This window comes from Streptomyces sp. NPDC046900, assembly GCF_040644975.1.
Classification (GTDB): Bacteria; Actinomycetota; Actinomycetes; order Streptomycetales; family Streptomycetaceae; genus Streptomyces.
Genome location: NZ_JBEYXD010000005.1, coordinates 229,764 through 287,434 on the forward strand (window position 1 = coordinate 229,764; position 57,671 = coordinate 287,434).

The following is a 57,671-nucleotide window of genomic DNA, read 5'->3' on the forward strand; positions in this document are numbered from 1 at the left end:
GCGGAAGGGCCTCGCTGTCGGACGGCCGGGTGCGCCTGGGCACTGGGACGCCGGGCCACCGGGCGGAGAGGACCAACGGGACGCCGGGCCGGTGAGCCCTGGGCCCGGGACGCGGGGGCCAGAAAGCCGTGCCTCGGGCGCCGGGCGACCTCGGCTTCGGCCGCCGGGCGCCCGGGATGCGTCTGGTACTGGGCCGGGAAGGTTCGGGCCGCTGGGGCATCGGGGGGAAGGGACCTCGCTGTCAGACAGCCGGAGTGCGTCTGGGCACCGGGCCCCTGGGCCACCGGGCGGAGAGGACCGGGCCCGGGGCGCCGGGCCGGTGAGCCCTGGGCCCGGGACACGGGGCGCAGAAAGCGGTGCGCCTCCGGCGGCGGGCCGCCACGCCTTCGGCCGCCGGAGGCCGGGCGGTCGGGGTGCGCGTGACCACCGGGCCTGAGGGGTTGGGGCCGCCGCCCCGGGGCGCAGAGGCCTCGCCTTCGACCGCCGGGGCCGGGCGGCCGGAGTGCGCCTGGCGCCGGGCCGCTAGGGCTTGGGCCAGGGACTCCGCGCCGGTGAGCCATGGGCCTCGGACGCCAGGCCCAAAGAGCCGTGCGTCTCGGACGCCGGGCGGACGGCGGACGCACCGGTCCGACGTACCGCGACCGTGCGTGTACCGGCTGTCAGGGTGTCGCCGGGGCCGAGTTCTTTGTGTCGGTGGGGCCCGCGGTGTCGTCTCCCGAGGTGGCCAGCCATGCGCCGACTCCGATGGCCGCGAGCAGCGTCGCCGTCGCCGCGCCCAGTGCGATCCGGCGGCGGCGGGCCTGCGCCCGGTGGCGGGCCGAACCCGGGCGGGGTACGCCCGCGGCACGGGGCGCGCGTGCCGTGCCGCGGGCGCCACCCGCCAGCTCGTCCGGCCCCGGCACTCGCATCGACGTGTGGGTGTCCCGGTTGGAGTCCGTCTTGGCCCCCGGGACCAGCGGCACCGCCCCCCGCCGGGCCGGCGCCACCGCGGGGTCACCCGGCGCCGCCGCCTCGTGCGGCTCCTCCACCGGCTCCGTGTCCGGCTCGTCCACCTCCAGCGGCGGCATCCCGGCCAGCAGCGGCAGTTGCTCCCGCAGCCGTGCGGCGAGCTCCGAGGCCCGCAGCCGGGACGCGGGCGCCTTCGCCAGGCACTGCAGCATCAGCTGCCACAGCTCGTCCGGGATGCCAGGGAGGGGGACGACGGTCTCGGTCACATGCCGGCGCAGCACCGCGCCCGGGTGGCCCCCGCCGAACGGCGTGAAGCCCGCCAGGAGCTCGTACAGGACCGTCGCCAGCGCGTAGATGTCCACGGCCGCCCTCGGCGGCAGTCCCTCGACTATCTCCGGGGCCAGGTAGTCGGGCGTGCCGATGATCTTCGTGGCCCGGGTGCGGCGCGGCGAGTCGATCAGCTTGGCGACGCCGAAGTCGGTCAGCAGTGCCGGGTGCGCCCCGCCGGGACCCAACGGGCCCTGCATGTCGAGCAGCACGTTCTCCGGCTTGACGTCCCGGTGCACGATCCCCGCCGCGTGCGCCGCGGCGAGCCCGTCGGCCACATCGGCCACGATCGCCACCGCCGCCTCGGGCGCAAGGCGGCGCTCCCGGTCCAGGCGGGTGCGCAGATCGGTGCCCCGGACCAGGTCCATGACCAGCGCCAGGTCGTTGCCGTCGACCACCAGGTCCCGTACGGACACCACGTGGGGATGGTCGAGCCCCAGCAGCGCCGTGCGCTCCTGGACGAAGCGGCCCACGAGCTCCTGGTCGGACGCGAGGTCCTCCCGCAGCATCTTGATGGCGACGGGCCCTTCCGGCCCCTCGCCCAGCCACACCGTGCCGGCGCTTCCCCGCCCCAGGATCTGGTTAGCGGTGTACCGGCTGCCGATCTTCCGTGCCAAGACTGCTCCTACTGGGGACGCGTGTTGCCGACGCTGCGCCGTTCCGGGGCCGTTCTGCCGCGGCGGACGCCGCGATTCCCGGACCCGGTCGACAAAACTACGCGTCCGAAGGGGCAACCTTCACCGCCGAAGCGGAAATCACCCTTCAGGTGTCGACAAATCCCCAAAGTCGAAGCGTTCTCAGGTCACTTCGAACGTCCGGCGCTCAGGGCGTGTTGCCACTGGTGCCGCTGTCACCGAGCTTCCCGATCCATCCGGTCACGGAGGAGAACCAGTCGCTCAGCTGCGCCCAGTACGACTTCGACGTCCCGATCCAGTGCTGCAGGGGGCTGAACTCCCACACCAGCCACCCGGCGACGAACAGGATGACGATCGTGAACAAACACCCCTTCAGGCAGCCGAGTCCCGGGATCTTCATCGGGTTGGCGCCGCGCTGACGCGGCGGCCGCGGCTCGCGCGCCGGACGCGGGGCCGGCTGCTGCGGCGCGGGCGCGTAGCGCTGCTGCTGGTGCTGCGGCGCGGGGGCGTACTGCTGCCGCTGGGACGCGTACTGCTGGGGCTGCTGCCGCTGCGGATGCCCGTATCCGGGGGCGGGCTGCTGCTGCGGCCGGTTGACCTGCCGCTGCGGACGGCGGCGCAGCGGGTCCTCGGCGGGGTCGAGGTACTGGACCTGGGTCTGCTCGTTGCGGTCGCGGGCAGCGCGCAACTGGTTCTGCCAGGGGTGCGGATCCTCCTGCCCGGACTGTCCGCCCTGCTGGTTCTGCGACATCGGCGGCATGACGGCCGTCGGGTCGGCCGCGCCCCTGTTCGGCAGGACGGCGGTGGGGTCGGCGGCGCCGAAGGGGCCCGAGGTGTGCGGCAGGACGCTCGTCGCCGCGTTCGGGTCGTATCCGGCGGCGCCCTGCGGCAGGACCTGCGTGGGGTCGGCGGAGCCGGGGACGGTGGCCGGCGAGGGGTCCGGCGCGAGCAGCGCGGCCACACCCTCCGCCGCGGCGATCTGCGCGGAGTTCGCGTGCACGCCGACACCCTCGGCGACCACCCGCAGCGCCCGGGCGAGGTTCTCGGCGCTGGGCCGCTCCTCCGGCTTCTTGCGCAGGCAGCGCTCTATGACCGTCCACAGCGGGTCGGGGACCGTCGACGGGCGGCGCGGCTCGGCGCTCAGGTGCTGGTGGAGCACCTCCAGGGCCGATCCGCCGCCGAACGGAGGACGCCCGGTGACCAGCTCGTACAGCAGGATGCCGGCGCCGTAGACGTCGACGGCCGAGGTCTGCGGACTGCCCTCGGCCGACTCGGGGGCGACGTAGGCGGGCGTACCCACGAACTCGTGCGTGCGCGTGAGGCCGGGTGAGTCGGCGAGCCGGGCGATGCCGAAGTCGGTCAGCATCGGGTGCATCTCGCCGCCGTCCTGCTTGAGCAGGACGTTGGCGGGCTTCAGGTCGCGGTGCACGACGCCGTCCGCGTGGCTCGCGGCCAGCGCGTCGGCGATCTGCGCGGTGAGCAGGGCCGCGCCGACAGGTGTGAACGGGCCGTTCTCGCGGAGGTGGCGGTGCAGGTCGGGGCCGTCGACGAGGTCCATGACCAGCGCCAGCAGATCACCCTCGACGACCAGGTCCCGCACTCGCACGATGTTCGGATGGGTCAGGCGGAGCAGGACGGACCGTTCCCGCAGGAACCGCATCACGACGTCCGGGTCGCTTGCCAGCTCCTCCTTGAGAACCTTGATCGCCACAGTCTCGCCGGGCTGGCCCGCGACGGCCGCCTCGGCGCCCGCGGCCTCGCGCTGGCGGGCTCGCCAGACGGTGCCCGTGGCGCCGCGTCCGAGCGGCTCCTCGAGCAGGTATTTGCTGCCTACCGGCCGCACGTCATGCGCTCCCTGCTGCTTGCTTGTCCGGTCCGTCCACCGCGCTACCGGTGTTCCGTCCCACTGTAGTGCCGCAGATCCTGGCACGCGGGTGTCGGCGGTCCTTGCTCGTACCACCGCTTTCACAGCCAAGGACGTCGGTGAGCACGTCAGCGTTCCCCTTCCTTCCCTGTGGTTCCCGGTCGCCCCTTCCCTGTCGTTCACAGGTCTCCGAACGGCCTGCCCGCGGACACCTACGCGTGGGGGTTTCCCGGGAGAGGGCCCACTGGGCGAGCGCCGAGAGGCGACCTCGCGGGGCCGGGGCACGGCGGCCGTCTTCCGCCACTGTCTGCCGTCACGGCTGCAGCCGTGAGCCGTGAGCGCCGCGAGCCGCTGTCACGGTGTGCCACCGGCGACGGATCACCGAGGAGCTCCAAGGAGCACTGCCGCCCAGGCGCGGCAGCCGTTTCGCCGCGCTTCGCACATGTGGTGTACGGACGGGCATCCCGTACACGTTCGATGAGGAGACGCTCGCTTCGGTGCACTTGGTTGCCGGGATCGGACGTGACCGATCTCAAGCGGACACCTGCTGGGCACTGGTCAGGCACTTTTGCGGGCAGAGCCGACCAATCAAGATCACTTGACGGCGGGCGACGGGCGCGCTGTCGGTGGCAGGTGCGAGGATGCTTCCCGTACCGGCCATGTGCTCGTGCGCGGTGGGGGGAAGTCGCGGTGGGGGACCGCGACGCAGCCCCCCTCCCCGTCCGCGGGCGCCCGTGCAGAAGGGACCACTGACGGCGATGCAGATCCGGCTGACCGTCGTAGACCCGCTGGGCACGCCCCCGGAGCCCCGGGCGCGCGCCGCGAGCTGCGATGTGCTGGTCACCGCGCCCGCCGGGACGGCGCTGGCCGCGGTCGCTTCGGGACTGGCCTCGGCGGTCGGCTCGGCCGGGGCCGCCGTACTGCCCGAGCGCGGTCGAGAGCCCGCGGGAGCCGCCGTCGCGCTGTACGCGGGCGCGGAGCGGCTGGACGCACAGCGCTGCACGCTGGGGGAGCCGCCGCTGCTGGACGGCGCGGTGCTGACCCTCGGCGCCCCCGCCGACCCGGGCCCCGAGCCCGACGAGGACGCGGCACAGCTGCACGTGGTCGCGGGCCCGGACGCGGGCGGCGTGCATCTGCTGCACGGCGGCGTGATCCGCATCGGCCGCTCCGCCGACGCCGACGTCCCGCTGGACGACCCAGACGTCTCCCGGTTGCACTGCGCCGTCACGGTCGCCGCCGACGGCACCGTCTCGGTCGCCGACCTGCACTCGACCAACGGCACGGTGCTGGACGGCAGGCCGGTGACCGACCACCCGGTGCGCTTCACCCCCGGGGCGCTGCTGCGCCTCGGGGAATCGGCCCTGCGGCTGGCCCCACCCGGCGGTGTACGGGCCGTGGGCACGGCGCCGGACGGGGAAGGACATGTGCGGGTCCTCGGCGAGGAGGACCCGGAAGACCCGGCCGCGCCCGCACCAGCGGCGACCGTCCCGCACGCGCGCGTGGTGACCGGAATGGGGTCGGCCCCGGGCATCACCGCGGCCTCCGGCGCCGACCGCGCCCCGGGGGCCGGACGCCCCTCCCCCGGCACCGGGTCCGCCCCGGCCGACAGAGCAACAGGAGACACCCATCACGGCTTCGGCGTCACCACCTGGGGGGCCTCCGGCGGGGCTGCCCCAGGGGCCCAGGAGCACGCGCCCGTGGAGCCGCCCATCCCGACACCGGTGGTACCGGTCCAGGCCGGGGCCCCGCTGATCGAGAGCCGGGACCCGGTGGCCGGGGACAGTACGCGCAAAGGCACCCCGCCGCGCGGGACGGACGTGCCGCCGGGGGTACGCAGGCGCGGTGGCCTCACCGCGTGGGCGCGCCGACTGGCCGGAGGTCGCGACGATCAGGGCGGCAGCGGGCTGGAGGCGTACGGCAAAGGCGTGGCTGCGCAGGCGCTCGCACCCCTTGCTGCCCCGGGCCGGGAGAAGTGGCCCGACCCCGCGACCCTGCTGCTGAACGCGCTCGGCCCCGGACCCCGGCTGTGGGAGCGCGGCCCTGAGCATCCGGAGTCGCTGACCGTGCGGCTGGGTACGGCCGACCGAGCAGCGCCCGACGGTTCGGGGCTGCTGTCCGCGGTGCCCGTCACCGCCGATCTGCGCGAGGTCGGTGCGCTGGGGCTCGCCGGCCCCCGGGAGCGGCTGGCCGGGCTGACGCGCGCCATGGTGGCCCAGCTCGCCGCGCTGCACTCGCCCGACACGCTGGAGCTGGTCCTGATCAGTGCCGATCGCTCCCGCCCGCTGGAGGAGCGCACCGCCGACTGGTCGTGGCTCGGCTGGCTGCCGCACCTGCGCCCGGCGCACGGCCAGGACTGCCGGCTCCTGCTGGCGTACGACCGCGAACAGGCCACGGCCCGCACGGATGAGCTGCTGCGCCGCCTGGAGGACCACTTCACGGACCCGGACGGCCTCGCCGGCACCCCCCATCGGACCGCCCTCGGCGACCACCGCACAGCCCGTCCGGCCGCTCCCGGCGGTCCGGCGGCCGGGCGGGGCGCCCGTCGCCCCTCCTGGGCGCGGGACGACGCCCAGAGGGACGGCGCCTTCTCCGGGCCCTGCACCGTGGTGCTCGTGGACGGCGACCCTGGCGGTGCCGATGTCCGCGAGGCCGTGGTGCGGCTGGCCGAGCAGGGAGCGCGGGCCGGAATCCATGTGGTCTGCCTGGCCGAGGCTCCCCCGGCCTCGCCCGCCTCGCCGGTCACGGAGACGTACGAGGCGGCCTGCGCGGTCTCCCCGGCGTTCCGCGCATGCGGGGCCGTCGCCCTGCTGAGCGGGGACGTGGCCACCGCGCTGCGGCTGCTGCGGGTCGCACCCGGGGACGGTGCGGACGCCGTGCGCGCGCTGCGCGCCCCGGTGGGGCACGGCACCGTCGCCGCGGTGGACGCGGTGTCCCCGGCGTGGGCGGAGCGGTTCGCGCGGGCGCTGGCCCCACTGCGGACGGACGGCGGCGGGGACCGGCAGGTGCGGGTCTCTGCGCCGCTGCCCCAGGCGGCGCGGCTGCTGGACGAGTTGGGCCTGGCACGGGCCACCCCCGCGTCCCTGATGGCGCGTTGGGCCGACGCCGTGGACGACACCTCGGCGCCGGGCGGGCGCGGTTGGGCGGTGCTCGGTGCCGGCCCGCGCGGCCCGGTGTGCCTCGATCTGGCCGCCGAGGGGCCGCATCTGCTGGTCGAGGGTCCACCCGGCAGCGGTCGTACGGAGCTGCTGCGTTCGATCGCCGCGTCGCTCGCCGCGGCCGAGCGCCCGGACCGGCTGGGCATCGTGCTCGTGGACGGCCGCGATTGCGGCGGGAACGGCGGCTCGGGCGGGGAGGGCCTCAAGGTCTGTACGGATCTGCCGCACGTCACCACGCATCTGGCGGCCAACGACCCGGTGCGGATGCGGGAGTTCGCTCAGGCGCTGAGCGCCGAGCTGAAGCGGCGGGCCGAACTGCTGGGGGGTCTCGACTTCGCCGAATGGCACACGCGGCAGGAGGTGTCGGCGCGGATCGTGCCGCAGCGGTCGGAAAGCGCGGCCCCGGGCGACCTGGACTCACCACCGAGCACGACGCTCCGGCTGCGTCCCGCGGCGACGCGGCAGCAGACCGAGGCGCGGCCGACGCCTGCCCGCCTTGTCGTGCTGGTCGACGACCTGGACGCGCTGCTGTCCCCGGCCCTCGGATCGCCGGGCCGCCCGGCGGCAGGATCGGTCGTACGGGCCCTGGAGGCCGTGGCGCGGGACGGAGAGCGGCTCGGGGTGCATCTCGTGGCCGCCGCCGGCCCGGGCGGACGGACGGCCGAGTGGGAACCGGCCCGCGCGGCCTCACTGCGGGTGACGCTGGACGAGGTGTCATCGGGCCCGGAGGAACCCGCGCCGGGCCGGGGGCGGTTGACGCGGGCGGACGGCAAGGTGACGCCCTTCCAGGGCGGGCGGATCACGGGGCGTATCCCCCGCACGGCGACGCTGCGCCCGACGGTGGTACCGCTCGAGTGGCACCGCATGGGCGACCCGCCCGCCCGGCGTCCCGTCCGCGAACTGGGCAACGGACCCACGGACCTGGCCCTGCTGGCGAGCGCGCTGGAGAGGGCGGCGCGCTCGGTGTCGGCGGCAGAGGTGCCTTCGCTGTTGTAACGCCGGATGCCATGTGTCCGGCTTGCGCCGAGTGACGCCTGCGTGGCGCGCCCGAGGAGCGGAGGCGCGTCCATCTGGCTGGTGATCCCGTCGGCCGTCTTCTTCGCGTTCCAGCGGCAGTTCGTGAAGGGCTTCATGGCGGACGCTGCCAAATAGCGCGTTCGGTACGGCGGTTCAGGGGTGGGCCGGCACCCGATCCACCCCTCGCCGTTCACCTGGGGTTTCCTTCGCCGTTCCCCCCGAATGCCACATCCGGCGTAACCAAAGCGGCCCATCGACCGTTTCCGGGCAGTATGCCCGCGTCGATCCCATGGATGCCCCTTGCCCAGGTTCAGTGTCATCGTCCCCGCGTACAAGGTTCAGGCGTACCTGCAGGAATGCCTTATGTCCGTGCTGGAACAGTCGTACGCGGACTTCGAGTTGATCGCTGTCGACGACGACTCTCCCGACGCCTGCGGGGCGCTCATCGACGAGTTCGCCGCCCGTGACGCCCGAGTCCGCCCGCTGCACCTGCCGCGGAACGTGGGGCTCGGCCAGGCCCGCAACGCCGGGCTGCGGCAGGCGACCGGCGACTATGTGCTCTTCCTCGACGGTGACGACGCCCTGACCCCGGGCGCACTCGGGGATGTGGCCGACCGGTTGGCACAGACCTCGGACCCGGACGTCCTTGTCTTCGACTACGCCCGTACCTACTGGACCGGGAAGACCGTCCGCAACCAGCTGGCCGGCCTGCTCACCGAGAAGGGCCCCGCGCCCTTCCCCCTCGACGACCGCCCTGGCCTGCTCTCCCTGCTGATGGTGGCCTGGAACAAGGCGTACCGCCGCGACTTCGTCGAGCGCGAGGGCTTCACCTTCCCGCGCGGCTACTACGAGGACACCCCGTGGACGTTCCCGGTGCTGCTCACGGCGGACACCATCGCCACCCTCGACCGGGTCTGCGTCCACTACCGCCAGCGCCGCCGTGGCAGCATCCTCGGCTCGACCAGCCGAGCGCACTTCGACGTCTTCGACCAGTACGACCGGGTCTTCGCGCACCTGGACGCGCACCCCGCGCTCGCCCACTGGCGGCCAATCCTGTTCCGCCGCATGGTCGACCACCTGGCCACCGTCTACGCCCGGCGCGGCAGGCTTCCCCGGGACAGCCGCGCCGAGTTCCTGCGTCTGGCCCGAGACCACTACCGCCGCCACCGGGTCCCGGGCGCCCCGCTCCGGGCGCGCCATCTGCTGATCCGCCTGGGCAGCCATCACACCTACCGCCTGGTGTCGTCGGCGTCCCGGTTGGGGCGCGGCGCACGGCGCCTGGCCGCCGGGGCGGGCAGGCAGTTGGCCGCCGCCGCGCTCCAGACGCACTACCGCATCCAGCTCCGCCTTCCGCTGCGCACCGACCGGGCCGTGTTCACACGGGACGCGGGAGGCAGGTACGGCTGCAACCCGGGCGCCCTTGAGTCCGCGTTCCGCAACCTGCTCCCGCACATCCGCACCGCGTGGATCGCACAGCCCGAGCACCACCACACGATCCCGGTGGCCACCCAGCGGATCCGGCCCGGATCGGCCGCGTACTGGACGGCGCTGGCCCGCTCCAAGTACCTCGTTCACAACGCCGACTTCGAACCCCGCGTGGTCAAGCGCCGGGGACAGGTCCTGATCCAGACCCGGCAGGGCACCCCGGTCAAGCGCATGGGCCTCGACCTCCAGGACCGTCCGGTCGCCGCCCGCGGCTGCGACTTCGGACGGATGCTGCGCTCGGCCGACACCTGGGACTTCGTCGTGTCCGGCAACCGCCACTCCACCCTCGTCTGGGAGCGCGCCTTCCCGTCCGGGTTCACCACACTCGAGTACGGCCTCCCCCGCAACGACGTCTTCGCCCGCGCGACCTCGGCGGACGTGGCCCGGCTGCGCCATACGTTCGGCATCCCCGAGGGCTCGGTGGCCGTCCTGTACGCGCCCACCCACCGCGACTACCGCACCGACGGACGCCCCGCCCTCGACCTGGAACGCTTCCTGCGCGAACTCGGCCCGGGGTTCGTACTGCTGACCCGTACGCATCCCGCGTACGGCGAGGCCCCGGCGCGGCCCGCCGGCGGCCGGGTGATCGACGTCACCGGCCACCCGAGCGTGGAGTCGGTGTGCCTGGCCTCGGACGCGCTGGTCACCGACTTCTCCTCGCTGATGTTCGACTACGCCAACCTCGACCGGCCGATCGTCGTGTACGCGGACGACCGGGAGACCCACGAGGCGACCCGCGGCACCTGTTTCGACGTGCGCGACTGTCCGCCGGGCGCACTCGCGCGCGACGAGGACGAACTGATCGACATCTTCGCGACAGGCCACTGGCGCGGGTCTCGTTCGGCACAGCTGCGCAGGGTGTTCCGTGAGCGCTTCTGCCGGTACGACGACGGGCGCGCCGCCGAGCGGATCGTGCGCCGGGTCGTGCTCGGGGAGAGCGCCTGGCTGCCGTCGATCGTCCCCCTGGCGGACCGGCGCCCGGTCCCGTCCGCCGCGCTGGGCGTGCAGGCCGCACCCCTCACCAGCGTCCCGGTGCCCGGCCGCCGCATGCCGGTCGCCGAGCACCTCTGACCCCGAGACCCCGACACCCGGAGTTCCGCATGCCGCGCAGGCCCACACCCACCCGGCCCGTCACCTGCCGCCCCGCCGGGCGGCCGGGACGCTGACGACCGACTCCCCGACACGCTGGCCCCGGCACAGCGACCGGGGCCCGAGAGAAAGAGCAGAATGCCCCGCTTCAGCATCATCGTCCCTGCGTTCGGCGTCGCCGGCCGGCTGTCCCAGGCACTGGACTCCGTCCTCGCCCAGTCGTTCGGCGACTTCGAGCTGATCCCGGTCTGCGACGCCCCCGGTTCCCCGGCGGGCACGGTCGCCGGCACGTACGCCGAGCGGGACAACCGGATCGTTCCGCTCACCTCGCCGCCGGCCGGCGGCCTGGGCGTGGCCAGAAGCGCCGGGGCGGAAGCGGCGACCGGGGGCTATCTGCTGTTCCTCGACGGGGACGACGTCCTCAAGCCCGGCGCCCTCGCGGCGGTCGACGCGCGCCTGACGGAGACCGGCGAGGTGGACGTCCTCTACTTCGGCCATGAACGGGTCCCCTGGTGGGAGGGTGCGGCGTACGCTCCCCCGCTCGGCGAGACCCCCGAGGGCGCCTTCAGCCCCGATCGGGCCCCGGAGCTGACCTGTGTGGGCGTCCCCGCGTGGAGCGCCGCCTACCGACGCGCGTTCGTCGCCGGTCACCGGCTCGCCTTTCCGGCCGGTCACTTCACCGACATCGGCTGGGGCGGCAGGGTCACGCTCGCCGCCGAACGCCTGGCCGTGCTGCGCTCGGTCTGCGTACGGCATCTGATGCGCCGCCAGGGCAGCCGGCTGCACAGCCCGGGCGAGCATCAACTCGGCCTCCTCGACCAGGTGGACGCGGTGCTCGCCCGGGCCGCCGAAGTCGCCCTGCCCGCGGAGCGGTTGCGACCGCTGTTCGAGCAGCTCTTCGGCGAGGTGCTGCGGACCGCCGCGCATCCCGAACGGCTGCCCGCGCAGCTGCGCCGGGTCTTCTTCCGGCGGGCGTCACGCCTCTATCGCCGCCACCGCCCCGCCGGGTACCACCCGCCCGCGGGCAGCGTCGGGGTGCAGCACCGACTGCTCGCGGCCGGTGCGTACAGCGCGTTCCACACGCTGCGCGGGGTGAGCCTGGGCACGGCGAAGGCGGCTCGGAAGGTCCCGGTGCCGCGTAGGCCGCGCACTCGCCTCCGGTACGCGCTCGGGCTGCGCCGGCCGCTCGATCCGAACCTCGCCGTGTACTGCGCGTACTGGGGCCGCGGCTACGCCTGCAATCCGGCCGCGATCCACGCCAAGGCCCGCGAACTCGCCCCGCACATCCGCTCGGTGTTCCTGGTCGAGCCGGACGCGGTGGACAGCCTGCCGGAGGACATGGAGTACGCGGTGATCGGCAGCCGGACGTACTGGGACGTGCTCGCCCGCGCCACGTACCTGGTCAACAACGCCAACTTCGCGGACGGTGTGGTCAAGCGCCCCGGCAGCGTCCATCTGCAGACCCAGCACGGCACCCCGCTGAAGAAGATGGGCGTCGACCAGTCGACCTACCCGGTGGTCGCCGCGGCGACCGGCAGCTTCACCAAACTGCTGGCCAGGGTGGACCGCTGGGACTACAACCTCTCGTCCAACCGGCACTCCACCGAGATGTGGGAGCGCGCCTTCCCGGGCTCCTACGAGACCCTCGAGTACGGGTATCCACGCAACGACGTCTACTGCACCGCGACCGCCGAGGACGTCGCCCGCATCCGCCGCGAGCTGGGCGTGCCCGAGGACAGGAAGGCCCTGCTGTACGCGCCCACGCACCGCGACCACAGCACGGGCTTCCGAACGCGCCTCGACCTGGAGGCGTTCTGCGAGGCGATCGGCGACCAGTACGTCGTCCTGCTGCGCGCCCACTACTTCTACGACCAGGGCGCGGCGGGAAGCGGCGGCCGGATCATCGACGTCACGGGGCACCGCTCCTCCGAGGACGTCTGCCTGGCCTCGGACGCCCTGATCACCGACTACTCGTCGATCATGTTCGACTACGCCAACCTCAACCGCCCCATCGTCGTCTACGCGGACGACTGGGAGGTGTACCGGGAGATCCGGGGCGTCTACTTCGACCTGATGGAGGCACCCCCGGGACGGGTGGCGCACTCACCCGCGGAGCTGGCGGCCGTCTTCCGGGACGGTTCCTACGCGGACGGGACCGCGGCGGGCCTGCGCGCCGCCTTCCGTGAGCGCTTCTGCCAGTTCGACGACGGACGTGCCGCCGAGCGCGTGGTGCGCCGGGTGCTGCTGGGCGAGCCGCCCGAGTCGATCCCGCCGGTGATCCCGCTGGCCGAGCGCATCCCGGCTCCGGCCCACACCCTCGTGAGGAGCTGATCCCGTGCCCCGTTTCAGCGTCATCGTCCCCGTCTTCAAGGTGCGGGGCTTTCTGCGCGAATGCCTCGACTCGGTGCTCGAGCAGTCGTACGCCGACTTCGAGGTGATCGCCGTCGACGACTGCTCGCCCGACGGCTGCGGGGCGATCCTCGACCAGTACGCCGAACGGGATCCGCGCCTGCGTGTGCTGCATCTCCCGCAGAACGCCGGTCTTGGCCGGGCGCGCAACGCCGGGATGCCGTATGTCACCGGGGACTACCTACTCTTCCTCGACAGCGACGACACGCTCACCCCGGGCGCACTGCGCGCGATCGCCGACCGGCTCGAGGAGACCCGGGATCCGGACGTGCTGGTCTTCGACTACGCCCGCACGTACTGGTGGGGCGGCACCCGCCGCAACGCGCTGGCCCGGGTGCTGGCCGAAGCCCGCGAGGGCACCTTCACCGCCGCGGAGCGCCCCGAGATCCTCGAGCTGCTGATGGTGGTGTGGAACAAGGCCTACCGACGGGACTACGTCACCGAGCACGGCTTCAGCTTCCCGCCGGGGTACTACGAGGACACGCCCTGGACCTTCCCCGCCCTGCTCAGCGCCCGGCGGATCGCGACCCTGGACCGGATCTGCCTCAACTACCGGCAGCGCCGCCAGGGCAGCATCCTGTCCACCACCAGCCGCAAGCACTTCGACATCCACGACCAGTACGAGCGGGTCTTCGCGTATCTCGACGCCCACCCGGAGCTGGACCGCTGGCGGCCCTGTCTGCACCGCAAGATGGGCGAGCACTGTCTGGACGTCCTCGCCAAGCCGGGCCGGCTGCCCGCGTCCGCCAAGGGCGAGTTCTTCCGCCGCACCGCCGAACTCTTCCAGCGGCACCGCACGAGCGAGCCGGTCCCCGCCGGACTCCGCGTCCTGGAGGGCGGTTACGCCCGCTACCTGGCCCGGCAGCGGGCCGCCGCCGGCGCTGCCGCGTCCGGCCGGCTGGGCCGGCGGGCCCGCGGGGTGGCGGCCGGGCGGGCCAAGCGCGCCTGGACCTGGGCACACCAGCAGCGGCCCCTGGACCCGGAGCTCGCGGTGTACTCGGCGTTCTCGCACCGCGGTGTCCTCGGTGATCCCGCCGCGATCCACCACGCCGCCCTCGAACTGGCGCCGCACATCAGGAACGTGTGGGTGGTGCGCGAGGACCAGGCCGAGCACCTGCCTCCGAACGTCGAGTACGTCCTCCTGGGCTCGCTGGCCTACCGGCAGGTCACCGCGCGGGCCACGTACTTCGTCAACAACGTCAACTGGCCCCCGTCGCTGCTCAAGCGCCCCGGCAGCGTGCACATCCACTCCCACCAGGGCACGCCGCTGAAGTACATGGGGGCCGACCTGCTGGGCAAGCCGGGCGCCCGGCACGGCCTCGACGTGCCGCAGATGCTGCGCCGCGCCGACCGCTGGGACTACAGCCTCGTCGCCAACCGCCACTCCGAGCTGGTGTGGGACCGCGCCTACCCGTGCCGGTTCACCTCGGCGCGCACCGGCAGCCCCCGCAACGACGTCCTTGTGAACGCGAAGCCCGGCGACGGAGCGGCGTTCCGGTCGCGGCACGGCATCCCGGTGGACCACACGGTCGTGCTGTACGCGCCGACCCGCCGCGACCATGTGCGGGGCGGCCATGCGGAGCGCTTCGACCTGGCCCGGTTCGCGGAGGACCTCGGAGAGGGCCACACCCTCGTCGTACGGCTGCACCCGTCGCTCGCCGACGGCCCGGCCCGCGGGATGGGGACGGCCGAGCTGCACCGCAGGGGCGTGCTGGTGGACGCCACTGACGAGCCGCACGTCGAGGAGGTGATGCTCGCCTCGGACGCCCTGGTGACGGACTACTCGGCCCTCATGTTCGACTACGCCAACCTGAACCGGCCGATCGTCGTGCACGCCGACGACTGGGGTGCGTACACGGCGAGCAGGGGCGCGTACTTCGACATCACGGCGAACGCGCCGGGGCATGTCTCGCGTTCGTACCGGGAGCTGTCCTGGCTCTTCGCGTCGGGGAGCTGGCGGGACCCGGACGCGGCGGCGCTGCGGGCCGCGTTCCGGGCGCGGTTCTGCGAGTTCGACGACGGGCGGGCGGCCTTGCGGGTGGTGCGGACGCTGATGCTGGGCGAGCCGGACGTCCCGGCCACGATCCCGGCGCCCGCGGCGGGCGAGAGGGACGTGCTGACCTCGACATGACGAAGCGCCCGGGCCGGGAGGAGGTTCCGGCGCCGGGCGCGGCACGTGCGCGGCCTCGTACTCCCGCTCAGGTGTACGAGGCCGCGCACGGATCGGCCGTGGGATTACTCGATGACGAGCTCGACCGGGATGTTGCCGCGGGTGGCGTTGGAGTAGGGGCAGACCTGGTGGGCCTGCTCGACCAGCTTGCGGCCGGTCGCCTCGTCCACGGACTCCGGCAGCTCGATGTGCAGGGTGACCGCGAGGCCGAAGCCCTCGCCCTGCTTGCCGATGGTGACCTCACCGGTCACAGCGGCGTCGCTGACGTCGACCTTCGCCTGCCGGCCGACCACGCCGAGGGCGCCGGCGAAGCAGGCCGCGTACCCGGCGGCGAACAGCTGCTCAGGGTTCGTGCCCTGGCCGCTGCCACCCATCTCCACCGGGATGGCCATCTGGAGGTCGAGCTTGCCGTCGGAGGTGACCGCCCGCCCGTCGCGGCCGTGTGTGGCGGTGGCGACAGCGGTGTAGAGCGCGTCCATGGAAAACCATCCCTCTCGAAATCATGTCCGTCGGCCGGCCCTTCCGTCCGTCCGGGCGGCCTCACGAGATGAGTACAGCACACAATTCAATTGGGCACAACTAAATGGCCCCTGCCGGGCTATCCTGAGGGTATGAAGACCACGCCGACCATCAGTGCCGAGTCTCCGCCGGGCGCGGAGTTCCTGCGCCTGGACCGCCAGATCTGCTTCTCGCTCCACGCCGCGTCCCGGGCCTTCAACAGCGTCTACCGCGTCGTCCTCAAGGACCTCGGGCTCACCTATCCGCAGTACCTGGTGATGCTGGTGCTGTGGGAGCACGGCGAGCTGCCGGTGAAGAAGCTCGGCGAGCATCTGCGGCTGGACTCCGGGACGCTCTCGCCCCTCCTGAAGCGGCTGGAGGCGGCGGGCCTGGTGCGGCGGGAGCGGAGCGTCCAGGACGAGCGGTCCGTGCACGTGCACCTCACGGACGAGGGCACGGCGCTCAAGCAGCGCGCCCTTGAGGTGCCGCGCCGGATCGGCGCGGCCACGGGCTTCGAGCTGGGCGAGATCATGGAGCTGCAGGCCCGCCTCGACCGGCTGACCCAGGCGCTGGACGCGGCGGCGTTGGAGGAGACGCCGGGCTGCGACTAGCCGCCCGGCCGCGACAGGCCACGGCGTACATAGAGCCGAAGGGTGAGACCCGGGCGCACGTACTCCGCACGGGTGACGAACTCCTCGTTCACCACCGCGAGTTTGGCGCGCTCGGTGGGGCTCCAGGGAGTCCACGACGGCCGCAGCGCGTACGGCTCGCTGACCACCCACACATAGGTCAGCCCGGCGAGCCGCCGCCGCAGTTCCCCGGACCCGGCCTCCCGCCCGTACAGGGTCCCGTCCTCGGCGGCGGGCACGTCCAGCGCCACGTCCCTGACGCCCCGGAACCCCGCCGGATAGGTCAGCGCCGAACGCCGCTCCAGCGACGGCAGGAACAGCACGGGGTCGCCGGGCCGCACATGCCGCGCCACGACGACGGAGACGGCAGCGAGGTCGTCGGGCCGGTGAGCGGCGCTGCGGTCGGCCCGGAGCAGGGGGAACTGCAGGACGAGCGCACCGCAGACGGCGAGCACACCGAACAGGGTTCCGCCCTGCCGCCGAAGCCATGAGGGCCGCCGGACGACCGCACGCCCATCGGGCACGACCAGCCGCGGAGCCTCCTGAAGGGCGACTGCCCCCATGGATGGGACAGGGCGACGGGAAGCGGGCAGCGGACGGCCGCCGGCCACGACGTCCCCGGTGGGACGACCGTCGTCGCCTGGGCCGAGGGGCCCGGTGGGCGTCCACCCGCCGGCCGGCCGAATTCGGCGCACGGCACCCGCCAGCCGCTCGGCACCCGCCGCGGCCAGCAGTGGCGCGCCGGCCAGCGAATACAGCACATACCTCTCGTCGTACAGAGGGGTGATCTGCGAGACGCCCATCAGCACCGCCGGCGGAATCACCAGCAGCGGCAGAGCCACCCCGGCCAGGGACACCCCCCGTCTGAGGCCCGGTCTCCACACAGCCGGCGCGACCAGCACCAGATACGGCCCGAGCATCGCCCGCGAAGGCCCCGCGAACTGCCGCACGAGCCGTTCCGCACTGCGCCCGTCCGGCGCCGACAGCCACGCCACCTGGGCCGCTTGCCCCCGCGAGACCAGCACCAGGGGCAGCAGCACCAGGACGGCGGCGCCCGCCGCACACGCCCACCAGCGCCAGACCCTCCCCGGCACCCGCGCGAGCGCCAGCGTGCAGGCGTGCGCCAACAGCACCAGCACGGCGAACTCGTGCAGCACACACGTGACGGCCACGACCACCCCGTACGGCCACCACCTCCCGCCCCGCACCGCCCTCAGGAGCAGCAGCGTCGCGCCCGCGACCCCGGCGGAGACCAACGCGTACGAGCGGCCTTCCTGGGCGTAGTGCCCGGCCATCGGCGTGACCGCGTACAGCAGCCCCGCCCACAGCCCCACCCGGGGGCGGCACAGCCGTGTGCCCAGCGCGGCGACCAGGCCCGCCGTCGCGGCCGCACCGACGACCGAGGGAAGCCGTAGCAGCACCTCGCCGGGGTGCACGGCCAGGACCACGTGCATCAGCAGGTAGTAGAGGCCGTGCACCGCGTCCACGTTGTGCAGCAGATGCCAGATCTGCGGCACCGAGCGGCGCGCGACCTGGAACGTCGCCGCCTCGTCCCGCCACATCCCGCCACGGTCCAGTCCCCATACCCCGATCGCGACCATGACGACCACGGGGACGAGGACGGCCCCCCACTCCGTACGCCTTGCCGGCAACCGACTCATGCCTGCATTCAACATGCCCAGATTTTGTAGTATTAACTAACTTTTGCTGCGTGTTGACGGAGTATCTGCGCACATGAGGGATACATACGCCCTACCATCCGGGCTTGATGACTGCCTTGAAGAGTGTTCCGGAGTCCCGGGCGACCATTTCCGCGCCCGTTTCACCGCCCCTCCTGAAGAGGGTCCGCACGACGCGTCGGTTGCCCCTGCTCGCCGCCGGCTGGCTCGCCACCCGCGCCCTGATGCTGTGGCTGCTCGCCCACGACCAGTACGCCCTGCTGGGCCGGGGCGGGGTCGCGCGGGAAGTGTGGAAGCTGTACTTCCACTGGTACGGCACCCTGCGGCACGGCTCGTTCCCCGCAGGCGACCACCTGTGGCAGTACCCGCCGGGAGCGGGGGCCGTACTGCTCTCCCCCGCCCTGCTCCCGGGCCTGACCTACTTTCAGGCCTTCGTGACCCTCACCCTGCTGACGGACGCCGCGATCACACTCGTCCTCGCGCGCGTGGGCACGCGTCCGGGCCGCTCGTTGCGCGGTGCGGCGCTGTGGACGGCCGGCCTTCCGCTGCTGCTGCACATCCCGCTGGCCCGGTACGACGTACAGGTCACCGCCTTCGCGGTCATCTCCTTGCTCACGATGTCACGCTCCAGACACATGAGCGGAGTGTTCGCCGCGCTCGGCGCGCTGGTGAAGGTGTGGCCGGCGCTGGCACTGATCGGCACACCGCGCGGCCGTTCGACCCGTGAGGCGTGGACGGCGGCCGCGGTCACCGCGGTCACTCTTCTCTCCCTGCTCGCGGCCCTGTTCCGCCATCCGTTCGACTTCCTGCGCCAGCAGGGCGGCCGCGGCGTGCAGATCGAGTCGCTGGGCGGCACGGTGCTCATGTTCGCCCGCCGGGCCGGCTGGCCGGGGCACACCCACTACCAGTACGGGGCCGTGGAGTTCGTGGGCCCGCACGTGCACACGGTGGCGTTGTGCTCGCTCGTACTGACCGCGGTGGCCTTCGCCCTCCTGCTGCTGTGGCGGATGCGGAACCGCCGCTGGACGCCCGCGACCCCCTACGACGCGGCCCTCGCCGCCGTCCTGCTGTTCACGGTGACGAGCCGGGTGATCAGCCCCCAGTACATGATCTGGCTGATCGGACTGGTCGCGGTGTGCCTGACGTCGCGGCACACCACACAGCGCCCGGTGGCCCTGCTCGTCCTGGCGGCGACGGCGGTCAGCGTCGTCGAATACCCCGCCTACTACGGGGATGTCATCAACAGCACCTGGGCGGGCTGCTTGCTCATGCTCGTACGCAACACACTGCTCACGTCCGCCGCCGTCGTGTCCTTCATCCGCCTGTGGCGTTCCGGACGGCCTCTTGTGGAACGGACGAAAGCGGGTACTCCTCCACGGAACCCCCACGAGATTCCTGCCGTCTTCCGTACAGATGGTTAATTGCCTCTTAACAGATGATTACCAGGTATCCGTAATGTTCCGGCCCGTGGAATCGATGCACCCTCACGATGCACAGGTCAGCGTCGTCGTCATCGGGTACGACGACGCCGCTCATGTGACGGACGCGGTACGTTCGGCCCTCGCCCAGGGCGGTGTCGTCCGCGAAGTGATCGCGGTCGACGACGCCTCGCGGGACGGCAGTCCCGAACTCCTCGACGCTCTGGCGGCCGAGGACCCGCGGGTGAGGGTGGTGCGCCGAACCGTCAACAGTGGCGGCTGCGGCACCCCGCGCAACGACGGAATCGACACGGCGACCGCGCCGTACGTGATGTTCCTGGACAGCGACGACGTACTGCCGCCCGGCGCGGTGGAGGCGCTGCTCATGGCGGCCGTCGCACACGGGACCCCGCTCGCGGCGGGCCTGTGCGTACGCCGCGAACTGCCCTCGGGCCGCGAGACCCCCTGGCAGCCGGAGTTGTACGAGCGGCCCGCGCTGGTCTCCCGTCCGGGCCGGCGCCCCCGCCTCGCCTACGACACGCTGTGCGTCAACAAGCTGTACCGCACCGACTTTCTGCGCGAGAACGGCATCCGCTTTCCCGAAGGCCGCTTCCCCTACGAGGACTTCGTGTTCGGGGCGCGGGTCCTGGCGGCCGGTCCGGGCATCGCCCTGGTTCCCGAGACGGTCTACATCTGGCACGTCCGCCGCTCGGCCCGACGTCTGTCCATCTCCCTCGACCGCGCCGACATCGACAACTGGAAGGCGCGCATGGAGGCGAACCGGCAGGCGTACGAAATCCTGCTCGGCGCCGGTGAGAAGCGGCTCGCACGCGCGGCCCGCACCAGCTTCCTGGACCGCGGACTGCGCATGTACGCGCGTGAGCTCCCGCTGCGCGACGAGGAGTACCGCTCCGAGTGGTGGAAGCTCACACGCACCTACCTGTCGGACTTCGACGCGGCCGACTTCGCACAGGCGTCCGTGCCGGGGCGGGTGGTGGCCCAGGTGGTGCTCGCCGCCGAACGGCCACGCGATCTGCACCGGCTCAAGGAACTGGCGGCCCGTCCGGCGCGGTTGAGCCCGCCGTACGCGAGCACCGCGGACGGCATCCCGGTCTGGTCGGCAGATCTGCCCCAGGTGCAACTGGACCATCTGCTGCACCGCCCCATGCGGCACCTTCCGGTCGCCGTCGAAGCGGAACTGCGCCCACGCGCCCGGGCCACCCGGCTGCGACTGCGCCTGCACGAGCTGTACGGACGGATGGAGAACGCGCGTCCGGCCAGGGTCGACGTGGAGTTCACCCGCCGGGAAGGCCGCGCCCTGGTGGGCCTCTCCTGCACGGCCGCGCTCCGGCGGGAGCCGGAGTCGGGCGGCTGGACGGCCGAGATGCCGGTGGACCTCGCGAAGCTCGGCAGCGGCACTTGGGACCTCAAGCTGACCCTTCGCTTCGACGACGGCACCAGCCGCGACACCACGGCCCTTGCCCTCACCGGACCGGGACTGGGCCGCCGCATGGTGCCGAACCTGCGGCACGGCGTGCTGCTGGTGCAGCCGTACGCGACGCACTCCGGAGCGCTGGCCCTCAGGGTGGCGTCGGGGGTGCGGGGAGCGACCTCCGTCCTGGGCCGCAGGCTGCGACGCCTGATTCACTGGAAGTGACCGAACCGACACCATGGACCAACCGACGAGGGGACGACCGCACATGACCTGGCTGATCACCGGCGGCGCCGGTTACATCGGGGCACACGTCGTCCGCGCGATGACCGAGGCCGGCGAGCGGGCCGTGGTGTACGACGACCTGTCCACGGGCATCGCCGAGCGCGTGCCCGCCGAGGTGCCGCTGGTGGTGGGCTCCACACTCGACGGTGAACTGCTGCGCCGCACCCTGGCGGAGCACCCGGTGGCGGGCGTCGTGCACCTGGCGGCGAAGAAGCAGGTCGGCGAGTCGGTGGAGGCGCCGCTGCTCTACTACCGGGAGAACGTGGAGGGCCTGCGCGTCCTGCTGGAGGCGGTGACGGCGGCCGGGGTTCCCTCGTTCGTGTTCTCTTCGTCCGCCGCGGTGTACGGCATGCCGGACCTCGATCTGGTGACGGAGGAGACGCCGTGCGTGCCGATGTCACCGTACGGCGAGACGAAACTCGCCGGCGAGTGGCTGGTGCGCGCGACCGCCCGGGCCACGGGCCTGTCCGCCGCGTGCCTGCGCTATTTCAACGTGGCGGGGGCGGCGGCGCCGGAGCTGGCCGACGTCGGCGTCTTCAACCTGATCCCGATGGTCTTCGAGAAGCTGACCGAGAACGCGCCCCCGCGCATCTTCGGCGACGACTACCCCACACCCGACGGCACGTGTGTGCGCGACTACATCCACGTGGCCGACCTCGCGGAGGCCCACGTGGCCGCGGCCCGCGCGCTCCAGGCATCGCCCGGCGCGGATCTGACCCTCAACATCGGCCGCGGGGAAGGCGTGTCGGTCCGCGAGATGATCAACCGCATCAACGCGGTCACCGGCTACGGCACCCCGCCGGCGGTCACCCCCCGCCGCCCCGGTGATCCGGCCCGAGTCGTCGCCTCGGCCGACCGCATCGCCGGGGAGCTGGGCTGGACGGCGAAGCGCGACGTGGAAGACATGATCACGTCGGCCTGGGAGGGATGGGTGCGCAGGTATCCGGGGGCGGCGCGGGGCTGAGCCCGTCCGGAGCCGGCCCTGAGCTGCCGGCCGTCAGGCCCGCACCAGGTCCGGGAACACGACACCCGTCAGCTCCTCGGACGCCGTCCACAGGCGGCGCGCCGACTTGGGGTCGCTGGCCGCGTGGGAGCGGCCCACCAGCGTGGGTCCGCCGCGCATCTCACCGAGGCCGTCCGGACCGACGTAGCTCGCGCCTGGCAGGTCCTGGGTCGCGGCGTACAGGGTCGGCAGTGCACCCCCCTTGTTGTCCTGGGCGAAGACGCGGTTGCCGACCCGCATCACGATCCGGCGTACCACGCTGGCGTCGTGGCCCTGGAGGTTGGTGGCGGCCCAGCCCGGATGGGCCGCGAGGGCCCGCACCGTCGATCCCGCCTCGGTCAGCCGGCGCTGGAGCTCCAGCGTGAACAGCAGGTTGGCGAGCTTGGACTGGCCGTACGCCACCATCGGCGCGTACTCGCCGGTCAGGTTCAGGTTGTCGAAGTGGATGTGCATGCCGACCGGCAGGCGGTGCGCTCCCGAGGAGACGGTGACCACGCGATCCGTGATGTGCGGCAGGAGCAGGTTCGTCAGGGCGAAGTGACCCAGGTGGTTGGTGCCGAACTGCATCTCGAAGCCGTCCTTGGTACTGGCCTCGGGGATGTTCATGACGCCGGCGTTGTTGATCAGCAGATCCAGGTCTCCCCGCCAGCCCGCGGCGAACTCCCGGACGGAGGAGAGGTCGGCGAGGTCGAGGCGGCGCACTTCCACGCTTCCGCTCGCGCCGCGGACGGTCGCGGCGGCTGCCTCGCCGCGCCGTACGTCGCGCACGGCGAGCACCACATGTGCGCCCGCACGGGCCAGGGCGTCGGCGGCCGCGAGTCCGATACCGCTGTTGGCGCCGGTGACGACGGCGGTACGGCCGGTCTGGTCGGTGATGTCGGTTGCGTTCCACTTGTTCTGTGTTTTCGACATGCCTTCAATGTAGGCGTCGCCAACAATGCTGTCAATGACAACAATAGTGACGGCGACAACAATGTAGGCGTCGATCACATGGTCGATACACTGGCCCGCATGCAGACTCGTCGTCGTTACCACCACGGAGACCTTCGCGCCGCGCTGCTCACCCGCGCGGAGGACACCCTCCGGGAGAAGGGACCGGCCGCCCTGTCCCTCCGGGAGCTCGCCCGCGACCTGGGCGTCAGCCACGCCGCACCGAGCCGCCACTTCAAGGACAAGCAGGCACTGCTCGACGCGCTGGCGCTGGTCGGCTTCGACCGGCTGGACGAGGCGTTCGCGGCGTCGCTGGAGGGAGTGGGCGACTCCTTCGCCGAGCGGCTCGCCACGACCGCACGCACCTACGTCGACTTCGCCAACGCCAACGCCGAACTGCTCGACCTCATGTTCGCGATCAAGCACACCCCGGAGGCGTCCGAGGACCTGCTGGCCGCGTCCCAGCGATGGACCGACCGCACGGTGAGCCTGATCGCCGAGGGCCAGCGCCGTGGCGAGGTGCGCGAGGGCCCACTGGAGAGCGTGGGCATCGGGGTCTTCTCCACACTGCACGGCTACGCGACCCTGGCGGCCGGCGGCTCCCTGCCGCCCGAGGCATGCGAACCCGGCCTGGACGCACTGGTGGCGTACATACTGCGGGGGTGTGCGCCGGAGAAGACGGCCTGAGGCGCCCGTACGCTGCCCTGGTGACCGAGTCGCACAGCCCTGCTCACACGCACCGCGCCGTCACCGCCGTCCTCGGCTCCGCCGTCGGCGACGCACTGGGCGCACCCTTCGAGTTCGGTCCCGAAGACGCGTTCTCGGCGCGCTTTCCCGCACCGGGCCACGGCGGTGAGATGTGCGGGGCGGTGGCTGGAACCCGGGCGAGGCAACCGACGACACACAGATGGCGGTGCTCGCCGGGGAGTCACTGCTGCAGCGCGGCGGCCTCGATCTCCTCGTCCGCCCAGCGGTGAGATCAGAGCGTCACGCACAGGGGAGAGAGACAGGTGCGCGCAGGTCGAGGTATCGCGCACGCCGCTCCGGGTCCCTCACAAGGCCTTGAGTGCCCCCGCTGTGGCGCGGGCCAGGCCCGCCAGATAGCCCTTCGGCAGCTTCGGTCCGCGTACCACCACCGCCCGCCAGTACAGCGGCCCCGAGATCAGGTCGAGGGCCAGGGCCGGGTCGATGTCCTCGCGGATCTCGCCACGGGCGGCGGCCGCCGCGACGATGCCGCTCGCCACGCTTTCCTGGCCCTCGCGCAGCGCCGTCTGCATGGCCTCGGCGATGTCCGGATTGCGGGCCGCCTCCGCCTGGAGGTCGGGGATGATCTGGCCCGCCACGGGGTGGCGCAGAGCGCGGGACGTCACCTCGTAGAGAAGTCTCAGGTCCCCCTCCAGAGATCCGGTGTCGGGGGCCGGCAGGCCTTGGACGGCGACCGCGGAGACCAGGTCGAGGACCAGGTGCAGCTTGGAGCGCCACCTGCGGTACACCGCCGTCTTGCCGACCCCCGCCCGGCGTGCGATGCCCTCGATGGACATCCGCGCGAAGCCCACGGCCGCGAGTTCCTCGAAGACGGCCGCGCGAATGGCCTCCGTCACGTCCTCGCGCAGGACGGCCGCACCCGCGGGCGCTCTGCGGCGCCTTTTCACCTGGGGAGTGTCGGCGTTCGTGGTCATGCGAACCAGCATAGGGCGTAACGACGATACGGTTGCGTTCCGACGCCGGGACAGATTACGCTCGCGTTGCGACGATACGGCCCCGTCCCGACGTAAAGTGCAGTAGCCAAAACCCCCAAGAGCTGTACAAGACCCCAAGAGCAGAGCAAAACCCCGGCAAGAAGCGTGAGAAAAGCCGGAAACAAGCACCAGAGGGGTCGTTGCGGCGGGACACTTCGGACCGGTTCGCGCACCCGACCCCCCGAGCGAAAGCAGCGGATGTGAGCCAGGTTCTCCACACACCGCCCCCCACGGCGACCGAACAGGCCGAGACGCCGGCCGAGCTCGCCGCCAGGCACGGCCTCTCGGTCAGCGGCGCCCGCCCCTCCCTGCCCGAGTACGTTCGTCAGCTGTGGGCGCGGCGCCACTTCATCACCGCGTTCGCCACCGCCAAGCTCACCGCCCAGTACGCGCAGGCGAAGCTCGGCCAGGTCTGGCAGATCATGACCCCGCTGCTGAACGCCGCGGTGTACTACCTCATCTTCGGTGTCCTGCTGGACACCAAGAAGGGCGTGCCGGACTACATCCCGTTCCTGGTCACGGGCGTGTTCATCTGGACGTTCACATCGAGCTCGATCCAGACCGGCACCCGCGCGATCGCCGGCAACCTCGGTCTCGTCCGCGCCCTGCACTTCCCGCGGGCCGCGCTGCCGATCTCCTTCTGCCTCCAGCAGCTCCAGCAGCTGCTGTTCTCCATGGCCGCCCTGGTCGTCATCCTGCTTTGCTTCGGCGTGCCGGTCGCTGCCTCCTGGGTGCTGGCCATCCCGGTGCTGATCCTCCAGTTCACGTTCAACACCGGCATGTCGCTGATCATGGCCCGCTGGGGCGCCAAGACGCCGGACATCTCCCAGCTGATGCCGTTCGTGCTGCGCACCTGGATGTACATCTCCGGCGTCATGTGGAGCATCGACAAACTGACCAGCAAGCACCAGGGGCTGCCGAGCTGGGTGGCGCCGGTGCTCAAGGCCAACCCGGCCGCCGTCTACATCGACCTGATGCGCTTCTCCCTGATCGACAGCTTCCACGCCGGCCAGCTGCCGCCGCACGTGTGGATCATCGCCACCGGCTGGGCCCTGGTCGTCGGCGTCGGCGGCTTCATCTACTTCTGGAAGGCTGAGGAGACGTACGGCCGTGGCTGAGAACATGAACGACACCCTCGTCCCCACCGTCGTCGCCGACCACGTCGACATCGTCTACCGGGTCAACGGCACCGGTGCCGGCCGCGGCTCCGCGACCGCCGCGCTCAACCGCATGGTGCGCCGCAAGCACGCCGAGAAGGCGGCCGGCGTCCGCAAGGTGCACGCCGTCAAGGACGTCTCCTTCGCCGCCTACAAGGGCGAGGCGATCGGCCTCATCGGAACCAACGGCTCCGGCAAGTCCACCCTGCTCAAGGCCGTCGCCGGCCTGCTCCCGGTGGAGAACGGCGCCATCTACACCGACGGCCAGCCCTCCCTCCTCGGCGTCAACGCGGCCCTGATGGGCGACCTGACCGGCGAGAAGAACGTCTACCTCGGGGGCCTGGCCATGGGCATGTCCCGTGAGGAGATCAAGGAGCGCTACCAGGAGATCGTCGACTTCTCCGGCATCAACGAGAAGGGCGACTTCATCACCCTCCCGATGCGCACGTACTCCTCCGGCATGGGCGCCCGGCTGCGCTTCTCCATCGCCGCCGCCAAGGACCACGACGTCCTGCTCATCGACGAGGCCCTGGCCACCGGTGACGCGGCCTTCCGCAAGCGTTCCGAGGAGCGCATCCGCGAGCTGCGCAAGCATGCCGGCACGGTGTTCCTGGTCAGCCACAACAACAAGTCCATCCGTGACACCTGCGAGCGGGTGCTGTGGCTGGAGCGCGGTGTGCTGCGCATGGACGGGCCGACCGAGGACGTCCTCGCCGAGTACGAGGCCTTCACCGGCGACAAGTCCAAGCGGCCGAGCGCCCCCAAGAAGCCGAATCCGCCGGAAAAGGAACCTGCGGACGCCAAAGCCCCTCTTCCTTCCTGAGGCCCGCCCACGCGTTCGAACAGCCTCATCACAGCACCAGCAGTGCCGCCGTGGGCGTATGAAAAGCAGGGAGGCCACGTGCAACCAGGGCTGAGCGTCATCGTCCACGGCCCCGATCCCCAAGGGCGTCTGGGCGAACTCCTCGACTCTCTGAGCGCCCAGCCCTTCGCCGAGTCCGAGGTGATCGTCGCGGCCGTCGGCGACTGGGCCCGGCAGCAGGCGGAGCGCCGCGCGGCCGAGGACTCGCGGATGGTGGTGCTGCCGCTGCCCGAGGGCACGAGCGACGGCGTGGCCCGGGCGGCGGGTGCCGCCCGGGCCACCGGCCGCTGGCTGCACTTCGTGCACGCCAAGGACGGACTGCCGGCCGGCGCCCTGCGCATCGTGGCCGACCGCACCACGGAACTCGGGGACTCGGCGGACGTCCTGGTCGTGGACCATGTCCGCTCCACCTGGCAGAACTCCGGGGCGCCCGGCGGGGACGGCCGGTTCCTGGCCCGGGTCGGCCGCCGTGCCGTCCCGCTCGCCGACTCCCCCCAACTGCTGCGGATGACCCCGGTGCTGGGGAACCGCGTGATGCGCGCGGACTTCTGGCGGTCCCCGGACGTCCACGCGGACATCGCGGGCGAGGACGTCCTCGACGACGAGGCGTACACCGCCCTCGCCGTGCTCCTCCACGCCGGCGCGATCGCCTCCGTGGACCAGGTGGCGTACGAGATAAGGGACCTGCGCGAGCAGAGCCTGCCGCCGGTGGCCCCCGCGCAGCGGTACGCGGTCATCGACCGGTACGAGCGGCTGCACCGGCTGCTGGACGGGCGGGACGGGCGGGACGCGCCCGACGGACCGAAGTCGGTCCTGTACGACGTGATGGTGCGCGATCTGCTGCGTACCTTCGCCCGCGGCGGGATGCCGGAGCCGGTGGCGCGGGAGTTCTTCCGCCGCGCGTCGCGGGCCGCCGTGCGCCGGCGGCCGTCGCACCACCAGCGCCCCGCCGGCCTCGACGGCATCCGCCACTCGCTCCTCGAGGAGGACGCGTACACCAAGTACCGCGCCTTCCAGGCCGCCAACCAGAAGCGGCGCGAGGTCAGGTCGGTGGTCGCTGCGGGCAGGCGCCAGGTCGGCGCGAAGCTGCGCGACCACCGCTACCGCCGGGCGCTGAGCGAACCCGTCGACGCGGAACTCGCGGTGTTCTCGGCGTACTGGGACCGAGGTGTGGCCTGCAACCCGGCCGCGATCGCCGCCAAGCTCACCGAACTCGCGCCGCACATCCACCCGGTGTGGGTGGTGTCCCGGCACAAGGCGGCACTGCTGCCGCCGGGCACCGACCACATCGTCGCCGGTACCCGCCGCTACTGGGACGTGATGGCGCGGGCCAAGTACCTCGTCAACAACGTCAACTTCCCCAACTCCGTGGTGAAGCGCCCGGACGCGATCCACCTCCAGACCCACCACGGCACCCCCCTCAAGCGGATGGGCCTGGACCAGCTCGACTTCCCGGCCGCCTCCAAGGGGCTGGACTTCGAGGCGCTGCTGGCCCGTATCGACAAGTGGGACTACAGCGTCTCCGCGAACAGCCACTCCACGCGCATGTGGGAGCGCGCGTACCCCTCGCGCTACACACCGCTGGACTACGGCTATCCGCGCAACGACGTCTTCTACTCCGCCACGGCGGCGGACGTCCGCGCGATCCGCGACCGCCTCGGCATAGCCCCGGGCCGCCGGGCCGTCCTCTACGCGCCCACGCACCGCGACTACGAGGCGGGCTGGACCCCGCGCCTCGACCTCGCCTCACTGGCCGACCGGCTGGGCGAGGACACGGTCCTGCTGGTCCGCGGCCACTACTTCTACGGCGGTGCGGCCTCTCCGCTCGCCGGACTGCGCCGCTCCGGCCGGGTGATCGACGTGTCGTCGTACGACCCGGTCGAGGACCTCTCGCTGGCGGCGGACGCCCTGGTCACGGACTACTCGTCGATCATGTTCGACTACGCCAACCTGAACCGTCCGATCGTGATCTACGCCGACGACTGGGAGACGTACGCGAAAACGCGCGGCGTCTACTTCGACCTGACGGCCGAGGCGCCGGGCCACGTGGCGCGCACCCAGGAGGAACTCGCGGCCGTCTTCGAGTCGGAGGCATGGCGGGACGAGGCCTCCCTGAAGTCGCTGACCGCCTTCCGGCGCCGCTTCTGCGAGTTCGACGACGGACGGGCTGCGGAGCGGGTGGTGCGCCGGGTGTTCCTGGGCGAGAGCGAGGAGTCGCTGCCGCCCGTGGTCCCCGTGGACGAACGGACCCCGGCCCCGGCCCCCTCGGAGGCGACAGCGTGATGACGACGACCCGGACCCCCGATGTGACGATCACGGTCATCGTCTACAACGACGCGGAGCGTCTGCCCCGCGCGGTGGCCTCGCTGCTGCGGCAGACCCACCCGGACATCGAAGTGATCATCAGCGACGACCACTCGACGGACGACACTCCGTCGGTCGCCCGGCGCCTGGCGGCACAGGACCAGCGGGTGCGCTATCTGCGACTGCCCGAGAACAGCGGCGGCTGCAGCGCACCGCGCAACCGGGCGATCGAGATCGCCCAGGCCTCGTATCTGATGTTCCTTGACAGCGACGACGAACTTCCCGCGAACGCCGTCGAGTTGCTGCTCGCGGCGCACCGCGAACGCGACGTCGACTTCACCATGGGCGCGGTGGAACGCGTGCGGATCGACACCGGTCGCCGCTCGACCTGGATGCCGCACCTGGTCGCCGAGCGGCGCACGGTCGAGGGCATCGCGTCCGAACCGGGCCTGCTGTTCGAGCACCTCTCGACCAGCAAGATGTACCGGCGGGAGTTCCTCGACCGCCACAAGCTGCGCTTCCCCGAGGGCATCCACTACGAGGACCAGTTGTTCTCGGCACAGGCGTACTGCCTGGCGCGCTGCTTCACGATCATCCCCGAGCCGGTGTACCGCTGGTACATTGCGCCGTTCGTGGCGGCGGAGTCGGCGTCCATCTCCAACCAGCGGCACAAACTCACGAACGTGCGGGACCGCATCCATGTGCAGCGGCTGATCGACGACTTCCTCGAGACGAGCGGCCACGGCGGGCTGCGCGAGCACAAGGACCACAAGTTCCTCAAGCACGACTTCCGGATGTACGCGGGCGATCTGCCGTACCGCGACGAGGAGTGGCTGGCCGGTTTCGCGGACGTGGTCACGCCGTATCTGGAGACACTGGCGCCCGGCGCGTACGCCCGACTGCCGCGTACGGAACGCGTGGTGATCCAGCTGGTGCGCGAGCGCCGGCTCACCGAGGCACGGTCCGCGGCGCGGGAACTGGGACAGGAAGTGGCGCCTCGGGAGGTGGTGACCGACGGTTCGGGAGCGGTCCATTGGGGCACACGGATCCCGTCCTCTTCCTGGGCCCGCCGTGAACTGGACGTTTCGGAACTCGAATTGGAGGACCGGCCCTTCCCCAGCGCGCTGTTCCGCCACGAGATCACGTCCGTGACTCCGGGCCCGGGAGCGTCGGTCGATCTCTCGATCCGCACCTTCGACCCGGGCCTGCGTCTGCCCGTCGGCCCGCAGCGGGCGAGCGTCGTGGTCTCGCCGGGCAGGCGCCGCCTGGTCACCGCCTTCCGTCTGGACCCGGTCCGCCCCGGTGTCTTCGAGGGACGCGTCCGGGTGGACCTGGCGGCGGCCCATCTGCCCGTGCAGGGCTTCGAGGGCATCCGCCACCCGGTGCTGCGCCTGGAACACCAGGGCCTGACCAACACGGGCGTCCTGCTGGCGCCGACGGTCTTCCCGTCGCTCACGGCGGCCCCCGTCGGCACCCTGCCGCACGAGGTGACCGTCGAACCGGAGGGAAGCGGCCCTGGCCGCCTGCAGATCCGGTGGCGGCCCGTGGGAGTCACGGCACGCGTGGGCCCGGTGGTCGGCCGGGTGGCGGGACCGCGAGCACGGCGGGCGGCGCAGCTGGTCAGGAGCGCGTTGCGGTGACGGCGGGCGGCGCGTGGGCCTTGGCTCACGCGCCGCCCCCGGAGAGTGCTGCCGGTCCGGCTCCTGACTTGGACGATCCAGCTCGGACGCCGGACGGGTGCAGCAGCCTCCTCAGCGCAGTACCTCGTACAGCACCTGGCCCCCGGGTCCAGACGCCACCTTCCGCACCGCCCGGTCGCCCGGCGGCAGCCCCCCGTCCGAGGGCCGCTGCACCACCCACCGCACGCCGTAGAACCGAAGCACGTCGAGACGTGCGCTCCGCGACGACCCGGCCGCGAAGTACGTCCGCACCGCCGCCTCCCGCCTCCCCTGGTCCGGCAGGAAGAAGTCGGGATATCCCGGAGCCACGGTGTACGCCCCGTACGCCGGGATCTGCCGCGCGGGATACGTCTTCGCCATCACCACGTCCCCGTACCGGACCCACGGGGTGATCCAGTGGTAACCCGTCCACGGCGCCCGGTACTTCGCCGCGACCGCCCCGGGCAGTGCGCTCCGGCCCACCACGAACCCCACGGTCTGGACCTGCGTCCACGCCCCGACGGCCAGCGCGGCCGCCAGCACCACGGCCGCCCAGTTGCGCAGCGCTCCCCGCGCCGCACCGGCCACCTCCACGGCCGCCGCCACCTGCGCCGGGATCAGCACCGCCGGCAGCGCCCGCCCCCAGGAGTAGTGCCCGGTCAGGCCGCCCGCCGCGAACAGCACCGCCCCGAGCAGGAAGAAGACCACCAGGGGGTCCCGCGGGTTCCGCCGCGCCCGCAGTCCCAGCGCCACCACTCCGGCCAGTACGAGACAGAACCGTGTGACCAGGTGCTGGTACAGCGGCCGGTGGATCGCCTCCAGACCGCCCGTGCGCAGCAGCGCGAAGAAGTCGTAGTACGGCCACAGCGCGAGGAGCGCCGACCCGAGCACGGCACCGGCCCCGAGCCGCGGCAGGACCCGGCGCCCGGGCCGCGCCCCGGCCACGGTCGCGATCGCCCCCAGCGTCGCCACCACCCCGGTGAACTGGTGGCTGAGCAGGATCACCGCCCACATCGCACCGAGCCCGAGGAAGGCGGCCCATCCGGCTCCCTCGCCCTCGAGGGCCCGTGCCAGCAGCGCCCAGAAGTGGAAGGCGAGGCCGAGCGCGAACACACTCGGGTAAGCCACCGTCAGGGCAAGCGAGTTGAGACCGAGGAAGCCGCTCCAGTTGAACACCTGCGTGCCCCACAGGAACACCACGCACAGCAGGGCGAGCGGCGGCGCGAGACGCTCGGCGCTCAGCGTGCGGACGTACCGCCAGACGCCGGTGACCAGCAGCGTCAGACCGACCAGCGCGCCGATGCGCAGCACGACCCAGACGGACAGCCCGGTGAGACGGGCGACGGCCCCGAGGAAGAGGATCCACGGCGAGTAGTACGGGCTCGGCGTGTTCGCGTCGACCAGCGGATTGCCGGGGTCCAGCAGCCGGTGCCGCAGCCGTTCCACGGTCGCGGCGTGCATGCCGAGGTCGCCGTCCCACGGCAGCCGGACGATCACGAGCAGCATCAGCACGGCGAGCAGGCCCAGGGCCGCCCACACCACGGCTCCGGCCCCTCCGCGCGGCGTTCCGGCGGCCGTGAGCGCGCTCCAGGGCCGCTTCGGCCTCTCGGCTCCCGTGGCCGGCCCGGTCTTCTCCTCGGCCCCGGTGATCCCTCTGCCGGTACCGCCTGTCCCGTCGGAGGCGACGCTCATCGCGTGCCGACGCCCTGCTTCGCCTCGTGCTGGAACACCCACGTCCGGTACACCAGGAAGCGGAACGCCGACGCCAGCACGATCGACAGCGCCTTGGCCACGTTCGAGCCGAGCGGCCCGTTCATGTCGAGCCCGTGGTAGCCGACGTAGAACAGCACGCTCTCCATCAGCACGCCGATTCCGCTGAAGCCGAAGAACAGGACGATCTGCTGCCGGGTGCGGGAGGCATGGTCCCGGTAGGCGAAGAAGCGGAAGCCGAGGTAGTTGGTGCCCATGGCGACGATGCTGGCGAGCACGGTCGCCGTCATCGGCGCCCACGTCAGAACGTGCAGAAGGAAGTTGAAGACGAGGATGTTGACCGCGACACCACTGCCGCCGACGACCCCGAACTTGGCCACCTCGACCACGATCCGCCGGGCCCGGGAGATCACCGGGACGGGGGCGGGGACAACGGTCTCGGCTACCGGGCGAGCGACCTGGGGCCGCTGCTCGGAGAGGTTCACAGTCACGGGTACGGGTCCTCCACACTCGTTCGACGATCAGGCCAAACCTTAGCCCAAATGTCCCGTTTAGCAGGAAACGGTAAATTCAACTCCTGAATTGCCCAAGGTATTGACAAGAAAGCCGTCCCAGCCCTGCGAACTGAGGGAGGACGCCCGGACATACGAACGGGGGCGCCCCAACACCGTGGGGCGCCCCCGCCGTAGCGGTACCGGCCGCACCGCCGGGCCGTGCCTAGCTGTGCGTCCGCAGCAGCGTGCGCATCGTGCGCATCGCGACCGAGAGGTTCGCCAGGTCGAAGGAGTCCGAACTCGAGATCTCGTCGAGGGTGGTGCGCGCCCTCGAAAGGATCGCCGCGTTCCTCTCCTCCCAGGCCTTGAACCGCTGTTCCGGCGTGGAACTGCCGTTGCCCACCGAGAGGACCTCGGCGGTCAGGCCCGCGTGGGCCGCGTACAGGTCCTCGCGGATCGCCGCGCGCGCCATCGACTGCCACCGGTCGGCGCGCGGCAGTTCGATGATGCGGTCCATGAGCTGGGTGATCCGCAGCCGGTCGGCGAGGTCGTAGTAGACCTCGGCGACGCCCATCGGGTCCTTGCCCGTGCGGTCGGCCACCGAGACGATGTCGAGCGCCGGGAAGGCGGAGGAGAACCCGGCCACACGCGTGGCGAGTTGGTCCGGCACGCCGGCGCCCGTCAGCTCGTCGTAGATCTTCTGCCACCACTCGAGGTCCGCACCGCGCAGCAGCTTGGGCAGTTCGTTCCAGACCTGCTCGACGCGGTCCTTGAAGAACTCGATGGTGCCGCTGAGCTCCAGCGGCTGCGGCCGGTTGTTGAGCAGCCAGCGCGTGCCGCGCTCCACCAGCCGGCGGCAGTGCAGGCGGATCCGGGTCTGCACATCGGCGTCGACCTGGTTGTCGAGCGCCTCCACCGCGTCCCACATCATGCTGGAGTGGAAGATCGCACGGGACGCGGTCTGCGCCCTGACGATCTCCTCCAGCGATGCGCCCGTCTCCTCGCGCAGCCGGTGCAGGAAGCTCGTGCCGCCCGTGTTCACCGTGTCGTTGACCAGAAGGGTCGTCACGATCTCACGACGCAGCGCGTGGTGGTCGATCTGCTCGGGGAACTTCTCGCGCAGGGCCGTCGGGAAGTACTCGTGCAGCAGGGTGCGCAGATACTGGTCGTCCGGCAGCGGCGTCTCCAGCAGCTCCTTGGCGACGGTGATCTTCGTGTACGCCAGGAGGACGGCCGTCTCCGGGCCCGTCAGGCCGTGACCGGAGTTGAGCCGCTCGCGGATCTGGCGGTCGGTGGGCAGGAACTCCAGCGCCCGGTCGAGGTGGCCCTCGCGCACCAGATACCGGAGGAACCGCTGCTGTGCGTGCAGCATGTCCTTGGACTGGAACAGGGCGTTGGCGATCGCCACGTTCTGCGCGTAGTTGTTGCGCAGCACCAGAGAGCCGACCTCGTCGGTCATCTCGGCGAGCAGATGGTTGCGCTGCTTGACGGTCAGATCACCGTTCGCCACGACTGCGTTGAGCAGGATCTTGATGTTCACCTCGTGGTCGGAGGTGTCCACGCCCGCGCTGTTGTCGATGGCATCCGTGTTGATCTTTCCGCCGTGCTGGGCGAACTCGATCCGGCCGAGCTGGGTCAGGCCCAGGTTGCCGCCTTCGCCCACCACCTTGGTACGCAGGTCGCAGCCGTCCACCCGGATGGCGTCGTTGGCCTTGTCACCGACGTCCGCGTGCGACTCCGCCGAGGACTTGACGTACGTCCCGATGCCGCCGTTCCACAGCAGGTCCACCGGCGCCTTGAGGATCGTCTGCATCAGATCGGCGGGGGTCATCTTGGTGACGGCCCCCTCGATGCCGAGGGCCTCGCGGATGTGCCCGTTGACCGGGATCGCCTTGGCCGAGCGGGGGAACACCCCGCCGCCGGCCGACAGCAGTTCGGTGTTGTAGTCGGCCCAGGAGGAACGTGGCAGCTCGAACAGGCGGCGGCGCTCGGCGTACGAGGTCGCCGCGTCCGGGTTCGGGTCGATGAAGATGTGCCGGTGGTCGAAGGCCGCGACCAGGCGGATGTGCTCGGACAGCAGCATGCCGTTGCCGAACACGTCACCGGACATGTCGCCGATGCCGACGACCGTGAAGTCCTCGGCCTGGGTGTTCACACCCAGCTCCCGGAAGTGCCGCTTCACGGACTCCCAGGCGCCGCGGGCCGTGATGCCCATCTTCTTGTGGTCGTAGCCCGCCGAGCCGCCGGAGGCGAAGGCGTCCCCGAGCCAGAAGTGGTAGCTCTCGGCGACCTCGTTGGCGATGTCCGAGAACGTCGCCGTGCCCTTGTCCGCGGCGACCACGAGATACGTGTCGTCCGAGTCGTGCCGGACCACGTCCGCGGGCGGCACGATCTCGCCGGCGACCATGTTGTCGGTGATGTCGAGCAGGGCGGAGATGAACGTCCGGTAGCTGCGGATGCCCTCCGCGAGCCATGCGTCGCGGTCCACGGCCGGGTCCGGCAGCTGCTTGGCGACGAACCCGCCCTTGGCGCCCACGGGCACGATGACGGTGTTCTTCACCATCTGCGCCTTGACCAGGCCGAGGATCTCGGTGCGGAAGTCCTCGCGCCGGTCGGACCAGCGCAGGCCGCCTCGCGCGACCTTGCCGAAGCGCAGGTGCACGCCCTCCACGCGCGGCGAGTACACCCAGATCTCGTACGCGGGGCGCGGCGCCGGCAGGTCAGGGATGGCCTGCGGGTCGAACTTCATGGAGAGGTAGTCGTGCGGCCTGCCGCCCCGCGCCTCCTGGAAGAAGTTGGTGCGCAGGGTCGCCTTGATCAGGGTGAGGAAGGAGCGCAGGATCCGGTCCTCGTCGAGCGAGGCGACCTGGTCGAGCGCGGCGTCCAGCTCCTCCAGCAGGGCGTCGGTCAGCTCCACCCCGGCCCGCTGCCGGTCCGGCGACATCCGCGCCTCGAAGAGGGAGACCAGCAGCCGGGTGGTGTGGACATTGTTCCGGAGGGTGTCCTCCATATAGTCCTGGCTGAAGGTCGAACCGGCCTGACGCAGGTACTTGGCGTACGCGCGCAGCACCATCGCCTGCCGCCAGGTGAGTCCGGCGCCCAGCACCAGGGCGTTGAAGCCGTCGTTCTCGGCCTTCCCGGTCCAGGTGGCGGAGAAGGCGTCCTGGAAGCGCTCGCGGGCGTCGTCGCCGACGTAATCCCCGTTGCCGGTCATCGACTTGGGCAGACGCAGACCGAAGTCGTAGATCCACGCGATCGTGCGGTCCGCGCAGCGCAGCTCGTACGGGCGCTCGTCGACGACCTCGACGCCGAGCCGGTTGAGCACGGGCAGCACGGCGGAGAGGGAGACCGCCTCGCCCTTGCGGTAGATCTTGAAGCGGCGCTCGCCGGGGGCCGCGCCCACGGGCTCGTACAGGCTGAGGGCGAAGTTCTTGCCGCCCTCCTCGGTGGTGAGCTGCTCCAGGTGGACGAGGTCGGCGACCGCGGCACGCGGGGTGTGGTCGGCCTTGTAGCCCTCGGGGAAGGCGCCCGAGTAGTAGCGCTGCAGCTCGGCGCCCCGCTCCTCGCCGAGCTCGGCGTTCAGCGCCTCGTTGAAGGCGTCGGTCCAGGAGCGGGCGGCCTCGACGAGGCGGGCCTCGATGCGCTCCTTGTCGGCGTCGGACAGCTGCGGCAGTTCGGTGCCCTGCGGCACACGGACCACGAAGTGCAGCCGGGACAGGATCGACTCGGTGTTCCAGGCCGTGAAGTCGACGCTGGTGCCGCCGAGTTCCTCCTTGAGGATGTCGATGATCCGCAGTCTCACGCCCGTGGTGTAGCGGTCGCGCGGCAGGTAGACGAGGGCCGAGTAGTAGCGCCCGTACTCGTCCTGGCGCAGGTACAGCCGCAGCCGGCGGCGCTCCTGGAGGTAGAGGACGGAGGTGGCGATGGAGCGCAGCTCGTCGGTCGGGGTCTGGAACAGCTCGTCGCGCGGGTAGGTCTCCAGGATCTGGAGCAGGTCCCGGCCGTCGTGGCTGTGGGGCGAGAAGCCGGCGCCGTCGAGGACCTCGTCGACCTTGCGGCGGATGACGGGCACCCGGCGCACGGACTCGGTGTACGCGGCGGACGAGAACAGGCCGAGGAAGCGGCGCTCGCCGACCACGTTGCCGTTCTCGTCGAACTTCTTCACTCCGACGTAGTCCAGGTACGACGGGCGGTGCACCGTGGCACGGCTGTTGGCCTTGGTGAGGACCAGCAGCTTGTGCTCGCGGGCCTTGGCGCGGGCGTCGGCGGGCAGCCGCTCGAAGGAGGGGCTCACCGGGTGCTGGTCGTCACCCGAGTGGTGCGGGTCGGATCGCAGTATCCCGAGCCCGGTGCCGGGCACGGCGGCCAGCACGTCGTCGTCGCGCAGCTCGTACTCGCGGTAGCCGAGGAAGGTGAAGTGGTCGGCGGACAGCCAGCGCAGCAGCTCGCTGGCCTCCTCCAGGTCCGCGGTGGGCAGGTCGTCGGGCACGGGCTCCTTCTGGAGCCCCTCGGCGACGCGCAGCGCGCACTCGCGCATCTTCTCCCAGTCCTCGACGGCCTCGCGGACGTCGGACAGGACGCGCAGCAGATCGGCGGTGATCTGCTTCAGGTCACCGCGGTCGGTCTCGCGGTCCATCTCGACGTGGATCCACGACTCGACATGCGCGTCGTGCGGCAACGCGCAGTCGGGGCCTTCGGGCAGCACCTCGAGCAGCTTGCCGGTCAGGTCGCGGCGGACGACGAACTGAGGGTGGATGACGACGTGGATGCCGCGTCCCTGGCGGGACAGCTCGTTGGTGACGGAGTCGACCAGGAAGGGCATGTCGTCGGTGACCACCTCGACGACGGAGTGGCTGCAGGTCCAGCCGTTCTCCTCGACGGTCGGGGTGTGGACCCGCACGTTGGCCGTGCCCTGCGGACGCGTCTCGGCCAGTCTGTAGTGCGAGAACGCGGCTCCGAAGACATCCACCGGATCGCGGTCCGCCAGGTCCTCGGGGGCGGTGTGCAGGTAGTAGCGCTGGAGGAACGCGAGCACGGTGTCCCGGTCGGGGGTGCCCTCGCCCGTCGTCCCAGTCGGTAGGTGCCCCCCGACCGGGCTGTTCTCAGCTACCCGGGCGGCCCGTTCGAGCAGCTCGGCCTTGGCTTCGTCCAGCTTGGTCTGCATTGTCCTCTGGCTCCTGTCGCGCGCCGTTGCGTGACGTAGAAGGAAATACGGTCTCTTCTCCGACGTGACGTCGTGACGCGGGGTGTCCGGTCTGGTTCGACGCTATGCCGCACGGAGAGGAAGGTGGGGGGTTATCGGCCAATTCCGGCACCTGGGGCGGCCGTGACGCTTCTCTCGGCGCGTCGTGCGCCTCCCGCGTCCCCGGCACCCCTGCTGCCGTCCCGGGCGCCTGCGGCACCCTTCCCGGCCGGCCCCGCCTGTGAGGATCAGCGACCGCCGCCCGGTCACGGATGTCGTCCGTGCTCACCGGGCGCAGGGCAGGGACAAGAACGTCCCCGCGAGGTATCGCGCTGATCACGCCACAAGGCTATCGCTCTGCACGGGGGGCACGTCATGAGCCGTATGTGTACAAAAGAGGGGGTCGAACTTTGACGTTCTGCACAGGGGCGTAGAGGACGATGCCGTGCAGAGCCGTCGGTGCGAGCATGGCGGTACGAGCAGCGAGCACGGCCGGCAAGCGGTACGCGGCCCCTTGGCAGCGCCCTCGGCCTCGGGCACGTTGCCAGAAGCAGCGGACGCAGCCCTCCGCCCGACCGAGGGGAGCACAGCCAACATGACGCAGAAGATCCTGATCGTCACCGGCGACGCCGCCGAATCACTGGAGGTCCTCTACCCCTACCAGCGCCTGCGCGAGGAGGGCTACGAGGTCCATATCGCGGCCCCCAGCCGCAAGACACTCCGCTTCGTCGTCCACGACTTCGAAGCCGGTTTCGACACGTACACCGAGAAGCCCGGCTACACCTGGCCCGCCGACCTCGCCTTCTCCGAGGTCGACCCCGGTGACTACGCCGCCCTCGTCATCCCCGGCGGTCGCGCCCCGGAGTACCTCCGCAACGACCCCGAGCTGCGCAAGATCCTCAAGTCCTTCTTCGACACCGACAAGCCCGTCGCCCAGATCTGCCACGGCCCCCTGCTCACCGCCGCGGCCGACGCCCTGCGCGGACGGCGCGTCACGGCCTACCCCGCGCTGGAGCTGGACATGCAGGCGGCCGGGGCGACCTTCCAGGACGTCGAGGCGGTCGTCGACGGCACCCTCGTCTCGTCCCGTGCCTGGCCGGACCACCCCGGCTGGATGCGCGAGTTCCTCACGGTGCTGCGCTCGAAGGCGCCGGTGACCTGACGGCACCCGGTGCGGCGCCCGGACGGGCGCCGCACACACCGGCTCAGGCCGCCAGCCGCTCGGCCTCCGCGACCGCCTCCAGCAGCGTGTCCACCACCGGCACGCCGATCTCCTCCAGGCTGGCGCGGCTGTGGGAGCCACCGGTGTACAGAACGGCCCGTGCTCCCACGTGCCGGGCGGCGACCGCGTCGTCAGCGGCGTCCCCGATCACCACCGTGCGCGCCGGCTGCACGCCCGCAAGGGCCCGTAGGTGCCGGACCATGTGCTCGGCCTTGCTGCCGCCGGAGGGCCCGGTGCGCCCCTCCACCCGTACGAAGTGCGTCTCGATCCCGAACCCACGGACCAGGGGGACGAGCTCGTCGTGCATGTACATGCTGAGGATGGACTGGCTGCGGCCGGCCGACCGCCATCCCGCGAGCAGCTCCGTCGCGCCCTCGGTGAGCCCGCACCGGATGCGGTGCTCCGAGTAGTACCGGTGGAAGACCTCGTCCATGAGCTGCCACTCGGTGTCCGTCGGCAGCCGTCCCATCAGCCGCTCGTAGAACTTGGGCACCGGCACGCAGTACAGCGCCCGGTAGCGCTCCAGTGTGATCGGCGCCAGACCGAGTTCGGCGAAGGCCGCGTTCGTGGCCCCGATGATCGCGTCATTGTCGTGGAACAGCGTGCCGTTCCAGTCCCAGACGATGTGAGCGCTTCCGTACTTCCCCATGCCGGAAAACCTACCCGGCCGCACTGACAATCGCCGGTGCACCGGCCCCGTGGGAGGCAAAACCCGGGTCAGTCCCCGAGCCCCAGCAGATTCGGAACCTCCTGCGTCGCGTACCAGAGCAGCTCGTGGTCCTCGGCGCCGTCCACCACGAACTGCGCGTCGTCGTCACCGCGGTCCGCCTCCTCCAGCGCCTCGGCAGCCGCCGTGACGTCCGCCTCCGCGTCGGCCGCGTCGGCGTGCACCGCGGCCGCCTTGGCAAGCGACACGGCCCCGGCGACCCGTACCTCGCCGAGCGCCGCCGGGTCGAGGCCCTTGTCGGGGTCGGCGGCCGCCGCGCGGTCCGGTACGTCGACCGCGACGACCACCCGTCGCCGCGGCGCCCCCGAGTCCGCCGCCACCAGCCGCAGCGAGGCCAGCGCGGCCCGGCTCAGGGCCGCGTACTCCAGTTCCTCGATGTCGTCGGACAGGTACCACTCGCGCAGCGCGGGCGTGACGGCGTACGCGACCAGCGGTCCCGCACCCAGCTCACCCGTCTTGTACGCCTCGGCGAGCCCGGAGAGGGTCAGGGGGACGTAGACGCGCATGACGAGCCGCTTTCGTAGTCGGTGAGGCCGGCCGGACAGGCCCGTGGGAGGACCACGCGGAGGTCGGTCCCGCGCCTCCGGCGAGTCACCCAAGGATACGTGCGGCCGTCCCCCTTCGGGCCCCGGTCGCAGTCTTCCCCGTGGTCAACCGAGGCACCCATGGATCACCCGCTACAGCCCGGGCGCCCCATCGAGCCCCCGCCCGCTCATCACCCTGATAGGTGAATCCCCCGGCCCTCGCGGCACACCTGGCGATTCCTTGCGAGCGGGGCCCCCTGCCTCGTACAAGATCCCCACCAAGAAGTTACCGACCGGTATCCGCCGGTCCCGCGAAACGGGGATCCCACATGAACAAGGTCATGACCAGGAACAGCATGATGACCAAGGTCAAGCGGCACCCGGGCGGCCGCCCGCCGGTGCGTCACGACACCCGCCGCCCCGGCAGCACGCCCCGCCATACGGCACCGCGCCCGGGGACGTCCCGCGCGACACCACCCGTCGCGCCGGGGCCGGCCGGTCCGGTTGCCCAGCCCCGCCCGACCGATGTCTTCGCCGACCGTCTGGTGTCCGTGCTGAGCGGTCAGCGCCCGGTGCACAGCATGCTCCGCCATACCGTCGGCCGCGCCTACGACGAGCTGGCCTGGCTCGCCGAACGCGGCGCACTGCGCACCCGCGGTAGCCGCCCCGTCGTCCGTGACATCGGGTACTACGTACCGCGCCCCGGCGCCATCGAGGCCTTCGCCCGTATCGGCGCGGGCGACCAGCTCCGCGCGATGGCGTTCCGCCTGGAGTGCGGGACGGACCACCGCTGGCGCTGCACGGCGGTGGAACTGGGCGGACCCCGGAGGCCGGGCAGGGACGACGACTGACCCGGACGACACGAGGGGCCGGGCACCCTCCGGTGCCCGGCCCCTCGTCACGGCTGTACCGACCGCAGCGGCGTCACTTCTTGCGGCGCCGCCCGGTCTTGGCCTGCTTGCGGCGCTCAGCGCGCGTGAGGCCGTCCGCCTCCGAGCGCACCGGCTCGTCGTCGCCGGCGAAGTCGCCTTCGATGATGCCGCCCTCACCGTCCACGGTGGGCGCCGAGAAGTGCAGCCGCTCGCGACGCTGCGGGGCCTCGAGGCCCTTCGCGCGGATCTCCGGGCGAGCCGCCTGCGCCGCCACGGCCTCTTCCTTCTCCAGGGAGGGCTTGGCGTCCTCGACGGGGACCTCCTCGACCTGCTGCTCGACCTGGACCTCCAGGTTGAACAGGTAGCCGACGGACTCCTCCTTGATGCCCTCCATCATCGCGGTGAACATGTCGAAGCCCTCGCGCTGGTACTCGACCAGCGGGTCCTTCTGCGCCATCGCGCGCAGGCCGATGCCCTCCTGGAGGTAGTCCATCTCGTAGAGGTGCTCACGCCACTTGCGGTCCAGGACCGACAGCACGACCCGGCGCTCCAGCTCACGCATGATCTCGGAACCGAGCTGCGCCTCACGCTCCTGGTACTGCTCGTACACGTCGTCCTTGATGGACTCGGCGATGAACTCGGCCGTCAGCCCGGCACGGTCGCCGGTCGCGTCCTCCAGCTCCTCGATGGTGACCTTCACCGGGTAGAGCTGCTTGAAGGCGCCCCACAGCCGGTCCAGGTCCCAGTCCTCGGCGAAGCCCTCGGCGGTCTCGGCACCGACGTACGCGTCGATCGTGTCGTCCATGAAGTGCTGGATCTGCTCGTGCAGGTCCTCGCCCTCCAGGACGCGGCGCCGCTCGCCGTAGATGACCTCGCGCTGCCGGTTGAGGACCTCGTCGTACTTGAGGACGTTCTTCCGGGTCTCGAAGTTCTGCTGCTCGACCTGCGACTGGGCGGACGCGATCGCGCGCGTGACCATCTTGTTCTCGATCGGCACGTCGTCCGGCACGTTCGCCATCGACATGACGCGCTCGACCATCTGCGCCTTGAACAGACGCATCAGGTCGTCGCCCAGCGAGAGGTAGAAGCGCGACTCGCCGGGGTCGCCCTGACGGCCGGAACGACCGCGCAGCTGGTTGTCGATACGGCGCGACTCGTGCCGCTCGGTGCCCAGCACGTACAGGCCGCCGAGGTCCTCGACCTCGTCCTTCTCGGCCTTGACCGCCTGCTCGGCACGCTCCAGGGCGGCGGGCAGCGCCTGCGCCCACTCCTCGATGTGCTCCTCGGGGTCGAGCCCGCGCTGACGCAGCTCGGCCTCGGCGAGGTCCTCGGGGTTGCCGCCGAGCTTGATGTCCGTACCACGGCCGGCCATGTTCGTGGCCACGGTCACGGCGCCCTTGCGGCCGGCCTGCGCGACGATCACGGCCTCGCGGTCGTGCTGCTTCGCGTTGAGCACCTCGTGCTGGATGCCGCGCTTGGCGAGCTGCTGCGAGAGGTACTCGGACTTCTCGACCGAGGTCGTGCCGACGAGGATCGGCTGGCCCTTCTCGTGCTTCTCGGCGATGTCGTCGACGACCGCCTCGAACTTGGCGACCTCGGTGCGGTAGATCAGGTCCGACTGGTCCTTGCGGATCATCGGCTTGTTGGTCGGGATCGGGACCACGCCGAGCTTGTAGATCTGGTGGAACTCGGCGGCCTCGGTCATCGCCGTACCGGTCATGCCGGAGAGCTTGCCGTAGAGGCGGAAGAAGTTCTGCAGGGTGATCGTCGCGAGCGTCTGGTTCTCGTCCTTGATGTCCACCCCTTCCTTCGCCTCGATCGCCTGGTGCATGCCCTCGTTGTAGCGGCGTCCGGCGAGGATACGGCCGGTGTGCTCGTCGACGATCATGACTTCGCCGTCGATGACGACGTAGTCCTTGTCGCACTTGAAGAGCTCCTTGGCCTTGATGGCGTTGTTCAGGTAGCCCACCAGCGGGGTGTTCACCGACTCGTAGAGGTTGTCGATGCCCAGCCAGTCCTCGACCTTGGTGACGCCGCCCTCGTGGATGGCGACCGTGCGCTTCTTCTCGTCGACGTCGTAGTCGCCGGTCTCCTCGGTGCCCTTGAGGGGGTTGCCCGCCTCGCCCTTCTTCAGGCGCGTGACCAGCTTGGCGAAGTCGCCGTACCACTTGGTGGCCTGGTCGGCCGGGCCGGAGATGATCAGCGGCGTACGGGCCTCGTCCACGAGGATGGAGTCGACCTCGTCGACGATCGCGAAGTTGTGTCCGCGCTGGACGAGCTCGTCCTGGGACCACGCCATGTTGTCACGCAGGTAGTCGAACCCGAACTCGTTGTTCGTGCCGTACGTGATGTCGCACGCGTACTGCTCGCGGCGCTGGGCCGGCGTCATGTTGGCCAGAATGCAGCCGACGTCCAGGCCCAGGAACTTGTGGACGCGGCCCATCATCTCCGAGTCGCGCTCGGCCAGGTAGTCGTTGACCGTGACGATGTGGACGCCGTCTCCGGACAGGGCGTTCAGATACGCGGGCAGGGTGCCGACGAGCGTCTTGCCCTCACCGGTCTTCATCTCGGCGACATAGCCGAGGTGGAGCGCGGCACCGCCCATCATCTGCACGTCGTAGTGCCGCTGGCCGAGGACACGCTTGGCGGCCTCGCGCACGGTGGCGAAGGCCTCGGGCAGCAGGTCGTCGAGGGTCTCGCCATCGGCGTACCGCTGCTTGTACTCGTCGGTGAGGGCCCGCAGCTCGGCGTCGGAGAGGTCGATGAAGTCCTCTTCGATGGAGTTGACCTGGTCCGCGATGCGGTGCAGCTTGCGCAGGATCTTGCCTTCGCCTGCACGCATGATCTTCGAGAGGACGGACACGGGGGTTTGTCTCCTTGCCGGTCGGGCCTGGGACGGTCGGTTACGTATGACAGCTTGAGCAACGGCCATCGTAAGCGAGGACCCCGCCGCACCGGGAGGTCTGCCCCCGACAGCCACTAGGACAACGGACGGGCGCCGCCGAAGGTGCCGCGTCCTTGCCACGAAAAGTAACGGGCCTGACACGCGGAAACGAGCGCCACGGCACGACGGCGTGGCGGGTCCGGAAGGGCCGGTCGGCCCGGCCAGGAACGGCGGCGGCACCGGCCGGCCCGCCCGGCGGGGAACGGCGGCGCATTCGATGGCGACGGCCCGGCCGGACACAGTCGCCCCGCTCGCGGCGAAAGCGACGCGGCCCGGGGCGAAAAATCATGGCGCCGGGGCGGGAGCCCGAGCAGAATCGGGCGATGGACCCCGTCACCCTGACCACCGCGCGCCTGGTGCTGCGCACCGTGGGCCCGAAGGACACGGACGCGGTGTACGAAGCCGCCCAGGACCCCGACATCCAGCGCTGGACGACGATCCCGTCGCCGTACCTGCGCGAGCACGCGGAGGCGTTCGCCGGGCAGGTGGTGCCGGACGGGTGGGCGGACGCCTCGATGTTCACCTTCGGTGTCTTCCTGCTGCCCTCCGACGAGCTGGTGGGCATGCTCGGCCTGACGATGCGCTCGCTGGGCGTCGCCGAGATCGGCTTCTGGGCGGCGAAGGAACACCGTGGCAACGGCTACATCACGGAGGCGACGCTCGGCGCGTCGCGCTGGGCCTTCACACAGTTGTCGGTCGACCGCGTGGAGTGGCGCGCCGAAGTGGGCAACGCGGGGTCCCGTGCGGTCGCCGAGCGCGCGGGCTTCACCATCGAGGGCGTCCTGCGCTCCGCCATCAACAACAAGGGAGTGCGCCGGGACTGCTGGGTGGGCTCACTGCTGCCGTCGGACCTGGAGCTGCCGTCCACGGCGCCGTATCTGCCCGCACCTGCGCGGCCGGCGCGGCCCGCGTAGGCCGGGGCGTGGCACCGGGGGCCGGTCGCCGGGTGCGGGGTGTCCTCCTACGCCGGGTGCCTGTCGCCCGGTGCGGGGTTGTCCTCCGACGCCCGGTGCGGGGTTGTCCTCCGACGCCGGGTGCCTGTCGCCCGGTGCGGGGTTGTCCTCCGACGCCGGGTGCCTGTCGCCCGGTGCGGGGTTGTCCTCCGACGCCGGGTGCCTGTCGCCCGGTGCGGGAGTGTCCGTCTCCGGGTGGCCATCCCCGGGTACTGGGCCGCCGTCGTCGCACGTCGGAAGGGGTCCGCACCCCGGCCGAGACCACCGGAACCCGCGTACCGCCATCGATGTCAGTGCCACGTCCTACCGTGTCACCATGCCGAGTCTTCCGCGCCCCGCCACCGAACTGACCGCCGACGAAGCCCGCCGCATCGCCCTGCGGGCCCAGGGTTTCCTCGGCGCGCCCGACCGCAGGTCCGGGGTCCGCGGCGTACTGCGCCACCTGGGCGCGGTCCAGCTCGACACCATCTCGGTGCTCGCCCGCTCCCATGAGCTCATCCCGTACGCGCGCCTGGGCGCCATAGGGCGCAAGACGGTCGACTCGGCCTACTGGACGCCGTCGCCCGACGGCACGCCCGCGGCCGAGCCCCATGCGTTCGAGTACTGGTCCCACGCCGCCTGCATCCTGCCCATCGAGGAGTGGCCCCACTTCGCCTTCCGGCGCCGCGCCTACCGCGCCCGCCCGCACTGGAACCACACGCTCCCGGACGGGGTCTACGACCAGGTCGTCAAGCAGCTGCGCACCGAAGGCCCGCTCACGGCCACGGACCTGGGCGGCGCGAAGAAGACCAGCGAGTGGTGGGACTGGTCCGGCACGAAGGTCGCCGTGGAGCGCGCGCTGATGTACGGGGAGGTGGTGTGCGTCGAGCGCCGGGGCTGGAAGCGGGTCTACGACCTCGCCGAGCGCGCGGTCCCCGAGGCACTCCTCCACGACGAACTGGACGACGCCGAGTGCCTACGCCGTCTGGTGCGCCTGGCAGGCCAGTCACTCGGAGTCGGCACGCGCGCGGACATCGCGGACTACCACCGTCTCAAGGGCGAACAGGTCGACGCGGTGATCGCGGACTCGGGCCTGGTTCCGGTGACGGTCGAGGGGTGGGGCAAGCCCGCCTGGGCGGACCCGGAGGCCCTGCAGGCCCCGCCGAAAGGCCGGCACCGTACGACGCTTCTGTCGCCGTTCGACTCCCTGATCTGGGAGCGGGCGCGCACGGAGCGCATCTTCGGCTTCACACACCGCCTGGAGGCGTACGTCCCGAAGCCGAAGCGGGTGTACGGCTACTTCGCGATGCCGGTGCTCGCCGGCGGCCGGCTGGTCGGCCGAGTGGACCCGGCCCGCGAGGGACGCACGCTGGTCGCCAAGCAGGTGGCCCTGGACGGCGTCAAGGCGGTCCCGGCGGTGGCCCAGGCCCTGCTGGAGGCGGCGACATGGGTGGACTGCACAAACGTCCGCGTGGAACGGGTGGACGACGCTTCGCTGCGCGAGCCCCTCATGCGGGAGCTGGCCCGGGCCCTGGACTGATCCCTGCCACCGCGTCGGGGGCTGAGCCCCGGTCCCGCTAGCGGATCTCGAGGATCTTCTCCCGCATCGCGTAGACCACGGCCTCCATCCTGGAGTGCAACTGCAGCTTCTCCAGGATGTTGCGCACGTGGTTCTTCACGGTGTTCTCGGAGATGAACAACTCCTTGGCGATGTCCCGGTTGTTCATTCCGGTGGCGACGAGTTTGAGGACCTCGAGCTCCCGGTCGGTGAGCCGGGGCGCCGGAACCAGCCGCCGCTCGTCGGTGCGCTGGATCATCGACTTGAACTCGGTGAGGAGTTTCGACGCCATGGAGGGGCTGATCTGCGACTGCCCGTCGGCGACCGCGCGAATGGCCGTGGCCACCTCGTCCGTGGAAATCTCCTTGAGGAGATAACCGGTCGCACCGGCCTTGATCGCGTCGTAGAGATCGGCCTCTTCATCACTGATGGTCAGCATGATGATCTTCGCGCTGGGCGCCACCTCCTTGATGGAGGTGCACGCCTCGATCCCGCCGCGCTTGGGCATCCGCACGTCCATCAACACGATGTCGGGCAGCAGATCGGCCGCCTTGTCGACCGCCTCCGCACCGTCCCCCGCCTCGCCGACGACCTGGATGTCCTCCTCCGCCGCAAGCACGATCTCCAGACCACGACGGAAGAGGGCGTGGTCGTCCACGACGAGGACTCGGATCGGCTCCTTGCGTGGCGAGCCCACGTCCGGGCCCATGACGGTGGCGCCGTCGTCGGCGTCCTCGTCACGCATCGGTCCGAAGCTGTCCGCCATCGTTCCTCCCCCTGAAGGCTGCGGCTGGGGTCGTATGCCATCGCCAACCCAAGGTGACGGCCCATCGGTTGAGCGGTTGCGGCCATGATTCCATGCCCGGGTGGCGGTCAGGCGACAGAGCGCGGCGTGAAGAGGTCGCACACCGGTGCCCCTGGGGGCGCACGAGCTCACCAGGGGCACCGGGTCACAGCACTCATCCAGCGGGATCAGCCGCTGAGCGCTCCTGCCGCGTCAGCCGTCTACGCCTGAGCCACCATCTGGTCCGTGCTGAGGTGGATGACGCCGTAGTCGTACGCGTGCCGTCGGTAGACAACGCTCGGTTGCTTGGTTTCGGAGTCGACGAACAGGTAGAAGTCGTGCCCGACCAACTCCATTTCGTAGAGCGCCTGGTCGAGCGACATCGGGGACGCGACGTGGGTCTTCTCGCGTACTACGAGGGGGCCTTCGCCCTGCACCTCGAGCGATCCCACCCTCTTGGCTGCTACGCCGCCTTCCTCATCCTGCGGTACGACGCCGTTGCCGTTGAGTGTCGCGGCACCCGGGACGTGGTCGGGCACCTCGGCTGCCGTCAGCCGGGCCACCCCGCGACGTGTGTGTCGCTTGTCGTGCTGCTTGCGCAGCCGGGCCTCGAGCTTCTCCGCCGCCAGGTCGAGCGCCGCATACGCATCGCTGGCCGCTGCTTCCGCCCGGATCACCGGACCGCGGGAGTAAAGCGTGATCTCCACTCGGTCGCTGCGGTCGGCCTGTCGGGGGTTGGGCTCCTTGGACACCTCGACATCGAGGCTGATCACCTTGGCATCCAGCTTCTGGATCTTGTCCAGCTTCAGCTTGTCGGCCACGTGCTTCCGGAACCGCTCGGGCACCTCGGTCTTGCGGCCTTTGACGACGATGTCCACGCAGAACTCCGTTCCCGGATCGCTCCGCACCGCTGGCGGAGCATCTCCCTTGTGCACCAGGCCCCGGTGACCACCGGAGCCACGGACTCGGTGACTTCCACCTCCTCCTCCCCCGGGGGCGAGATCCCCACCCCGACCACTACGGGTGATTCAGAAAACCCGCAGATCGGCATTCGGATAAGCGAGGGATGGCCTGCGCCTTTCCCTTCACAACCGAACATATCTCGCCCGGACGGATGTCGTCACCCTCTACTACGGCGTACCTCCGTTCAAGTGAATTGACCTCCCCATTACCTGCAACGACGCAAGTTCTGAGTCAGTTCCGGTTTATTTCGAAAGATTCCGGCGACGCAGCGACCACCGCCGCTCGGATCCGGTCTCCGAGGCCGTTCCCAGCGGTCATTTCCCGTGGTGCTTGCATCCAGTACGTCGTTGCCGTCCTCTGTTCTGCTCTCTGTTCCCCCGTTGCTTCCCCTGTCCCACGGACATACACATCCGTGTCCGCCGTCCGTGCAACGGCGAGCGCATCCCGGACCGCGCGCGCCGCCTCCGCCAGCGACGCGCCCGTGGTCATCAGATCGTCGACGAGCACGACGGGCGCGTCTGCCAACAGCCTCCCGCCTCCGCCGGCCACCTCGAGCGCGCCCGCGAGATTGGCCAGCCGCTGCCGGGAATTGAGGCCCGACTGGTCGGCCACGGCCCGTCGCTGCCGCAGCACGGCAGCCACCCGCGCCGCCGTCCCGCACCGGCGCAGCTCGCCCGCCGCAGCGAGCGCGATCCGCCGCGTGGGGTCGTGTCCCCTCGCCCGCACCGCCCGCCGCGACGAAGGCACGGGCACGAGCAGCACGGGTCCCCGACCGCCACTGTTGCCTGAAGCCCCCGATCTGCCGTCGGCCCGCCCTGCCCCGCGGCCCGCGCCGCACGGCACGGCGCCCGCATCGACCGCTGCCCGCCCGGCCTCGGGGCCGATCGCGACGAGACCGGCCCGGACGGCCCCGGCCAGCGCCGTCCCGAGCGGTCCCGCGAGCGTGAGGACCCCCCGCTCCTTGTGCGCCAGGAGCGCGGCGCGCACGGCGCCCTCGTACGCGGCCGCCGCGTGTACCACGGGCAGCCCCACCGGTTCCGGCACCGGTCGCACCCGGCGCGGTGCGCCGCCGTGGACAGCCGCGCGGCACTCGGGACAGAGCACCGTGCGCGGCCTGCCACAGCCGCCGCACTCGGCCGGCAGCACCAGGTCGGTGAGGTCCTGCCACCACCTCCGCATGACCCCACTGTGCCAACGCCCGCGAGGACCTGCCAGGCCTGTGGATAACTCCCGGCTTTCCCTGTGGATAACCGTCCGATGGCCGTGGATAACCGCCGAACGGACGGATGGCACGGGCGCGGATACGGCCGAGCCCGGACGCACGGCTGAGCTCACGCGCACGGCTCACCCGGCATGCACGGCTCACCCGGGATAGACGGGTGCCGTCCCTTCCTTGACCACCTTCTGCCACTGCTCCCCGGCCGACAGGCGCACGATCCCGTCCACCGAGTACGCCACCAGCGGCAGATGCTCGTCCTCGGACGCCGCGATCTGCGTGACGCCCGTGAGCGAGGGCGGCGGAGTGCCCGTGGGCGTGGAGCCGTCCACCTGCACATAGCGCAGCTGCTGCACCCCGCCGGACTCACGACCGACCACCACGAGCTTGCTGTCACCGGCCCACGACATGGCCGTGACCTCTTCCAGTTGCGGAGTCACGGAGTGCAGTTCGAGAACCGACACGCTGAGCCGCCCGCCGGACCCCGTGTCCCGCTCCACTCGTCCGATCTGCAGGGACGTCGTACCGTCCTTCTCCACGATCAGAGCGATCCGCGCACCGTCGGAGGCCACACGCACCGCGTCGATGCGCCCGTCCAGATCCGGCACGCTCACCTCGACCGGCCGGCCCGCGCCCTTCTCCAGCAGCACCAGCCGGGCGTTCTTCGGATTGCGGTCGGCCACCCACAGGTCGCCCGCGCCGTCCCAGCTCGGCGTCGTCAGCCGGTCGCCCGGCGACGCGCCCACACTGGTCAGCACGGGGTCGCCGAGCGAGGCGCCCGACACCAGCGAGCCCACATACAGATACCGCCCGTCTGCGGAGACGCCGGCAGCGGTGTCCTCGTCCCGTGAGACGGCGGCCGAACGGAACTTCTTGTCTTCCTGGCCCAGCGCACCCGGAACCGGTTCGGGCTCCTTGGAGGTGCTTTCGCTACGCAGGCGGACGAGCCGCTCCTTGCTGTCGATGAAGTAGTTGTACTCGGACCGCTTGGCCGTGCCGTGCGAGGCGATGATCTCGGCATGGTTCTCGTCCAGCTCGCACAACCTCCTGCCGTTCGAGCGCTCGAGCTCGACCTGGTCCACACCCGTGGGCGTCAGGTCCTGAAGCGTGAACAGCAGCTGCGCCGCCATCCTGGTGCACTGCGTCTGCCCGACCCGGTCCGCCTTGTCGTTGAGGGGCACCGTCAGCTTGTTCTGGTCGTCGGGCGACAGGGAGGTGACCCCCCTCCTGAGCGCCGTACCCGACGGGAAGCTCGACGCCGCGACGGGGTCGAGCCAGCGTGTAGGGCCCTTCAGCAGAGAGCGGACCGTCGAGGTCACGGGGTCCACCTTGCTGCGTACGTACACCGGGTCCGCGACCGTGCTCAGCTGGCCGCTCGGGGAGGCGGGCGCGTTCGAGGCGTAGTAGTACTTGTTGACCGACACGTAGTTGCGCTGGAAGTCGGACTTGCCCATCACGACGCCCTGCGGCAGCGAGTCGATGCGCCACTGGTTGGTCTTCTTCTCCTGCGTCAGATGCACCGTCCTGCTGTACGAGCCCGAGTCCGGCGCATACGCGTGCTCCGAGTCCACCACGGCGAGCCGGCTGCCGGTCAGCGTGTACGCGTAGTCGTCGCCCGCCTCCCGGCTCCTGGCCTGGTCGGCCTCGGCATTCGGCCCGTCGGACAGCACCGTGGTGGAGTCATCCGGGTCCCAGTGGCGCCGCGCGCTGTCCGTCAGGTACTTCCGCGCCGTCTCGTACTGCGGGTCGTCGCTGGTCAGCGCCTCCAGGAAGCCCCGCACGATCTCGTCGGGCCCCGCGTCCTCGCGCGGCGGCACCGCGAAGACCCGGACCTGGGTGTCCTGCCGGGGCGTCGACTCGACCCCGCTGAGACCTCCGCTGTCCGGCATGGAGGCGCACCCGCTCAGCAGTACGGCCCCACAGCCGACATACACCCCCAGGTGCAGCGCACGCCGTCGGCCGCCCCCCTCAGCGCCCACCCGATGCCTCCCCTTGCTCACGCTCGTCGGGCCTGCCGACGCCGTGCGCCGGTTCCTGTGTGCTCTCGTCCTGGCGCCTCAGGGTCCCGGTGGACCGCGGCACCACACGCGCGCCGCTTCCGGGCAGCGCGGTCGGATCGGCGGCAGGTGCCACCGTGGCCATCCGCGCCGCTATCGGGTCGCGGGAGGACGTCCTCTCCTCCGTGGCCTGCCGGGGCACCGTGGCCAGCCTGCCGGACCCGCCCTGCGGCAGACCGGCGTCGCTGAGCCCGCGATTGCGCCGGGAGTCCATGGGCTCCAGCGGTATCGGGGAACCCCTCAGCGGTTCGTCCGCGGTCCGCGGCAGCGTCAGCCGGAACTGCGAACCCCCGCCCGGCTCACCCCATGCCTGCAGCCAGCCGCCGTGCAGCCGTGCGTCCTCCAGGGCGATCGAGAGCCCGAGGCCCGTACCGCCGGTCGTACGCGCGCGTGCCGGGTCGGCCCGCCAGAAGCGGCTGAACACACGGGTGGCCTCTCCCGGCTTGAGACCCACACCGTAGTCGCGCACCGCGATCGCCACCGCGCCGCCCGCCGCGGCGAGCTTGACGGTGACGTCCTTGCCCTCGCCGTGCTCGACCGCGTTGACCACGAGGTTGCGCAGCACACGCTCGACGCGCCGGGCATCCGCCTCGGCCACGACGGGCTGCTGGTCGCCCACGACACGGATCTGGGTACCCTTGCGCTCGGCGAGCGGCGCGGCGCCGCTCACCACCCGTCGCACGACCTCACGGAGATCGATCGGCTCGGCCTCCAGCGCGGCCGCGCCGGCGTCGAAGCGGCTGATCTCCAGCAGGTCCGCGAGCAGCGACTCGAACCGGTCCAGCTGGTCGGCGAGCAGCTCGGCGGACCGGGCGGTCACCGGATCGAAGTCGACACGCGCCTCGTGGATGACGTCGGCCGCCATCCGCACGGTCGTCAGCGGCGTACGCAGCTCGTGCGACACGTCGGACACGAACCGCCGCTGCATCCGCGAGAGGTCCTCCAGCTGCTGGATCTTCAGCTGGAGGTTCTGGGCCATCTTGTTGAAGGCCTCGCCGAGCCGCGCGATGTCGTCCTCGCCGGTCACCTTCATACGTTCCTGCAGATGCCCGGCGGACAGCCGTTCGGCGATGCCCGCGGCCATCCGTACGGGTGTGACGACCTGACGCACCACGAGCCAGGCGATCGCCCCGAGGAGGACCACCACGAAGAGCCCGGCGGTCGCGAGCGTCCCCTTGACCAGGCTGAGCGACTTCTCCTCCTGTGTGAGCGGGAAGAGGTAGTACAGCTGGTACGGGTGTCCGTTCGGGTCGTTGATCTGCTTGCCGATGATGAGCGCCGGCTGCGTGTCGCGTCCGCTGTCGGTGTAGGTGATCCGGGTGTAGCTCTGGGCCACACCCATGCCCGCGCCGACGCGCGTGCGCAGGTCCTCCGGGACGCTCTGGCTCGGGTCCACCCCGCCCGACGCGCGCGGTCCGAGTCCGCGGTTGTCGTTGTCAGCGACGGCCGTACTGAGCGTGACCACGTCGAACGCGCCCTGACCGCCGCTGGAGAGCGACTCCACGAGGTCGCCCATCCACCCGCTGACGTTCTGCACGGGGTCGTTGCCGGCGCCCGGGTTGTCGTCACCGCCGCTCGCGCTGGCCGCGCTGTCCGCCTTCTGCCCGGCGACCGTGAAACCGCCCACGGCCTGGCTCTGCGACGCCTTCACCTTGGCGTCCAGCAGGCCGTTGCGCACCTGACCGATGACGACGAAGCCGAGCAGCAGCACCACGCCGAGCGACATCAGCAGCGTCGTGACGACGATCTTCAGCTGGATGTTGCGTCGCCACAGCCGCATCACGGGCAGCAGTGGACGGCGCACCCAGCGCATGACGAGCCGAAGGACCGGGCTGCCCTGGACTCCGCCCTGGAGCAGCCCGCCCTCGAAGAAACTTTCCCATCCGGAGCCCTGCCGACCGACAGGCCGCCCCGTACGGGCTCCCGGCCGACCGGGCGCCGAAGCGGCACTGTCCCGCGACATGTCAGCTGGGTCCGGCCTTGTAACCGACACCACGTACGGTCACCACGATCTCCGGCCGCTCCGGGTCCTTCTCGACCTTGGAACGCAGCCTCTGGACGTGAACATTGACGAGTCGGGTGTCCGCCGCGTGGCGGTAGCCCCACACCTGCTCGAGCAGGACCTCGCGGGTGAACACCTGCCACGGCTTGCGCGCCAGTGCCACCAGCAGGTCGAACTCCAGCGGCGTGAGCGCGATCGACTGCCCGTCCCGCTTCACCGAGTGACCTGCCACGTCGATGACGAGGTCGCCGATGGCGAGCTGCTCGGGCGCCGGCTCCTCCGACCTCCGCAGCCGCGCCCGGATGCGGGCCACCAGCTCCTTCGGCTTGAACGGCTTCACGATGTAGTCGTCCGCGCCCGACTCCAGACCGACCACCACGTCCACGGTGTCGCTCTTGGCGGTGAGCATCACGATCGGCACACCGGACTCGGCCCTGATCAGACGGCACACCTCGATGCCGTCCCGCCCGGGCAGCATCAGGTCGAGGAGCACCAGGTCGGGCTTGGTGTCACGGAAGGCGGCCAGCGCCTTGTCTCCGTCGGCTACGAAAGACGGCTCAAAACCTTCGCCACGCAGCACGATGCCGAGCATCTCGGCCAGTGCGGTGTCGTCGTCGACGACAAGGACTCGTCCCTTCATAAACGACATCATCCCATTCTCGTAACGGTGACCATGGCGCTGGTGAACAAGGTCACTGGCCTGTGACGATAGTCGTATGTGACCGTCACTGTCTGCCCTCGTCCGCGGACCTTGATGTCGGGAACGGGTTCCGGCTCCGAGGCGGGCAGCCTCGCCCCCGCCATCGTCACTCAATGCAGGCAGTCAGACACATCCTTCACCGAGACATCGCGACAAAATGCGCGAAGGGGGTAAGGGGTTGTTTCGGTACGTGCCAGGGGAGCCACAGATGGACGTCCCGGACCAACTCCTTCTGCTGGAGTTCCCGGAAAGGACGGAGCGCCCGTGGAGGGGTCGTTTTCGTCGATCAGTGCGACATCAACCCATTGCCTAGATCGTTACCTGGCGCGACCTGTCGTACAGCGCGGCGAGTGCGTCGGCGGTCACAGGCGACACGACACCCTCGTCGGTGACGATCGCCGTCACCAGTTCGGGCGGCGTCACGTCGAACGCCGGGTTGTAGGCCTGGGTCCCCAGGGGCGCCACCGCGATCCCGCCGCCCGCTTCCACTCCCGGCACCGGCACCCGAGGTGCGGTGAACTCCGTCACCTCATGTCCGGGCCGCTGCTCGACCTCGATGGACGCTCCGTCCGGCGTGTCCGGATCCACCGTCGTCACCGGTGCCACCACGATGAACGGCACGTGGTGGTAGCGGGCGAGCACAGCGAGCGGATAGCTCCCCACCTTGTTCGCCACCGAACCGTCGGCCGCGATCCGGTCCGCCCCGATCAGTACGGCGTCCACCTCTCCGGCCGCGAAGAGCGAGCCCGCCGCGTTGTCCGTGAGCAAGGTGTACGCCATCCCGTGGCGGGCCGCCTCGTACGCCGTCAAGCGGGCACCTTGCAGCAACGGCCGCGTCTCGTCCACCCACAGCCTGCGCAGGCGTCCCACCCGGTGCGCCGCCAGCGCCACCGCGAACGCCGTGCCCTCCCCTCCGGACACCAGCGCCCCGCTGTTGCAGTGCGTGAGCACCCGGTGCCCGCCGCCCGGCAGCAGCTCCTCCAGCAGGGCCAGCCCATGCTGCGCCATGCGCCCGCTGGCCGCGGCGTCCTCCCGGTGCAGGTCCCGCGCCGCGGCGAGCGCCGCCGCGGCGGCCTGCTCCTGGCCTTGGCCGTCGGTGAGTGCGGTCCGGTACGCGGCCCGGGCCCTGCGCACGCCGACAGCCAGGTTCACCGCGGTGGGCCGGGCGCCCGCGAGCGCCGCGGCGGCCTCGTCCACGTCGAAGCCCCGTGCGGCGGCGAGCGCGACACCGTACGCGCCGGCGATCCCGAGCAGCGGTGCCCCGCGCACGGCGAGGGTGCGGATCGCGTCCACGAGCGCGGGCGCGTCCGTGCACACGAGCTCGACCTCTTCCGCGGGGAGCCTTCTCTGGTCGAGAAGCACCAGCACGGGCCCCTCGGGCGGCTCGTCCCAGCGGATCACGGATATCCCCATGGACTGCATGTCCTCGCCGGATTGCGCGTACTGATCAGCCATGCCGTCAGTCTGCCCCGTATCCGGCCGACAATTGAAGGTCTACAGCAGGCTCTCCCCCCGGTCCCTTGGCGAACGCAGCGTGGCACGATGGCAGCCAACTCGCCGCCGCGACCGCGGACGGGCACCGTGAAGGAGCGACGATGGAAGACACTCCGGGCTGGGCCTCGCCCGGATCTGCCCCGGCCGACGGGCCGCAGCCGGACGCATCCGGCGCGCAGTCGCCGGAGCAGCCCACGGGTCAGGGCGGCGCCGATCAGCCGCAGCCGCCGACCAAGTGGTCCAAGGAGCAGCCGCCGCCGGGGCAGTGGGCCGCTCCCCAGCCTCACGGGCCCGGCCAGAACCCGCCATCGCCGCAGCCCGGCCGGAGCTGGGCCTCCCACCCTCCCACCGCTCCCGGCGGCTACCCCGGCGCGGGCGCCGGATACGGCGGCTGGGGAGGACCCGACCGCCGATACGGCGGCAACGGGGCATGGGGCGGCGCCTGGGGCCCGCCCCCCGCCGCCAAGCCCGGTGTGATCCCGCTGCGCCCGCTCGGCGTCGGTGAGATCCTCGACGGCGCGGTCTCCACCATGCGCACCTACTGGCGCACGGTCCTCGGCATCTCGCTGGCCGTCTCCGTCGTCATGCAGACGGCCGTCCTTCTGCTCCAGAAATTCGTCCTGGCCGACAGCACCACCACGGACACCCTCAACGACCCGAACGCCTCCGTGCACGAGCTGAGCCGCGCGATGGCCGACACGATGGTGAGCTCCTGTGTCGTCCTGCTCGTCGTCCTGCTCGCCACGATCGTCGCCACAGGACTGCTCGCACCCGTCACCAGCCGCGCGGTGCTCGGCAAATCGGTGACCGCTGAGCCATCGCGCCCCTCCCGCTCCCAGCTGGCGAGGCTGATCGGCCTGACGGTGCTGCTGCCCCTCATAGCGCTCGCGGCCATCGCCGTGGGCACGCTGCCCGGCATCCTCGTCGCCGTGATCGCCTCCACCGCCGGAGGCACCGCGCTGGCCGTCCTCGGCGGCCTGGTCGGGGGCGTGGCGGCCCTGTGGATCATGACCCGCTACTCGCTCGCCCCGTCCGCGCTGATGCTGGAGAGGCAGAGCATCCGCAAATCGATGAGCCGCTCCGCGAAGCTGGTGAGCGGTTCGTGGTGGCGGATCTTCGGCATCCAGCTGCTCGCCCAGGTCATCGCGGCCATCGTCGCGTCGCTCGTCGTGATCCCGTTCGTCATCGTGGCCGGGGCGGTCAGCGGTGACGGCATCAGCAGCCTCGTCAACAGCACCCCGGGCAGCGTCGGCTGGACGTTCCTCATCGTCAGCGGCATCGGCTCGGTGATCGGACGCATGGTCACCTTCCCGATCACCGCCGGCGTGACCGTGCTCCTCTACATCGACCAGCGCATCCGCCGCGAGGCCCTCGACCTCGATCTGGCCCGCGCCGCCGGTCTCCAGGTCCACGGCTCCGACACCCCCGGCACCACCCCGGGGAGCTGATGCGGTGAGCATGACGGGGGGAGTACTGAAAGTCGTACCGGTGCTGTGGCGCTCGGGCGACGGACCACCGGTGACGATCCCGCGCGACCCCGCGCGGGAGGCGGCCCGGCACGAGCTGTCCAAGCGGATGTACCACGAGAACGACCCAG

38 protein-coding genes and 2 pseudogenes (1 of these 40 only partly in view) are annotated in these 57,671 nt (G+C 71.3%); 21 read left to right on the plus strand and 19 right to left on the minus strand.

Translation table 11 applies throughout. The annotated features are described in order from the left end of the window. Positions 1-659 precede the first annotated feature (659 nt). Positions 660-1,892, minus strand: a complete 1,233-nt coding sequence (locus ABZ904_RS07910; protein WP_361821811.1) for a serine/threonine-protein kinase — start codon at positions 1,890-1,892, stop codon at positions 660-662. 205 nt (positions 1,893-2,097) lie between these two features. Beyond that, positions 2,098-3,753 (minus strand): protein kinase, encoded by a 1,656-nt coding sequence (locus ABZ904_RS07915; RefSeq protein WP_360991358.1) that lies wholly within the window; start codon positions 3,751-3,753, stop codon positions 2,098-2,100. A 779-nt stretch (positions 3,754-4,532) separates the two neighbouring features. Here ABZ904_RS07915 and ABZ904_RS07920 point away from each other — a divergent pair. The 5 genes and pseudogenes from ABZ904_RS07920 to ABZ904_RS07940 all read left to right on the plus strand — a co-directional run bounded on the left by ABZ904_RS07920 (position 4,533) and on the right by ABZ904_RS07940 (position 15,060). Then, positions 4,533-7,925 carry an FHA domain-containing protein gene (locus tag ABZ904_RS07920; protein WP_360991756.1) on the plus strand — a complete coding sequence of 1,131 codons (3,393 nt, stop codon included), beginning with the start codon at positions 4,533-4,535 and terminating at the stop codon, positions 7,923-7,925. Between the two features lie 63 nt (positions 7,926-7,988). Further along, positions 7,989-8,081, plus strand: a pseudogene (locus ABZ904_RS07925) (carbohydrate ABC transporter permease); the annotation flags it as partial. Positions 8,082-8,246: 165 nt separating this feature from the next. Continuing rightward, a complete protein-coding gene (locus ABZ904_RS07930) occupies positions 8,247-10,502 on the plus strand; it encodes a bifunctional glycosyltransferase family 2 protein/CDP-glycerol:glycerophosphate glycerophosphotransferase (RefSeq protein ID WP_360991355.1) in 2,256 nt (751 codons plus the stop codon). A 156-nt stretch (positions 10,503-10,658) separates the two neighbouring features. Next, positions 10,659-12,851, plus strand: a complete 2,193-nt coding sequence (locus ABZ904_RS07935) for a CDP-glycerol glycerophosphotransferase family protein (protein ID WP_360991351.1) — start codon at positions 10,659-10,661, stop codon at positions 12,849-12,851. 4 nt (positions 12,852-12,855) lie between these two features. Then, complete coding sequence (locus ABZ904_RS07940; RefSeq protein WP_361821815.1) at positions 12,856-15,060, plus strand: CDP-glycerol glycerophosphotransferase family protein; 2,205 nt, start codon at positions 12,856-12,858, stop codon at positions 15,058-15,060. A 104-nt stretch (positions 15,061-15,164) separates the two neighbouring features. Here ABZ904_RS07940 and ABZ904_RS07945 read toward each other — a convergent pair whose 3' ends face one another. After that, positions 15,165-15,578 carry an organic hydroperoxide resistance protein gene (locus ABZ904_RS07945; RefSeq protein ID WP_359396993.1) on the minus strand — a complete coding sequence of 138 codons (414 nt, stop codon included), beginning with the start codon at positions 15,576-15,578 and terminating at the stop codon, positions 15,165-15,167. A gap of 132 nt (positions 15,579-15,710) precedes the next feature. Between ABZ904_RS07945 and ABZ904_RS07950 the strand changes: the two genes are divergently transcribed. Continuing rightward, positions 15,711-16,208: a MarR family transcriptional regulator gene (locus ABZ904_RS07950; RefSeq protein ID WP_359396995.1), complete on the plus strand. Its 498-nt coding sequence runs from the start codon at positions 15,711-15,713 to the stop codon at positions 16,206-16,208. Here ABZ904_RS07950 and ABZ904_RS07955 read toward each other — a convergent pair. Beyond that, entirely contained in the window at positions 16,205-17,887 is a 1,683-nt protein-coding gene (locus tag ABZ904_RS07955) for a glycosyltransferase family 39 protein (protein WP_360991342.1), read from the minus strand. The two genes, ABZ904_RS07950 and ABZ904_RS07955, sit on opposite strands and share 4 nt — an antisense overlap. 242 nt (positions 17,888-18,129) lie before the next feature. On the opposite strand from ABZ904_RS07955, the gene ABZ904_RS07960 reads away from it, so the two are divergent. From ABZ904_RS07960 to galE, 3 genes are read left to right on the plus strand one after another with little or no spacing between them, the layout of a single operon-like run. After that, positions 18,130-19,326 (plus strand): glycosyltransferase family 87 protein, encoded by a 1,197-nt coding sequence (locus ABZ904_RS07960; protein WP_361821870.1) that lies wholly within the window; start codon positions 18,130-18,132, stop codon positions 19,324-19,326. Between the two features lie 55 nt (positions 19,327-19,381). Continuing rightward, complete coding sequence (locus tag ABZ904_RS07965) at positions 19,382-20,980, plus strand: glycosyltransferase family 2 protein (protein ID WP_360991339.1); 1,599 nt, start codon at positions 19,382-19,384, stop codon at positions 20,978-20,980. A 43-nt stretch (positions 20,981-21,023) separates the two neighbouring features. After that, positions 21,024-22,004 carry a UDP-glucose 4-epimerase GalE gene (galE, locus tag ABZ904_RS07970; RefSeq protein WP_359396999.1) on the plus strand — a complete coding sequence of 327 codons (981 nt, stop codon included), beginning with the start codon at positions 21,024-21,026 and terminating at the stop codon, positions 22,002-22,004. Between the two features lie 33 nt (positions 22,005-22,037). Here galE and ABZ904_RS07975 read toward each other — a convergent pair whose 3' ends face one another. Beyond that, positions 22,038-22,955 (minus strand): oxidoreductase, encoded by a 918-nt coding sequence (locus ABZ904_RS07975; RefSeq protein WP_361821820.1) that lies wholly within the window; start codon positions 22,953-22,955, stop codon positions 22,038-22,040. A 99-nt stretch (positions 22,956-23,054) separates the two neighbouring features. Here ABZ904_RS07975 and ABZ904_RS07980 point away from each other — a divergent pair, with 99 nt between their 5' ends. Together ABZ904_RS07980 and ABZ904_RS07985 are read left to right on the plus strand one after the other, a co-directional pair. Further along, positions 23,055-23,660 (plus strand): TetR/AcrR family transcriptional regulator, encoded by a 606-nt coding sequence (locus ABZ904_RS07980; protein WP_361821823.1) that lies wholly within the window; start codon positions 23,055-23,057, stop codon positions 23,658-23,660. Between the two features lie 20 nt (positions 23,661-23,680). After that, positions 23,681-23,931 (plus strand): annotated as a pseudogene (locus tag ABZ904_RS07985) (ADP-ribosylglycohydrolase family protein); the annotation flags it as partial. 94 nt (positions 23,932-24,025) lie between these two features. Here the strand turns inward: ABZ904_RS07985 and ABZ904_RS07990 are convergent. Further along, positions 24,026-24,652 carry a TetR/AcrR family transcriptional regulator gene (locus ABZ904_RS07990; protein WP_359397004.1) on the minus strand — a complete coding sequence of 209 codons (627 nt, stop codon included), beginning with the start codon at positions 24,650-24,652 and terminating at the stop codon, positions 24,026-24,028. A 260-nt stretch (positions 24,653-24,912) separates the two neighbouring features. Between ABZ904_RS07990 and ABZ904_RS07995 the strand changes: the two genes are divergently transcribed. The 4 genes from ABZ904_RS07995 to ABZ904_RS08010 all read left to right on the plus strand — a co-directional run bounded on the left by ABZ904_RS07995 (position 24,913) and on the right by ABZ904_RS08010 (position 30,675). Then, the gene (locus ABZ904_RS07995; RefSeq protein ID WP_359397006.1) at positions 24,913-25,830 is read left to right on the plus strand and encodes an ABC transporter permease; all 918 of its coding nucleotides are present in this window, start codon (positions 24,913-24,915) and stop codon (positions 25,828-25,830) included. Further along, positions 25,823-26,692, plus strand: a complete 870-nt coding sequence (locus ABZ904_RS08000; RefSeq protein ID WP_359397008.1) for an ABC transporter ATP-binding protein — start codon at positions 25,823-25,825, stop codon at positions 26,690-26,692. The genes ABZ904_RS07995 and ABZ904_RS08000 overlap by 8 nt, the downstream gene beginning before the upstream one ends. A gap of 78 nt (positions 26,693-26,770) precedes the next feature. Further along, positions 26,771-29,014, plus strand: a complete 2,244-nt coding sequence (locus tag ABZ904_RS08005; protein WP_361821828.1) for a CDP-glycerol glycerophosphotransferase family protein — start codon at positions 26,771-26,773, stop codon at positions 29,012-29,014. Then, on the plus strand, positions 29,014-30,675 hold the full coding sequence (locus ABZ904_RS08010) for a glycosyltransferase family 2 protein (RefSeq protein WP_361821831.1): 1,662 nt from the start codon (positions 29,014-29,016) through the stop codon (positions 30,673-30,675). Before ABZ904_RS08005 ends, ABZ904_RS08010 begins: the two co-directional genes overlap by 1 nt. A gap of 111 nt (positions 30,676-30,786) precedes the next feature. Here the strand turns inward: ABZ904_RS08010 and ABZ904_RS08015 are convergent, their stop codons facing one another. From ABZ904_RS08015 to ABZ904_RS08025, 3 genes are all read right to left on the minus strand, one after another. After that, positions 30,787-32,199, minus strand: coding sequence for a hypothetical protein (locus tag ABZ904_RS08015; RefSeq protein WP_361821872.1), 1,413 nt, complete (start codon positions 32,197-32,199; stop codon positions 30,787-30,789). Positions 32,200-32,381: 182 nt separating this feature from the next. Then, on the minus strand, positions 32,382-32,894 hold the full coding sequence (locus tag ABZ904_RS08020; protein ID WP_361821833.1) for a GtrA family protein: 513 nt from the start codon (positions 32,892-32,894) through the stop codon (positions 32,382-32,384). A 226-nt stretch (positions 32,895-33,120) separates the two neighbouring features. Then, positions 33,121-38,061 (minus strand): NAD-glutamate dehydrogenase, encoded by a 4,941-nt coding sequence (locus tag ABZ904_RS08025; protein ID WP_359397016.1) that lies wholly within the window; start codon positions 38,059-38,061, stop codon positions 33,121-33,123. Positions 38,062-38,674: 613 nt separating this feature from the next. On the opposite strand from ABZ904_RS08025, the gene ABZ904_RS08030 reads away from it, so the two are divergent. Then, positions 38,675-39,241 carry a DJ-1/PfpI family protein gene (locus ABZ904_RS08030; RefSeq protein ID WP_359397018.1) on the plus strand — a complete coding sequence of 189 codons (567 nt, stop codon included), beginning with the start codon at positions 38,675-38,677 and terminating at the stop codon, positions 39,239-39,241. Between the two features lie 43 nt (positions 39,242-39,284). Here ABZ904_RS08030 and ABZ904_RS08035 read toward each other — a convergent pair whose 3' ends face one another. Then, positions 39,285-39,950 carry an HAD family hydrolase gene (locus tag ABZ904_RS08035; RefSeq protein WP_359397020.1) on the minus strand — a complete coding sequence of 222 codons (666 nt, stop codon included), beginning with the start codon at positions 39,948-39,950 and terminating at the stop codon, positions 39,285-39,287. Positions 39,951-40,018: 68 nt separating this feature from the next. Then, a complete protein-coding gene (locus tag ABZ904_RS08040; RefSeq protein WP_359397022.1) occupies positions 40,019-40,534 on the minus strand; it encodes a hypothetical protein in 516 nt (171 codons plus the stop codon). A 347-nt stretch (positions 40,535-40,881) separates the two neighbouring features. On the opposite strand from ABZ904_RS08040, the gene ABZ904_RS08045 reads away from it, so the two are divergent. Then, a complete protein-coding gene (locus tag ABZ904_RS08045) occupies positions 40,882-41,403 on the plus strand; it encodes an Rv3235 family protein (protein WP_359397024.1) in 522 nt (173 codons plus the stop codon). Positions 41,404-41,476: 73 nt separating this feature from the next. Here the strand turns inward: ABZ904_RS08045 and secA are convergent, their stop codons facing one another. Then, complete coding sequence (gene secA, locus ABZ904_RS08050; RefSeq protein WP_359397026.1) at positions 41,477-44,287, minus strand: preprotein translocase subunit SecA; 2,811 nt, start codon at positions 44,285-44,287, stop codon at positions 41,477-41,479. 404 nt (positions 44,288-44,691) lie between these two features. Between secA and ABZ904_RS08055 the strand changes: the two genes are divergently transcribed. Together ABZ904_RS08055 and ABZ904_RS08060 are read left to right on the plus strand one after the other, a co-directional pair. Continuing rightward, a complete protein-coding gene (locus ABZ904_RS08055; RefSeq protein WP_360991310.1) occupies positions 44,692-45,282 on the plus strand; it encodes a GNAT family N-acetyltransferase in 591 nt (196 codons plus the stop codon). Positions 45,283-45,637: 355 nt separating this feature from the next. After that, on the plus strand, positions 45,638-46,840 hold the full coding sequence (locus ABZ904_RS08060; RefSeq protein ID WP_359397030.1) for a crosslink repair DNA glycosylase YcaQ family protein: 1,203 nt from the start codon (positions 45,638-45,640) through the stop codon (positions 46,838-46,840). Between the two features lie 37 nt (positions 46,841-46,877). On the opposite strand, the gene ABZ904_RS08065 is transcribed toward ABZ904_RS08060, so the two are convergent. The 7 genes from ABZ904_RS08065 to mtnA all read right to left on the minus strand — a co-directional run bounded on the left by ABZ904_RS08065 (position 46,878) and on the right by mtnA (position 56,035). After that, entirely contained in the window at positions 46,878-47,624 is a 747-nt protein-coding gene (locus ABZ904_RS08065; RefSeq protein WP_359397032.1) for a response regulator transcription factor, read from the minus strand. 239 nt (positions 47,625-47,863) lie between these two features. After that, complete coding sequence (raiA, locus tag ABZ904_RS08070; RefSeq protein ID WP_359397034.1) at positions 47,864-48,577, minus strand: ribosome-associated translation inhibitor RaiA; 714 nt, start codon at positions 48,575-48,577, stop codon at positions 47,864-47,866. Positions 48,578-48,836: 259 nt separating this feature from the next. Next, on the minus strand, positions 48,837-49,784 hold the full coding sequence (locus tag ABZ904_RS08075; RefSeq protein ID WP_359397037.1) for a ComF family protein: 948 nt from the start codon (positions 49,782-49,784) through the stop codon (positions 48,837-48,839). 183 nt (positions 49,785-49,967) lie between these two features. Beyond that, positions 49,968-51,710, minus strand: coding sequence for an LpqB family beta-propeller domain-containing protein (locus tag ABZ904_RS08080; protein ID WP_359397039.1), 1,743 nt, complete (start codon positions 51,708-51,710; stop codon positions 49,968-49,970). A 79-nt stretch (positions 51,711-51,789) separates the two neighbouring features. Next, positions 51,790-53,841 (minus strand): MtrAB system histidine kinase MtrB, encoded by a 2,052-nt coding sequence (gene mtrB / locus ABZ904_RS08085; protein WP_361821843.1) that lies wholly within the window; start codon positions 53,839-53,841, stop codon positions 51,790-51,792. Between the two features lies 1 nt (position 53,842). Continuing rightward, the gene (gene mtrA, locus ABZ904_RS08090) at positions 53,843-54,532 is read right to left on the minus strand and encodes a two-component system response regulator MtrA (protein WP_359397045.1); all 690 of its coding nucleotides are present in this window, start codon (positions 54,530-54,532) and stop codon (positions 53,843-53,845) included. 357 nt (positions 54,533-54,889) lie between these two features. Then, positions 54,890-56,035 (minus strand): S-methyl-5-thioribose-1-phosphate isomerase, encoded by a 1,146-nt coding sequence (gene mtnA, locus ABZ904_RS08095; protein WP_361821847.1) that lies wholly within the window; start codon positions 56,033-56,035, stop codon positions 54,890-54,892. Between the two features lie 140 nt (positions 56,036-56,175). On the opposite strand from mtnA, the gene ABZ904_RS08100 reads away from it, so the two are divergent. Both ABZ904_RS08100 and ABZ904_RS08105 read left to right on the plus strand, forming a co-directional pair. Beyond that, positions 56,176-57,522: a proline-rich domain-containing protein gene (locus ABZ904_RS08100; protein WP_361821850.1), complete on the plus strand. Its 1,347-nt coding sequence runs from the start codon at positions 56,176-56,178 to the stop codon at positions 57,520-57,522. Between the two features lie 10 nt (positions 57,523-57,532). After that, on the plus strand, positions 57,533-57,671 hold the 5' end (the start) of the coding sequence (locus ABZ904_RS08105; protein WP_361821875.1) for a DUF4129 domain-containing protein. It continues 572 nt past the right edge of the window; only the first 139 of its 711 coding nucleotides appear in the window; its start codon is at positions 57,533-57,535; its stop codon lies off the right edge, out of view.

Bases quoted from the DNA above. Each gene is read 5' to 3' on its own strand.
- ABZ904_RS07950 (WP_359396995.1), top strand. From the start codon at position 15,711: ATGAAGACCACGCCGACCATCAGTGCCGAGTCTCCGCCGGGCGCGGAG.
- mtrB (WP_361821843.1), bottom strand. From the start codon at position 53,841: ATGTCGCGGGACAGTGCCGCTTCGGCGCCCGGTCGGCCGGGAGCCCGT.
- ABZ904_RS08075 (WP_359397037.1), bottom strand. From the start codon at position 49,784: ATGCGGAGGTGGTGGCAGGACCTCACCGACCTGGTGCTGCCGGCCGAG.
- ABZ904_RS08045 (WP_359397024.1), top strand. From the start codon at position 40,882: ATGAACAAGGTCATGACCAGGAACAGCATGATGACCAAGGTCAAGCGG.
- ABZ904_RS07960 (WP_361821870.1), top strand. From the start codon at position 18,130: ATGCTGTGGCTGCTCGCCCACGACCAGTACGCCCTGCTGGGCCGGGGC.
- ABZ904_RS07965 (WP_360991339.1), top strand. From the start codon at position 19,382: ATGCACCCTCACGATGCACAGGTCAGCGTCGTCGTCATCGGGTACGAC.
- ABZ904_RS08035 (WP_359397020.1), bottom strand. From the start codon at position 39,950: ATGGGGAAGTACGGAAGCGCTCACATCGTCTGGGACTGGAACGGCACG.
- ABZ904_RS08080 (WP_359397039.1), bottom strand. From the start codon at position 51,710: ATGCCGGACAGCGGAGGTCTCAGCGGGGTCGAGTCGACGCCCCGGCAG.
- ABZ904_RS07935 (WP_360991351.1), top strand. From the start codon at position 10,659: ATGCCCCGCTTCAGCATCATCGTCCCTGCGTTCGGCGTCGCCGGCCGG.
- mtrA (WP_359397045.1), bottom strand. From the start codon at position 54,532: ATGATGTCGTTTATGAAGGGACGAGTCCTTGTCGTCGACGACGACACC.
- ABZ904_RS07955 (WP_360991342.1), bottom strand. From the start codon at position 17,887: ATGAGTCGGTTGCCGGCAAGGCGTACGGAGTGGGGGGCCGTCCTCGTC.
- ABZ904_RS07975 (WP_361821820.1), bottom strand. From the start codon at position 22,955: ATGTCGAAAACACAGAACAAGTGGAACGCAACCGACATCACCGACCAG.
- ABZ904_RS08100 (WP_361821850.1), top strand. From the start codon at position 56,176: ATGGAAGACACTCCGGGCTGGGCCTCGCCCGGATCTGCCCCGGCCGAC.
- ABZ904_RS07990 (WP_359397004.1), bottom strand. From the start codon at position 24,652: ATGACCACGAACGCCGACACTCCCCAGGTGAAAAGGCGCCGCAGAGCG.
- ABZ904_RS08025 (WP_359397016.1), bottom strand. From the start codon at position 38,061: ATGCAGACCAAGCTGGACGAAGCCAAGGCCGAGCTGCTCGAACGGGCC.
- ABZ904_RS07980 (WP_361821823.1), top strand. From the start codon at position 23,055: ATGCAGACTCGTCGTCGTTACCACCACGGAGACCTTCGCGCCGCGCTG.
- ABZ904_RS07920 (WP_360991756.1), top strand. From the start codon at position 4,533: ATGCAGATCCGGCTGACCGTCGTAGACCCGCTGGGCACGCCCCCGGAG.
- ABZ904_RS08010 (WP_361821831.1), top strand. From the start codon at position 29,014: ATGACGACGACCCGGACCCCCGATGTGACGATCACGGTCATCGTCTAC.
- ABZ904_RS08060 (WP_359397030.1), top strand. From the start codon at position 45,638: ATGCCGAGTCTTCCGCGCCCCGCCACCGAACTGACCGCCGACGAAGCC.
- ABZ904_RS07945 (WP_359396993.1), bottom strand. From the start codon at position 15,578: ATGGACGCGCTCTACACCGCTGTCGCCACCGCCACACACGGCCGCGAC.
- mtnA (WP_361821847.1), bottom strand. From the start codon at position 56,035: ATGGCTGATCAGTACGCGCAATCCGGCGAGGACATGCAGTCCATGGGG.
- ABZ904_RS08040 (WP_359397022.1), bottom strand. From the start codon at position 40,534: ATGCGCGTCTACGTCCCCCTGACCCTCTCCGGGCTCGCCGAGGCGTAC.
- galE (WP_359396999.1), top strand. From the start codon at position 21,024: ATGACCTGGCTGATCACCGGCGGCGCCGGTTACATCGGGGCACACGTC.
- ABZ904_RS08015 (WP_361821872.1), bottom strand. From the start codon at position 32,199: ATGCTGCTCGTGATCGTCCGGCTGCCGTGGGACGGCGACCTCGGCATG.
- ABZ904_RS08055 (WP_360991310.1), top strand. From the start codon at position 44,692: ATGGACCCCGTCACCCTGACCACCGCGCGCCTGGTGCTGCGCACCGTG.
- ABZ904_RS08030 (WP_359397018.1), top strand. From the start codon at position 38,675: ATGACGCAGAAGATCCTGATCGTCACCGGCGACGCCGCCGAATCACTG.
- ABZ904_RS08065 (WP_359397032.1), bottom strand. From the start codon at position 47,624: ATGGCGGACAGCTTCGGACCGATGCGTGACGAGGACGCCGACGACGGC.